This window comes from Nonomuraea sp. NPDC049625 (assembly GCF_040675285.1).
GTDB classification, from domain to species: Bacteria; Actinomycetota; Actinomycetes; order Streptosporangiales; family Streptosporangiaceae; genus Nonomuraea; species Nonomuraea angiospora_A.
Genome location: NZ_JBFAOQ010000011.1, coordinates 284,365 through 340,920 on the forward strand (window position 1 = coordinate 284,365; position 56,556 = coordinate 340,920).

Genomic DNA, 56,556 nt, shown 5'->3' on the forward strand with positions numbered 1-56,556 from the left:
GGTCGGCGACCTCGCGCAGCACCGGCACCAGCTCGGGCGGGTCGAGCACCTCGAAGTCGAAGCCCTTGGCCGCGACGTGGATCGCCAGCTCCTCCAGCGAGTTGGAGCCGGCCTCGAACAGGCACGTGCGCTCGTCCACCGCCGCCAGCCGCCCGGCCCCCGGCGAGGTGCGCGGCGCGACCGCCTCCATGGGCGCGTGGAAGAGGATGCGCGCCCGGTAGCGGTAGGGCGCGGAGGTGATGGCGCGCGAGACGTACGCGGCCACGTCCTCCTGGGGCACCGCACGCGGCGTGAACCGGGCTCCCGGCTCCCCCAGGGGATCCTCGATCCGGTCCACCCGGAACGTCCGCCAGTCCTCCTTGGCCACGTCCCACGCCAGCAGGTACCAGCGGCGCGGCGTGTGCACGAGCCGGTGCGGCTCCACCTCGCGCGCCGTGACGCCGTCCCGCCCCCGGTAGCGCAGCCGCAGGCGCCGGTGGTCGCGGCAGGCGGCGGCGAGCCCGGCCAGCACGTCGGCGTTCACCTCCGGGGCCGCCGCGCCCGCCAGCGGCACCGTCGCCGCCTGGAACGCGCTCACCCGGTGCCGCAGCCGAGACGGCAGCACCTGGTGGAGCTTGGCCAGCGCCCGCAGCGCGACCTCCTCCAGCCCGGCGACGCTGCCGGTCGCGGCCGTACGCAGGCTGATCGCCACGGCCACCGCCTCCTCGTCGTCCAGCAGCAGCGGCGGCAGCGCGGCGCCCACGCCGAGCCGGTAGCCGCCGGCCACGCCGGGGGTGGCGTCCACGGGATAGCCGAGCTCGCGCAGCCGCTCGATGTCGCGCCGCACGGTGCGCAGGCCGACCTCCAGCCGTCCGGCCAGCTCGGCGCCGCTCCAATCCATGCGCGACTGGAGCAGGGACAGCAGGCGGAGCAGCCGCGCCGAGGTCTCCAACATGAGGATGATTCTGCCGGACATCGGTGCCAGAACCTGTCACCAATCCCTTCTACTGTCTCAGGCATGACGAACAGCGGCATCACCCCCTATCGCATCGACATCCCGCAGGCCGACCTCGACGACCTGCGCGAGCGCCTCCGGCGTACGCGCTGGGCCCCCGAGCTGCCCGGCACCGGCTGGGAGCGCGGCGTGCCCACCGGCTACCTGCGCGACCTGGCCGCGTACTGGGCCGACGGCTTCGACTGGCGCGCCCAGGAGGCGGCGCTGAACGCGTACCCGCAGTTCACGACCACGGTCGGCGGCGCGGACGTGCACTTCCTGCACGTCCGCTCCGCCGAGCCGGACGCCACCCCGCTGCTGCTCCTGCACGGCTGGCCCGGCTCGGTCGTCGAGTTCCTCGACGTCATCGGCCCGCTCACCGACCCGGTCGCGCACGGCGGCGCCGCCGCCGACGCCTTCCACCTGGTCATCCCGTCGCTGCCCGGCTACGGCTTCTCCGGCCCGCTGCCCGGCACCGGCTGGACGGACGGCCGCACGGCGGCCGCGCTCGTGGAGCTGATGTCCCGGATCGGGTACGAGCGGTACGGCGTCCAGGGCGGCGACGTGAGCGCCTTCATCGCTCCCCTGATGGGCCGGGCCGCGCCGGACCACGTCGTCGGCGTGCACGTCAACGGGCTGCTCACCTTCCCCGACCCGGCCGTGACGGGCTCGCTGAACGAGGCCGAGCAGGCGCGGATGGCCGGGATGCGGGAGTGGCAGGACAAGCTCGGGGCGTACATGCAGCTGCACGGCACCCGGCCGCAGACCATCGCCGCCGCGCTGCACGACTCGCCGGCCGGGCAACTCGCCTGGATCGTGGAGAAGTTCAAGGACTGGACGGATCCCGAGGCGAAGCTGCCCGAGGACGCCGTGGACCGCGACCGGATCCTCACCGACGTCAGCATCTACTGGTTCACGCAGACGGCGGGGTCGACGGCGCACACGTACTACGAGCGGTTCAACGACTTCAGCGCGTGGGCGCCCAGGGAGCGGGGCACGGTGCCCACCGCGGCGGCCGTCTTCCCGACGGACTTCTCGGTGCGCCCGCTGGCCGATCGGGTGCACAACGTGGTGCGCTGGACGGAGTTCGGCCGCGGGGGCCACTTCGCGGCGCTGGAGACGCCGGACCTGCTGGTGACGGACCTGCGCGAGTTCTTCGGCCGGCTCCGCTAGGGCAGCTCGGCGAAGCGCTCGATCTGCTCGGTCCGGCCGGAGACGAGGACGACGTCGCCATAGGACAGCTCGGTCTCGGCGGTGGCGTAGGTGAACTCCTCGCCCGGCGCCTTGACCGCCACGATCGTGACGCCGTACTTGCGGCGCAGGTTGGAGCGGCCGAGCGGGACGCCGACGTATTCCTTGGGCGGGGTGGTCTTGGCCAGCGCGAAGTCCTCGTCCACCTGCATGTAGTCGAGCATGCGCCCGCTCACCAGGTGGGCCACCCGCTCGCCCATGTCGTGCTCGGGGAAGACGACGTGGTGGGCGCCGATGCGGCTCAGGATCCGGCCGTGCTGGGTGCTGATCGCCTTGGCCCAGATGTCGTTGATCTCCAGCTCGACCAGCAGCGACGTGGTGAGGATGCTGGCCTCGATGTCGCCGCCGACGGCCACCACCGCCTGGTAGAAGTCGGGCACGCCGAGCTGGCGCAACGCCTCCATGTCGGTGGCGTCCGCGGTCGCGATCTGCGTGATCCGCCCGGCCAGGCTCTGCGTGACCTTGGGCCGGTGGTCGATGGCCAGGACCTCGGTGCCGCGCCGGGTCAGCTCCAGCGCCAGCGACGTGCCGAACCGGCCGAGGCCGATGACCACGACGGGGTTGTTGTCAGCCAACGATGACTCGCTCCTCGGGTAGCTCGTAATGTCGGGAGCGCTGGTTGAGCGCCAGCGCGGAGCCCATGGTGAGCGGGCCGATCCTGCCGATGAACATCAGCACCGTCAGCAGCAGGTGACCGGCCACGCCCAGGCTCGGGGTGATGCCGGTGCTCAGCCCCGCCGTGCCGAACGCCGCGACCACCTCGAACAGCACCTGGTCCAGGCCGTGCGGGGTGAGCGCGAGCAGCACGTACGTGGACGCGGCGACCAGCGTGACGCCCAGCACCGTGATCGTGACGGCCTGGCGCTGCGTGGCCTCGGGGAGCCTGCGATGGCCGATGTTGACCCGGCTCTCGCCGCGCACCTCGGCCCAGACGACGAACGCCAGCAGCCCGAACGTGGTCACCTTGAGCCCGCCCGCCGTGCCCGCGCTGCCGCCGCCGATGAACATCAGCACGTCGGTGGCCAGCCAGCTCGACGGGTACATCTGGGAGATGTCCAGGGTGTTGAACCCGGCCGAGCGAGGCATGACCGCGGCGAAGAACGCGGCCAGCAGCTTGCCGGGATCGTCGAGCGCGCCCAGCGTGCGGGGGTTGCGCCACTCGGTCATCAGGAAGACCAGGGTGCCCAGCACCAGCAGGGTGACGCTCACGCCCACGGTGACCCGGGTCAGCACGCTCCACTTGCGCGGGTGGCGCCAGGAGCGGGCCAGCTCGAACACCACGGGGAAGCCGAGCCCGCCGACGATGACCGCGAGCGCGATGGTCAGGCAGATCCACGGGTCGGCGACGAACCGCATGAGGTTGTCCGGCCAGAGCGCGAACCCGGCGTTGTTGAAGGCCGTGACCGCGTGGAAGGCGCCCAGGTAGGCGGCCCGGCCCAGCGGCTCGCCGTACCCGATGGCGAACCGGGCGGTGAGCACGACGGCGGCGACGACCTCGCACACGAGGCTGAACAGGACCACCTTGCGCACGACGCGGCGCACGTCGCTCATGCTCAGCGTCTTGGTCTCCGCCTGCGCCGCGATCCTGGCCCGCAGCCCGAGCCGGCCGGAGACGAGCAGGGTGAACAGGGTGGCCATCGTCATGATCCCCAGCCCGCCCACCTGCACGAGCCCCGCGATCACCACCTCCCCGAACACCGACCAGTGCGACTCGGTGTCCACGATCACCAGCCCGGTGACGCAGACGGCCGAGGTGGCGGTGAACAGGGCCACGACCCAGTCGGCGGGCGCGCGCTCGGTGGTGGCGATCGGGAGGGCCAGCAGCACGGTGCCGATCCCGATGGCCAGCACGAACCCGGCGGCCACGACCTGAGCCGGGTGCCGGAAACGGGTCAAGAACGACGGCATCATGCTCATCACCTGGCCCCGCCACACAGGTCACGCATCGAGAGCGCCTCCCCCGTCGAACCCCAGCCGAAATCCGAGCCGACCAGACTTCCCGGCGCACCGCGCACTACCGTAACAGGCCCGGGTGACGCCGGCGCACTTACGCGTCCTTGACGCGAACCCTGCGCGCTTTTGACGCCCCCGCCTCCCGCCGGAGGGAGGCGGCGGCGACGTAGGCTGGGCGCCGGAGGCCACTGATGCGCGCACGCGATCTCGCCGTCGACTTCCCGACGGTCACTCTGGACACCCCGGCGCTGGAAGCCGCGAAGCTCCTGGCGGAGCAGGACCTGCCGGGGCTCATCCTCGTCGATCCCGACGGGCGCCCCCTCAGCATCCTGCCCGGCACCCAGGTGCTGCGGCTGGCGGTGCCCGCCTACTGCCAGGACGACCCGGCGCTGGCCCGGGTGGTGGACGAGGCCCACGCCGACCTGTTCCTGCGGCGGCTCGGGGGCAGGACCGTGCGGGAGTGCCTGCCCGAGCAGCCGAAGGAGCTGCCGGTCGCCGACCTGAAGGCGACCGTGCTGGAGCTGGCGGCGTTGATGGCGCGCACGCGCAGCCCGCTGGTCGCCGTGGTCGACGGGGGCCGGCTGGTGGGTGCGGTCACGCTGCAGTCGCTGCTGGACCATGTCCTGGAGCTGTGACCCGCGCGGCGTCGTAGGCTGGTCGCATGGCCAAGACCGCGGCACGACAGCCCGTACCCGCCCGGCGCGCGGACGCCGAGCGCAACATCGCCGCGATCCTCGAAGCCGGCACCAGGTTGCTCAGCGCCGACCCCACGGCCAGCGTGGCGGACGTCGCCAAGGCCGCCGGGGTGGGCCGGGTGACGCTGTACGGCCACTTCCCGTCGCGGGAGGCGCTCGTGGACGCGGTGCTCGACCACGCGGTCGAGGTGGCGGACGCGGTGCTGGCGGACGACTCGCTCGACACGGCCCCCGCGCCCGAGGCCATGGCGCGGCTGCTGCGCTCGTCGTGGGAGGTGCTCGACCGGCACCGCCGGCTGTTCGTGGCCGCCGACCGGGTGCTGGCCACGGAGCGGATCAGGGAGCACCACGAAAGGCCGCTGCGGCGGGTGGAGCGGCTCATCGTGCGCGGGCAGCGCACGGGCGAGTTCCGTACGGACCTGCCGTCGGAGTGGCTGGTGACGACGTTCTTCTCGATCATCCACGCCGCCGCGCAGGAGCGTGAGGCGGGGCGGCTGGTGCCCGAGGAGGTCGAGCTGGTGCTGACCAGGACGATGCTCTCGCTGCTCGCCCCCACCCGGCCGTAACCCTACCGGCCCTGACCGCGGGCTCCCGCGGCCCTTCAGCATGCCCTACCCACGTATGGTTCATGCGTGCTAACTTGAACATCAGTGTTCAAGTTAAGGAGGGTATCCGATGAGCCTTGATACGGCTCCCGCCGGGCGGCGCACCGGCGGATGGGGTGTGCTGGTGCTGCTGTGCCTGGCCCAGTTCATGCTGATCGTGGACATCACCGTCGTACAGGTGGCCTTGCCGACCATCGGCGTGGACCTCGCGCTCGACCGCGAGTCCCTCACCTGGGTCGTGACCACATACACGCTCTGCTTCGGCGGGCTGATGGTGCTCGGCGGGCGGCTCGCGGACGCGCTGGGCGCGCGCCGCACGCTCCTGGCGGGCCTGGGGCTGTTCACGGCGGCCTCGCTGCTGTGCGGGCTGGCCGGCAGCGGCGCCGCGCTCATCGCCGGACGGGCGCTGCAGGGGGTCGGCGCGTCGCTGCTCTCCCCCGCCGCGCTGGCCGTGATCACCACCACCTTCACGGGTGAGCGGCGCGGCCGGGCGCTCGGCGTCTGGGCGGCCATCGGCGGCACCGGGGCGGCCCTGGGCGTGCTGGTCGGCGGCGTGCTGACCGCCGGACCGGGGTGGTCGTGGGTGTTCTTCGTCAACGTCCCGATCGGGCTGGTGGTGCTGGCGGCCGTGCCCGCCCTGGTGCCGCCCGCGCGCGGGCGGGGCGAGCGGGTCGACGTGCCCGGCGCGCTGGTGGTCACGCTGGCGACGGCGCTGCTGATCTACGGGCTGGTGACGGCCGGCGACGCCGGCTGGGGCGCTGCGGGCACGGTGCTGCCGCTGGCCGGTTCGGTGCTGCTGTATGTCCTGTTCGTGGTGGTCGAGCGGTCGGTACGGTCACCGCTGATGCGCGCCGAGACCCTGGCCAGGCGGCCGGTGATCTCGGGGACGTTCGTCATGCTGATGGCGACGGGGCTGATGCTGGGGCTGTTCTTCCTCAGCTCGCTCTACCTCCAGCACGTGCTGAGGTTCAGCGCGCTGGAGACGGGCCTGCTCTTCCTGCCCGTGGCGATCGCGATCACCATCGGGGCGCAGCTCGGCGGGCATCTCATCGGCAGGATCGGCGGGCGGCCGGTGGCGGTGGCGTCCTTCGTGCTGACCGCGGCGGGGGCGGCGCTGATGACGCGCATCTCACCGGACGCGAGCGCGTACACCACGCTGCTGCCGGGCTTCGTCCTGGCGGCGCTGGGCATCGGGCCGGCGTTCGTGACGGCCACCACGACGACCATGGCGAACATCCCGCCCGGCGAGAACGGCGTGGCGTCCGGCGTCATCAACACCTTCCACGAGCTCGGCGGCTCGATCGGCGTGGCCGCCGTCTCGACGGTCGCCGCGTCGAGCCTCGCGCCCGGCTCGGCGGGAGGCGTCGGAGGTTTCGTCGCGGGGCTCACGCTGTGCGCCGTCGTCGCGGTGGTCGCGGCGGCCGTCTCGCTGGGGCTGGTGCCGCCGGGCCGACCGGCCGCGGCGTTCGTCGGCCACGGCCACGGTCACGGTCACGGTCACTGACGAAAAACCGGGATATCGCCAACGTCTCCGGCGCATTATCCTTCATTGATGGTCAACTTAAGCCGGGCGAGAGCGGTGAAGGCATAGATGCCGCGACTGAGGCTGGCGCACCAGCAACTGCCCGGCGTGACCGTGATCGCCGTGATCGGTGAGATGGACGCCGCCAACCGCGCCCAGCTCGAGGCGTACATCGCGCAGGTCCAGCCGGCGCCCGCGGGGAGGCTGGTGTTCGACCTGTCGGAGGTGCCGTTCATGGACAGCTCGGGTCTGCACGTGCTGCTGACCTGCGCCACCAACTGCCTCAAGGACGGCGGCGCGGTCCACCTGGCCGCCGTCCAGCGCATGCCCGCCCGGCTCTTCGAGCTGACCGGCGTCATCGCCCACGTGCCCGTGCACGACACGGTCGAGGGCGCCATCACCGCCGCCCTGGCCTCCTAGAAACGCTCCACGGGCGGGCTCCGGCCGCCCGGCCGAACCTCTTGTGATCAGCCGGCTCCGAAGCACATGAACGTGGCGGCGGGCTCCCCCGCCGACGCCGCCGCCAGCGCGTCGGCCGGGGCCGCGCCCTCGGCCACGCCCCGGTGGTAGGCCGTCATGACCGCCTCGGCGACGTGGTCCGGCACCCGGGTGGGGCTGGAGATGACGGTGGACGTGCCCAGATGGAGCAGCGCCGCGGTGAAGCCGAGCAGCTCGTCCCCCGCCCGTACCACCGCCTGGCCCACGTCGCACGCCGACAGGACGACGTGCCCGGGGGCCCGGCCGAGCCGCTGCAGGTCGTACGCCATGAGAGGCCCGTCGGCCAGGTCCAGGCGGGAGAAGAACACGTTCTCGCGCTCGTGGTGCCCGTGCGCGGCGAAATGGGCGAGGGACGCGCCGTCCAGCGCCTCGAGCGTGGCCGACACGGTGGCCAGCCCGCCGCTGAGCCGGCGCGCCTTGGGGTGCACGGCCGCGAGCCGCTCGACCTCCGTCTCGGCGTGGTCCAGGCCGGGCCCGGCGACCAGGACGGGCGGGCCGTCAGGCCCGTACGGCGCCCGCCCGCGCCCGGCCGACAGCCACACCAGCGCGGACGGCGCCACCACCAGGGGCCGGCCGCGCAGGTCGGGCAGCAGGCCCCAGGGCACGGCGGACAGGCCCATCGTCGGGATGACGACGATCCCCCGCGCGCCGGACAACACCTGCCGCAGGGGCGCCATGACCGCGCCGGTGATGGTCGCCAGCTGCCGCCGGACGGACGCCTCGATCACCTCTCTCAGCGCGGGCCGCAGGGTGCGCCCGGCCTGCGCGTTGAGGTCTCCGGCCAGTCGGCGGGCGGCTTCGGCGACCGGTTCGTACGCGCTGAGCTCGTACAGGTGGCACCGGCCGCGCACGAGCACCAGCGCCAGCAGCCTGCCCCCGACGTTGAGCAGGCTGACCATGGCATCGTCGCCGGCCGCCAGCACCTCCTGGACCGCGCCGACGGGGGCGGGGGCCAGGCCGGGGCCGACGCCGGGGAGCTGCCAGCCGCGTTCCCTGATCACCTGCTCCAGCTCCAGGCAGCGCCTGCGCAGCCCGGGCCGCCGGCGTCCCGCGGCCTCGTCGGCGCGCATCCGCTCGGCGAGCTGGCGCAGCTCGGCCAGCGCCTCGGCGGTCGCGGGGTCCTCGGGGGCGCGCGTCGGCCGGTGGCGGAACGCCTGCGCCCGGCACCGCTCCGACCAGGCGAACACCTGCCTGGCCGACCCGCCGGCCAGCGCCGTGGTGAGCCCGTACGCGGCCAGGTCCGCGCCGAGCGCGGCCACGCCGGTCAGCAGGTCGAGGCTGCCCAGCCGGCCGCGGTGCGAGTGCACGAGCGCCAGCCCGGCCCGCACCCGGCGCAGCGCCGGGCCCCGCTCCCCGCGCGCGCCCGCCAGCTCGGCGGCGGCGAGATGCCGCATCAGCCGCACCTCCAACGACGCCCTCCGCGACCCCGCACCACCTCCCGACGCGGCGGCTGTTGCCTCGGGGAGGCGGCCGGCGGCGATCAGGGCCCTGACCGAGACCAGCCGGGCCAGCTCGGCGTCGTCCGCCATGTCGAACGCCGCGAACCCCGCCGACAGCTCCGCCGCCCGCCTGGCCACGCGCCCCGCCGCGCCCGCCTCCTCGCCGCGCAGGCGCATGAGTGCCGCGCGCAGCGCCCACGCCGTGCTCCCCCGGCGCCTGAAGTGCGTCTCCGCGCGCCGCGCCCGGGCGCGCGCCTCGGCGAGCCGGCCCGCGTCGAGCGCGCACTGCGCCCGGGCGAGCTCCGCCTCGGCGTAGTCCTGCATCAGGCGCTGCCTGCGGAACCCGTCGATGGCCCGGTCGAGCACGCGCCCCGCCTCGTCCGTCAGGCCGACCGCCAGCAGCGCCCTGGCGCGGTCGAGCGCGAGCACCGGGCGGAAGCCGGGGTTGACATCCTCGTAGAGCCGGTCCACGCGGGCGAACACGGCCAGCGCCGCCGACACGTCGCCGAGCAGCAGGTCGCAGTAGCCGTCGTTGTGCAGGGCCTTGGCGGCGATCACCTCGTGCCCGTGGGCGTGCGCGAGCTGCGCGCTGCGGCGCGCGTCGTCCCTGGCCAGGCGGATCCGGCCGGCCATGAGGTGGATGACCGACCGGTTGAGCAGCACCCTGGCCAGCTCGACCCGGTCGCCGTCGGCGAGCAGGGGCGCGGCGATGTCCAGCTCCCGGAGCGCCTCGGTGCCGGCGCCCATGCGCAGGTGCATCAGGCCGCGCTGGGCGTGCACGATGGCCAGCGCGGCCGGTGGCGCGCGGCGCTGGGCCCGGTCGAGCAGCTCCATCCCGAGCTCGGTCCGCCCCTGCTCGGCCTCGGCGTGCGCGAGGCTGGTGAGCACCCGGGCGACCAGGCCGTCAGAGCCGTCGCGGTCCTCGTCCGCGGAACCGACGGCGGTCGCCGATTCGAGCAGGGCGAGGGCCCGGCGGAGTCTGCGGGCGGCCAGGGCCGGGCGGCCGTTGTCGGTCGCCTCGACGCTGAGCCGGTGCAGGCGTTCCACTCGCTCCCGGAGCGACGCTGCACGCCCGCTGTCCCGCAATCGCGCCTCGCGGTGGTCAGAGAATGAGTGAGGGCGTCACCGCCAGTATCGTCGCCCGCGCCGGATCGTCCAGTCCCTGGCGCACCACGAGTTGCGACAGGCCACGCGGCACCGCGTCCAGGACGAAGCGGCCCTGGTCGTCGGCCCTGACCGTGCGCGGGCCCTCGCCGGTGCGCAGCTCGACCAGGTGGTCGCCCGGCGGCGCGAGCCAGCCGTCCACGCGTACGGCGTCCTCGTCCCGCGCGGTCACGCTGATCATGATCGTGAGAACCTCGCTGTCGAAGGTGATCGTACGGCTGTCCTCGCCGCCCCGGACGCCCGCCGGCAGCGGGGCCTCCTCCTGCGGGCGGAGGATCTCGAAGTCCGGCTCGGGGGATTCGAGGGCCAGGGCGAACTGCAGGCGTTCGACCAGCGTGGCGGGGACCGGGTCGACGGTGCGGTAGACGTCGGCGAGGTCCTCGATGAGGAGCTGGTCCTCGGCGGTGAAGGGGGGAGGGTCGGTCCCGTCGGCCGGGTTCATCGGGGGCTCCAATCGGGGTCCTTCGCGAGCAGGCGGCGTAACTTCGCGAAGCACCGGCCGCGCGTGGGTCCGATGCTGCCCATCGGCATGCCCAGAGCGGCGGCCACGGCGTCGTAGTGCGGACGAGGCACGAAGGCGATGATCCTGAGCAGCTCGGCGCACCGTTGGGGCAGGCTCTCGACGGCCTGCCAGAGCGCGCGCCGCCGTTCGTCGTGCACGAGGAGCTCGTCCGGCGTCAGCACGGGGTCGGGCAGCTCCTCGAACGCGTCGTCGCCCGGCAGGTCGTCCTTGCGCGAGGAGGCGCTGACCCGCCACGCCTCGCGCCGGGCGGTGGTGACGAGCCATTCGATCAGCGCGCCCGGCGCCGCGATGGTGTGCAGGTGGCGCAGCAGGATCAGCCAGGTCGTCTGGACGACGTCCTCGGCCGCCTGCGGGCTGAGGCCCTGGTTCCTGGCGGTGTGCCAGAGCACGGGCGTCAGCTCGGCGACGATGGCGTCCAGCGCGCCGCTCTTGCCCTCCCTGGCCTCGACCAGCAGGGCGGCCATCCGGTCGCGGCGCCGGCCGGGAGCGGGCGCGCGTTCGAGTGCGGGGTCGCCGGTCATCAGATGGGGACGATTTCCGGCCGTACGGCCTTGTCGTCGACCATCGCGTCGACGACCTGCCTGGCCCGCTGGACGGGATCGACGCCGACCTGGCCGAGGGTCTTGGTGAGCTCGGCGGCGATGGTGCCGGCGACGATCGGGGCGGCGAACGACGTACCGCTCCAGCCGCAGAACGGCCCCACGGCGTCGCAGTCGAGCGAGGCGCGCTCGCCCGTGGTGAGCATCGCGTTCTGGGCGCCCCTGAACTTCGGCGGGAACGTGCTGACCACCATCGCGCCCGGAGCGCGCCACCGGACGGCGGGGTGCTCGTTGCTGAAGATGGCGATCGTGCCGTCGGGGTTCTTGGCGGCGACGCCCAGCATGGGTGCCAGCGGCGGGCCGGGCACGGCCGTCTCGGACAGCGCGGCGAGGTAGAACGGCCTGGTCGTGGCGTAGTTGCCGGCGGCGTTGACCACGATGACGCCGCGCGCCCGCAGCTGGTTGACCTTGTCGAACAGCGCCTGCATGGCCGGGTCGCCCGCCTCGGAGAAGCCGCCGAAGGAGCAGCACAGCACGTCCACGGCGGTGCCGGAGGCCATGAGCGCCGGCAGCCGGTCGAGCGCCGCGTGCACGGCCTCGAGGGGGACCACGCCGTCGCTGTGCATGACCTTGTACATGAGCACGCGGGCGTCCGGCGCGATCTGCGCGATGAGGCCGGCGAGCATGAGGCCGTGCCCGGTGTGGGAGTTCAGCACGCCGACGAGCGGGTTGGGCAGCTCGCCGAGGTCCTCGTAGCCGACGAGCTTGGCGACGTCGCGGCCCTGGTAGGCGGGGTGGGAGTCCTCGATGAGCTGCTGCCCGGCCGGATCGACGGTGAGGAAGGCGTCGGGGTCGGTCACCGGCCTGAACCAGGGGTGCTCCGTCACGCCGGTGTCCAGCGTGACCACCGTGATCCTGCGCCCGCCGAGCTGGGCGAGCGGCCTGCGGCGCGGCGGCCCCGCCACCACGGTCACGGGCACGCGTCCGTACCCCGGCCGGGCGCTCGTCAGCGGCTCCTCGATCACGGCGTGGCCGCTGGTGGCGGGCTCGCCGCCCAGGCTGAGCGAGCCGATGCCGCTCGTGGCCGAGCCCACGAACAGGTGGTCCAGCGAGATCGTGGCGAGCACCGCCTTGAACGGCCACCCGTCGGACTCGGCGCGCAGCGCCCTGCGCACGACGCGGAGAGCGCGCCAGGCGTCGACATCGATGTCGTGCGCCTCCTTCTGGATCTCCAGCACGCCGGGCAGCCAGACGGTCTCGCGCCCGTAATCCCGCTCGCGGGCGCGCCTGACGCTGACCGGCGACAGCTCCAGCTGGATCCCGGACAGCGCCCGGTCGATCCAGGAGACCACCTCGTCGGAGCGGAGCGCCTGCCCGGGGAAGAGCAGCACGTCCGAACGGTAGACTGTGGAGTCGGGGCGGCGCTCGCCCGGGTCGAGGGGGACGCCCCAGGGGTCGAGGATCCTGGCGCCGTGCCGGTCCAGGATCTCGCGGGGAAGCGTGATGCCCTGCCAGGGCGGCCCGAATCGTTCGGAGCCGCCCGATGCAGCTGGTTCGCGGATGTAGTCGATGCTCATCTCACCGTCTCCGTTCTTCCCTCTGTGGCGTACGAGAGCGGCGCCCCCGCCTCGATACGAGAGGTCGATAACGGAATGGTCACGATCCCGTCGGGTCGATCCCGCGGAGCATCATGCCCTGGCCCCGGGAGCGGTGGACGTCGTCGGCGGGCTGGTCCTCGGGGTCGCGGTACTGGATGAGCAGGGTCGTACGCGCCTCGTCCGCCCGGTTGACCCCGGACCCGTGCACGGTGAGATAGCTGAGGAACAGCACGTCCCCGGCCTCCGCCTCGACCGGGACCGCGGCCTCCAGCGGCCACTCCGCGAGCGGCAGGTGCCACCCGCCCGCCTCGAGGTGCGGCAGCGGCCCGTACCGGTGGCTGCCCGGTACGACGCGCACGCACCCCTTCTCCTCGGGCGCGGCGTCGAAGTGGAAGATCGCCGCGCCCATGGTGTGGCGGGTGTGCGGGAAGTGCGCGGCGTCCTGGTGCATGGGGAACGGCGAGCCCTTCTCGGCGGGCTTGACGAAGATCTTGGTGTGGTGGAGCTGCACGTTCTGCGAGCCCATCAGGGCCGCGGCGACATCGGTGAAGCGCGGATCCACCATGAGCCGGGCGAAGGCGGCCGAGTGGAACTGCGCGTCGTGGCAGTGCCGCAGCTCGGTCCCCGCCCCGCCGATCCCCCGCGCGCTCCCCCACGTGGGGTCCGTCGGGCGCAGCCGCGCGAGCACCGCGTGACACTCCTCCCGGTACGCCCGCGCCTCCGCCGCGCCGAGCAGCCCTTTGACCAGCAGGTAGCCGTTGTCCTGGTAGAACCGCACCATCGCCGAATCGGTCATCGCACTCTCCCGCGCGTCCGCCCCGTGCCGTCCCTCCGAGTGATTCCCACTCCTGCGGGTGCGCTCGCAGCCGTGGCCGCGCGGGTGCGGGAGACTGGTGGGGTGACCACCGAGAACGCCGATCGCCCCGGTCCGCCCGTGACCAGCCCCTCGATCGTCCTGCTCACGCTGGCGCGCCGGATCGAGACCGAGCTGGCCGCCGCCCTGGCCCCGCTCGACCTCACGGTCAGCCGGCTGGGCCTGCTCGGTCACATATCCGGCGTGCCCGGGGTGTCGTTCAGCGAGCTGGCGCGGATGTCGGGGACGACGGTCCAGAGCGTGCACACCGCGGTGAAGGCGCTGGTCGCGGCGGGGCTGGCGCGCGACAGCACGGCCCGCGCCGGGTCGGCGTCGACGATCGAGCTGACGCCCGAGGGCGCGCGCCTGCTCGAGGCGGCCACGGGCGCGGTGTCCCGGGTGGACGACCTGCTGTTCGGGCCGGAGGCCGACCCGATCCAGCGCCAGATCGCCGACGCCGTCCACGCCGCCTTCGCGGGGGTCAGGCCGGTACGCGGGAGCGATGCCAGGCGTACGAGCTGACCGCGATGCCCGCCACCGTGACCACGGCGGCCACGACGTAGAGGGAGCGCAGCCCGAGCCCGCCGTCGATGACGCGCCCGCCGAGCCAGGCGGCGAACGCGGCGGCCAGCTGGTAGGCGGAGGCGTTCACCGCCATCGCCAGGGTGGGCGCCGCCGAGGCGGTGGCCAGCACGCGCGCCTGCATGCCGGGGATGACCGCGAACCCCGCCGCGCCCAGCACGAACACCATGACCGCCGTCACCGCCGTGCTGCCGCTCCCGGCCCACATGAGGACGAGCACCGCCGCGAGCACGCCGAGCAGCCCGAGTTGCGCGGCCATCGGCGCCCGGTCCGACAGCCGGCCGCCGAGGAGGTTGCCCACGGCCGCGCCCACCCCGTACACCAGCAGCAGGGCCGCCACCGCGCCGCCGGCGAAGCCGGTGACGTCCGTGACCAGGGGCGCGAAGAAGGTGAACACCATGAGCAGCCCCGCGTTGCCCACGGCCGTGACCGCGATGGCGAGCCGCACGTCCCGGTCGCGGAAGACGCGCAGCTCGCTCACGGCCGAGCCCCCGCCGGACGGCTCGCGCACGTCCGGCACCAGCCGCGCGACCAGCGCGAACCCGGCCGCGCAGCACGCCGCGACCACCAGGAACGTGGCCCGCCAGCCGTGGGCGTTCCCGATGAACGTGCCGATCGGCGCGCCCAGGATCATCGACAGGTTCATGCCGAAGACGAGCTTGGAGACGGTGGACGCCTGCTTGCCCGGCGCGGCGGTGGAGACCGCGATGACGATCGCGTTGGCGAAGAACGTGGACGTCACCAGCGACGTGACGACCCTGGCCGCGAAGAGCACGCCGTACGCGGGGGCGAGCGCGGAGGCCAGGTTCCCGGCGATCGTGATCCCGAGCAGCACCAGGATGAGCGGCTTGCGCGGGAAGCGGGCGGTGAGGGCCGTCAGCACGGGCCCGCCGACGATCATCCCGATGGCGTACGCCGTCACCAGCAGCCCGGCGGCCGGGATCGAGACGGCCAGGTCGGTGGCGATGCCCGGGAGGATGCCGGCGATGACGAACTCGCCGGTCGTTATCCCGAACACGCACAACATCAGCGACGGCACACTGAGCCTCATCGATCTTCGCTCTCTTTCTTTACAGATCAGTACAGAACTAGGGCGGCAAAAAGCCGCGGCTCCGTGAACCGCGGCCGGGGCTGCTACAGGGCGGCGACGGCCCCGTCGACGACGTCGAGGAGGGCGGCCCGATCGTCGGTGACCTTGGCGAGCACGCGCAGGCCGTAGTAGGCGCTCTGGAACGCCCGCGCCACCTGCCGCGGCGACCGGTCCGACGACAGCTCGCCCGTGCTCTGGCCGATCTCGACCAGCCGTTGAAGCGCCTGCTCCAGGTCGGCGAACTGCCGCCGCACCAGCCCCGCGACCGCCTCGGTGCGCCCGCTGAACTCGGTGGCGGCGTTGAGCGCCAGGCAGCCGCGCCGGCCCGGGTCCGCCATGTCGGCGTCGATCACGCCGAGCATGAGGTCCCTGAGCCGCGCGCGCACCGACCCGGACTCGGCCAGCATCGCCAGCTGCGCCTCGGCCTTGGTCTCGGCGTAGCGGCGGATCGCCTCCTCGTAGAGGCGGTGCTTGCTGCCGAAGGCGTTGTAGAGGCTGCCGCGGCCGAGCCCGGTGCGCTCGCACAGGTCCTGGGTGGAGGTCGCCTCGTACCCCTTCTCCCAGAAGACCTCCATCGCGGCGTCGACGACCGCCCGATCACTGAACTCCCGTGGCCTGCCCATGGGAGGAGGTTAGCGGATTTTGTACAGACCAGTAAAGAACCGTCCGGGCTAGGGCGTGGTGGCGCAGAACTCGCCGCTCAGGGTGCTGACGCGCATGCATACCTCGTCTCCGCTGACCAGCACCACAGCGGGCCGGAAGTCCCCTTCGAGCGCCGTGCCGGAGGTGGACGTCGTGAGAGAGCCGGGGGTCAGGACATCGTTCACCATGAAGGTGAAGACGGCCGTGGCCGGCGCGGGCTGGATCTCGAACCAGTAGAAGCGGTCGCCGGGCACCCCGCGGACTTCCTGGCAGACAGGCGTTTCCGGCAGGCAGGTGATCGCCGCCTGAGCCGGAGGCGATCCCCCGAGCGAGAGGATCCCGGCGGCCACCGATACGGCGAGGGCGCGGAGCATGTTCGTCACCTTTTCTTCAGAGATCATCGAAGCCTTCCAGCCGATGATCTCTGAAGAGGAGGCGGCGGGCTACCGGGCGTCGATCCGCTGGCAGAGGCCGTAGACGAACCGGGCGCGATGGGTGGCGCCACCGTGGGCGAAGTCGACCGCCCAGTGGTGCGGGGCCTGGCCCTCCTGGTGGACGGCGCCGGGGAAGCTCGCGGCGACGTCGGCGACCACGCAGCTCCAGGGCGCCAGCTCGGCGAAGGACAGCGTCCTGGGGTCCCCGGGGCGGACGAACCACTGGTTCCACGTCTCGCCGCCGGGCCCGTACAGGACCTCGAACTCCAGGCCGGGCCAGGACGGCAGGGCCCAGCGGGACACGCCGCAGGTCAGGCTGCCCACGGCGGTCGTGCCCTCGTACACGGGGCGGCCGAGCAGCGGCCGGAGCGTCTTCGGCGCCCTCGGCGAGTGGAGCATCCTCGTCCACTGGGCGTGCGCGGCCCGCAGCTCCGCCCTGGTCGCGCCCATGACCCGGAGCGCGTCCTCGACCCGCGCGGGGTTGAGATCGCGCATCCGGTGCATCAGGGACAGTTCAAACTGCCGCACGCCGAATCGCACACCCCCGTTTTACCTGCTCCCGGCGTTGCACGAGGCATCGGGCGGGTGCCCTTTCCTACCATCGGCGGGTGACCATGGCGCGTCCCGTCCCAGGCCCCGGCCGGCTGGCTCTGCTGGGGTTGCCCGCGTACCTCGTGCGGGGGGAGCACCTCCTCGACCGGGCCTTCGAACGCTACGGCGACGTGTTCGCGTTCTGGGCTCCGGGTATCGGGCGGGTCGCGCTCATGCGCGATCCCGCGCTGATCGGCGAGGTCATGACGGCGCCGCTGGACCCGTTCGAGGGCCGGCCCACGGCGGCGGCGTGGGGGCCGCGGTCGATCTTCGCGCAGCACGGGGCCGACCACCACCGGATGCGCAAGCTGGTGCTGCCCCTGCTGGGCGGCAGGGCGGTGCGGCGCCACCGCGAGATCGTGGCCGACGTGGCCGGGCGGACGGTGGACGGGTTCCCGGCCGGGATGCCGTTCGAGCTGCTGCCGCTGCTGTGGGAGGCGCTGCTGGAGATCGCGCTGCGCTCGCTGCTCGGGCTGGACCGGCGGCGCCTGGAGGTGTGGCGGCCGCTGGTGCGCGAGCTCCTGAACGTGGCGCTGACGGAGGAGCTCATGGTCCGTTTCGCGCTGCGCGGGCTGGGCGCCATCCGGCTCTGGCCGTCCGCGCAACGGCTCCGCGCCCGCTGCGTCCGGCTGGTCAGGGGCGAGATCGCCCGCCGCCACGACGGCGACACCGGTGACGACGTCCTGAGCCTGCTGATGGCCTCGCGCACCGCCGAAGGGTGGCGGCTCAACGACGAGGCGCTGGTCGACCAGGTCCTGACCATGTTGCTGGCGGGGCACACCACGACCGCGCTGGGCGTGGCCTGGGCGGTCGAGCGGCTCGTACGGCACCCGTCCGCGCTCCACCGGCTGACCGCGGAGGCCCTGCACGGCGAGGACGACCGGTTCGCCACTGCGGTCGCCTGCGAGACGCTGCGCCTGCGGCCCTCGACCTCGACCGTGCCGCTGGGCGTGGCGCGCGAGCGGCTCACGTTCGGCGGCTACCGGGTCGAACCCGGCACCAACCTGCTGGTGGCGCTGCGGGCGCTGCACCGCCATCCCCGGCACTTCGCCGACCCGTCGGCCTTCCGGCCCGAACGGTTCCTGGAGGGGCGTCCCGCCCCGTACAGCTGGCTGCCGTTCGGGACCGGGCCGCACGTGTGCGTGGGCAAGCACTTCGCGCTGCTGCAGATCTCGACGTTCCTGCACGTCGTGACCCGCCGCGTGATCCTCTCCGCCGCCGATCCGCGCGACGAGGGGATGAACCGCGTCGCCATCACCCACCAGCCCGACCGGGGCTGCACGGTGATCGCGGTGCCCCGCGGCCCGATCACCCCACGGCCTTGCGGGGGCCGGCCCGATGCCTGACACCCGCCGATCACCCCACGGCCTTGCGGGGGCCGACCCGATGCCTGACACCCGCCGATCACCCCACGACCCTTCGACGGCCGGCCCGATGCCTGAGGCCCGCCCGCCGATCACCCTGCACCACGCCCGGCTCCGCGCCGCCTCGCACGGGCCGGACCAGCCGCCGCCCGATCCTTGGGTTGTCGTGGCCCAGCCCGATCCCGAGGTGATCGTGGCCCGCGCGGGCGAGCGGATCGAGCGGCTGCGCGAGGCGTGGCGCGAGCTCCGCTACGAACGGTTCCTCCCGGAGGCGTGGCAGGCCCAGCTCCACCGGTTCGCGACCGCCCTCGACGAGCTGGCCCGCCCCGGCCGCCTGGGCGCCGTCGTCCTCGATCTGCTGCGGGAGCACGGGCTCGCGGAGCCCGGGCCGGACGGCCGGTGGCGGCTGACCGGTCCGGCCAGGCCGTACGAGCTGACCCGGAGCCTGCTGCTGCGACACCCGGCCTTCGTCACGGAGGTCGCGCTGAACAGCCGCATGTACCACCACCTGCCGGCGGTCCTGCGCGGCGAACGGGACCCGCTGGAGCTGCTGAGCCGCGACGGCGGCGGCGAGCTGACCCGCCAGCTCTACGACATCGCCCCGCTCTGCCGCTTCGCCAACCAGGTGGCCGGCGCGCTGCTCGACGAGATCGTGGCCGCCTGGCTGCCGGACCGGCCGCTCCGGGTGCTGGAGGTCGGCGCCGGCACGGGCGGCATGACGGCGGCGCTCCTGCCGCGCCTGCCGTCCGATCGCACCCGCTACACCTTCACCGACGTCTGGCCGTTCTTCTGCACCGCGGCCCGCCGCCGCTTCGCCGCCCACGACTTCCTCGACTACCGGCAGCTCGACCTGAACGCCGACCCCGCTGCCCAGGGCTTCGCGGCGGGCGGCTATGACGTGGTGGTCGCCGCCAACGCCCTGCACACCGCGCGGGACCTGGCCCGGGCCCTGCGCCGGATCGGGCGCCTGCTCGCTCCCGGCGGTCACCTGCTGGCCGTCGAGACCCACGATCCGCGTCTGCTGATCGGCACCTTCGGCCTGCTGGAGAGCTTCTGGCAGGTCGACGACCGCGACCTGCGCCCGCACGGCCTGCTGCTGTCCCGCGACCGGTGGCCGTCGCTGTTGCGCGAGTGCGGGTTCGCCCAGGTGGTGCAGACCGGCGACGACCGGCCGCCTGCCCGGGACGGCTTCTCCGTCATGCTGGCCTCCCACCCCCCGAGTACCGAGGCTCGGCGACAACCGTTGCCCGCGCCTGCCACCGAAGCTGGGCACCCGCCGCTTCCCCCGCCTACCACCGAAACGGGGCACCCGCCGCTTCTCACGTCTGCTACCGAAGCCCGGCTGCGGCTGCTGCCCGCGGCTGCCGGCGACACCCGATGGGTCGTCGCCGCGGAGACGGACTCCGAGCTGCCGCTCGCCGACGCGGTCGCCCGGTTGCTGACCTCCGGCATCGAGGGCGAGGCGACGAGCGACCAGGCCGTGGCGGCGTCGGCCCCGGCTGGGGCGGCGGACGGTGAGGCCGTGGCGGTGCTCGCGGATGGGGATCCGGCTCGCTGGCGCGAGTGGGTGTGCGGCAGCGGGCCATCGAGCGGGCCGGAGAGCGGGTGGGTGTGCGGCGGCAGCGGCGGGCCGGAGAGCGGGCGGGTGTGCGGCGGCAGCGGCGGGCCGGAGAGCGGGCGGGTGTGCGGTGGTGGGTCGGGGAGCGGGCGGGTGTGCGTCGTGTTCGTGCTGGCCGAGCATGGTGAATGCGCCGGCACCGACGACGAGCCGCGTCTGAGGGTGGAGCAGGCCGTCGCGCGGATGGGGGTGCTGCGGGCCGTCGTGACCGCGTGCGACGGGCTGCCACCGGCCGTCGAGCGCACCCTGTACGTGGTGACGCGGCCCAGCGGCGCGTTGCCCGCTCCGGAGCTGCCTCTCGTGCCCGCCGACGCGGCGATCTGGGGAGCCGCCCGCGCCATCGCCAACGACCGGCCCGGCCTGCGCCTGCCCAGGATCAGCCTGCACCGCGAGGGGACGGTCGCCGTGGACGCCCGCCGGCTGGCCCGCGAGCTGCTGGCCGCCTCCGGGGAGAGCGAGGTCGCGTTGACCCCGGGTGGCCGCTTCGTCGCCCGGGAGGTGCCGTACGAGGGGGTCGGCGACCGGGTGCGGCACTACGTCCTGGACCTCGGCCGGTCGGGCCGGCGCGGAGAGCCCGCCTGGACGGAGGCCGACCCTCCACCACCACCCGGCCCCGGCACGGTCACCGTCGAGGTCCGGGCCGTGGGCCTGCCCGATCGCCCGCTCCCGCCCTCCGTTGATGCCCGGGCTGCTTGGGATGCCGGTGATGCCCGGGAGGCCGGGGGCGCCGGTAACCCTTGGGACGGGAGCGCCGGAAGCCCTGGAGACGCGGGTCCCGGAGACACGGGTCCCGGAGACACGGGTCCCGGAGACACGCGCCCTGGAAACGGGGATCCCGGAGACGGGAGTCCTCGGGACGCCAGGGACGTCAGCGAGCCCGGGTGGTCGTTCGCCGGGGTGGTCAGGGCGGTCGGGACGGGTGTGCGTGATGTCGGGGCCGGTCGGCGGGTGGTCGGGGTGGCGGCGGGCGTGCCGGCCTCCCACCTGCTCGCCGACGCCCGGCTCGTCGGCGCGATCCCCGACGGCATGAGCTTCGCCGAGGCCGCCACCCTGCCGATCCCGTTCATCGCCCTCGCCCGCCACGAGGCACGCGGCGGCGCCACGGCGCTCGGGCTGGCGGCGCTGCAGGACGCGTGGCACCGGGGGACACCGATCGCCGCCACCGCGAGGACGGCGGCCCAACGCGAGCTCCTGCACGGCCTTGGCGTGCCGGAGGCGCTCGACGGCCCGCACCCCGGGAACGGCGCGCCCAAGACGCCCGACAGCCCGCACCCCGGGGACGGCGCGCCGGAGGTGCTCGACGCAACGCACCCCGGGGACGGCGAGCCGGGGCAGGCGGTCGAGCCCGAGGTGTTCCGTGAGGTCATGGAGCGCGTCCACGCGGGTGTTCACCGCCCGCTCCCGCACACCCTCTATCCCGCCGCCCGGGTCCGGGAGGCGGTCGCGTCCATGCGGCACGACCGGCACCTCGGCGCGGTCGTGCTCTCCTTCGACCCCCTGGACGGCCCGGTCCCGGTCAGGACGCGGCCCGGACGGCTCAGGCCTGATCCCGGAGGCACGTACCTCGTGGTGGGTGGCGTGGGCGGGTTCGGGGCCGCGGCCGCGTACCGGCTGGCGGAGCGGGGCGCCCGGCACTTCGCGCTGGTCTCGCGCCGAGGCGGCGACGCGCCGGAGGCGGCCGCCACGGTGGCCGGGCTCCGGTCGCGGGGCGCGCGGGCGTCCGTCCACGCCGCCGACGTCACCGACCTGGCCGCGATGGCGTCGGTGCTCAAGGAGATCGACGCCGGGGAGCAGCCCCTGCGCGGCGTGGTGCACGCCGCGATGGAGCCGGACTCGGGCGACCTGCTGCGCCTGGAGCCCGCGCGGCTGGCCCGCGTGCTGGGCTGCAAGATGGCCGGCGCCCTGGTGCTGGAACGGCTCACCGAGGGGCGGGAGCTGGACCTGTTCTGGCTGTTCTCCTCGGTCAGCGGCACGTACGGAGGCACGCGCCAGTCCGCGTACGCGGCCGCCAACGTCTTCCTCGACGCCCTGGCCCGGCGGCGGCGCGCCCGTGGCCTGCCCGGGCACGCCACCGCGTGGGGCACGATCGGCGACGCCGGGTTCGTCGCCCGCCACGGCATCGCGGAGGTGTTCGGCCGCAACGGCTTCCTGCCCATGACGTCCGGGGAGGCGCTGACGGCGGCCGAGGGCCTCATCGCGGCAGGCGTCGAGGCCGGCGCCGTGTCCCGCTACGACTGGGCCCGCTGCCGGGCCGCCCTCAAGGCCGGAGCGGACGTCGCGACCCGGCTCCGCCCGCTGATCGACTAGTCCAGGGCCGTTCTTGACCGGACACGAGGACTCCGGCGCCGCCCCGGCCTCCCGCGCGGCGACATGCTGGGACCCCCGACAGACCCCCGACGGAGAGGCGAGGACTCTTGTCCGAGGAAGACATCCTGCGGCTCGTACGCCAGTACTGCGCCGAGATCTACGTCGTCGACCCGGCGGCCGTCACCCCGCAGACGACGTTCGTGGACGATCTCGAGTCCGACAGCATGAGCGTGCTCGAACTGCGGGCGGCGCTGGGCGGCCACGGGCTGGACATCGACCCCTCCGACTTCACGATGGAGATGACGGTCGGCGACGTCGCCCGGCTGGCGCACCGTTCGTACCTCGCGCGGCGAACGGCCGGTTAGCCCGGTCATGCGAGCTGCTGGGACCGTACCGCTGACCGGGTCGGACCGGCTCTTTCTCGGCGAGGTCGGCTCGGCCCGAGACCACCGGCTGCACATCGCCCTCGCGGCGCGGATGCCCGGCCCGGCCCCCGACTCCTGGGAGTTGCGGCGGCGGGTCGCCGAGGCGGCCGCGCGGGCGCCGGTCCTGACCTACCGGCTGGCCCGCGAGGGGTGGGAGCCGGATCCCGCCTTCGACCCGGCCTGCCACGTCGTGGAGTACCGGGTGGCGCCGGGCCGTGACGTGGGCGCGGCCGTGGTGGACGCCGTCAGGGAGAACCGGCTGCTGCCCGAGCACCCGCTGTGGAGCCTGATGGTCGTGCACGGGTACGCCGCGGACGAGCACATCCTGTGCTACCGCGTGCACCACGCCTTCCAGGACGGCGTGGGGGCGGCCCGGATCGCGACGCGGGCCGTGCTGCTGGGCAGGACCGTCCCGGCGCCCGATCCGAACGTGGCGGTGCGGGCGCCGGCCAGGGCCCGGATGCGGCTGCTCGCCACGGCGGCCCGGCTGGCGGCCCCGTCGGCGCGGCTCAGACCGCCCCCGGGCAGGACCGGCAGGTCGGGCGCGCGGACGTTCTTCCTGCGACTCGACCTCGCCGCCTTCCGCGAGATCGCCGCCGCGACCGGCGCGAGCGTCCCGCAGGTCGGCCTGGCCGTGCTGGCCGGCGCCCTGCGAGCCTGGAACCCGGCCCACTGGCGGAAGGCGGGCCGCCGGGGCACGACCGTCTCCTTCCCGCTCAACCTGAACGGCCGCCTGCGCGACGGTGGCCTGGGCAACGGCGCGACCACCATGCCGGTCGACCTGCCCTGCGCCGAGCCCGCGGCGCGCGAGCGGCTGCGCGGGGTCATGGAGCAGACGAGCTTCGAGCGGATGGCCGTCTACCGGCGCGACCGCTATCCCGTCAGGGCCCCGGCGGTGGTGTTCCGGCTGCTCAGGTGGCTCGTGCCGAAGGCGTTCCCGGGCCGGATGACGGTGAGCGTCATCGGGGTGAACCTGCCCCTGGACGGCTGCTTCACCGTCCCGCCCACGTACGACACCGGCGGAGGGGCCGTGTCGATGGTCTACAGCGACACGACCGTGGTCGTCTCCTGCGTCCTGTCCGCCGCGCTCGCGCACGGCGACCGGCTCCCGCACCTGATGGAGGAGGCCCTCGAGGAGCTGCGGCGGGAAGTCGCCCAGTGATCCGGCCCAGTGATCCGACGGGTCAGCAGGCGCGCAGGCGCAGGAGGGCGCTGGTGTAACCGCCCCCAGGCGTCAGCGGCGGCAGGCCGCGGGACATCAGTACCGCGCCGTGGTGCACCGCGCCGGTGTCCTCGTCCCGGTAGCGGCCGTCCGGGTCGAGCCCGGCCAGGCGGAGCGGGGCGATCGGCGTGCCGAACGCGACGGGCCCGTGCCAGGCGAGCACCACCACCCGGTCCCCGTGCACGTACTGCACCCCGTACGGAAGCCGCCACAACCGCCCGAACTGCACGACGGGCCGGATGTCCTTGTAGACGGCCACCAGCTCGGCCGCCTCGGACAGCTCGGCCTCGCTCCAGCGGGCGAGGTCGCCGCCGAGCCCGAGCGCCCCGGCCATGGCCACGTGGAAGCGGAAGCGGAGCGGGACGACCCGCCCGGTGAGCGGGTTCGGGCTGTCGGTGACCCAGGCGGCCATGGCCCGGGCCGGGTACACCTGGCTGAATCCGCGCTGGATCGCGATGCGGTCGTGGGCGTCGGTGTTGTCGGAGGTCCACACCTGGTCGGTGCGGGCCAGGATGCCCAGGTCGGTACGGCCGCCGCCGCCCGCGCACGCCTCGATGCGCAGGTGCGGGTGGTCGGCGCGGAGCCGGTCCATGATCGAGTAGACGGCCCTGACGTGGTCGATCCAGAGCCGGTCCTGGTCTGGGTCGCCGGGCCGGCCCGCCTCGGTGAAGGCGCGGTTGAAGTCCCACTTCAGGAAGTCGACGGCGTGCTCGGAGACCAGCTTGTGCAGCCATTTGTGCGCCCAGTCGGCGACGTCGGGCCGGGCGAAGTTCAGCACGAGCTGGTTGCGCAGCAGGGTGCGGGAGCGGCCCGGCATGTGCAGGACCCAGTCGGGGTTGGCGCGGTAGAGGTCGCTGTCGGGGTTGACCATCTCGGGCTCGACCCACAGGCCGAAGCGCATGCCGAGCCGGTGCACCTCGTCGATGAGCGGGCTCAGCCCGTCGGGGAAGCGCTCCTCGTTGACCCACCAGTCGCCGAGCCCCGCGCTGTCGCCGGTGCGCCCGCCGAACCACGCGTCGTCCATCACGAACAGCTCCGCGCCCGCCCGGGCGGCCAGCCGCGCGAGGTCGCGCTGGTTGGCCTCGTTCACGTCGAACCCGACGGCCTCCCAGGCGTTGTAGACGACCGGGCGCGGCTCGTCCGGCCGGGGCAGCACGTGCCTGGCGATGTGGTCGTGCCAGCGCCGGCTGGCCTCGCCGTACCCGTCGGGCGCGTACACGCCGGCGAACACCGGCGTCACCCACTCCTCGCCCGGCTCCAGCCGCCAGGTGAGGCCCTCGTGGCCGAACCCGCCGGTCCAGCTCGCCCGCCCGGAGGGCGTGCGGGTGAGCGTGACGCGCCAGCTCCCGCTCCAGGCCAGCGCGCAGCTCCACACCTCGCCGTGCCGCTCGCCCGCGTCGCCGCCGTCGATCATGAGCCAGGGGTTCGCGTGGTGGCTGGTCACCCCGCGCCTGCTGGTCAGCGTCGTCTCCCCCACGGCCAGCTCGGTACGGCCCAGCGCATGCTCCGAGCTCCAGCCGCCCGTGACGTGGCTGAGCCGGTAGCCCTCCAGCGCCGGAACGCTCCAGGCCGCCGAGTCGCACCGCAGCACGGTCACCGGCACCCGCGGCCGCAGCACGGTCCAGCGCTCGATCACGTCGCTGTCCTCGTGCACCCGATAGTGCAGCTCGACCAGGAGCGGATGGCGGCGGTCGGAGAAGCGCAGCGTCAGGTGGCCCCCGTCAATGTCATGGCCGTCGTGCCGCCACTCGATCCCCCGGTCGCCGCCCGGGAGGACCACCTGCAGCGACGGCGTCTCGAACCGCGCCCCCACCTCGGAGACCAGCTCCTCCTCGCCCGCCGTGCTGTCGAAGCTGCTGGCCCCGGACGCGGCCGGGCCGGGGAGGCTGGCGGCCTGCTCGGCGGTCAGCGCGGGGCCCCAGTGCAGGCAGCGGGGGGCGTCGTCGTCCGCGAGGGCCACGACGTAGCTCGTGCCCGGGGTACGCAGCAGCCACCTGCGGCTGGAGGCGTCGAAAGTCACCGATCGCATGCCCCGGAGCCTAGGCACGACCCCGCTCGAATTCAATTCTTGACGAAGTTAATTACTGCTACTATCGCACTCATGCACCCTCGGCTCACCTCGACCCCCGCGGCGGCGACCGTGTTCACCATGGTGCTGACGCAGGGGCCGGTCTCCCGGGTGGAGATCGCCAAGCGGAGCGGGCTGTCGTCCGCCGCCGTCACCAAGGCCGCCCGGCCGTTCATCGAGGCGGGCTACCTGGAGGAGCTGGAGGCCACCGAGCGTACGGCGCCGGGTGCGGGCCGCCCGGCCAGCCCGCTCTCCATCAGGCCGGAGCGGGAGTTCTTCTGCGGGGTGAAGATCACTCACGAGGAGCTCATCGGCGTGGTCACCGACCTGCGCGCGCAGCCGCTGGTCTCGGCGCACCGCCCGCTGGCCACGACGTCGGCCGAAGGGGTGGTCTCGGCGCTGGCCGAGCTGGTCGCCGAGTTGCTGGCCACCGACCCGGCCTACGGCGAGCGCTGCCACGCGCTGGGCCTGGCCGTGTCGGGCGACGTCGACAAGGCCCACGGGGTGGTGCGCTACTCCCCTTTCCTGCAGTGGCACCAGGTGCCGCTGGCGCGGCTGGCCGCCGAGGCCACGGGCCTGGTCGTCACGATCGACAACGACGTCAAGTCGCTCACCGTGGCCGAGCAGTGGTTCGGCGACGGGGTGGGCACGTCGTCGTTCGCCCTGGTCACGGTGGGGGTGGGGATAGGGTGCGGGCTGGTGGTCAACGACCGGGTGGTGGCCGGCGCGCACGGGGTGGCCGGGGAGATCGGCCACATCCCCGTCGGGGGTGACGAGCCCGAGTGCCACTGCGGCGGGCGCGGCTGCGTCGAGGCCATCGCCGGCACGGCGCCCCTGCTGGCGGCCGCGCGCGCGGCGTCCGGCGACGCGTCGCTGACCGTGGACGCGGCCATCGACGCCGCCCACGCGGGCGATCCGGCGGTGCGCGAGGTGTTCGCCCGCGCGGGGCACGCCATCGGGCTGGCCATGGCCGCGATGGCCAACCTGTTCGGGCCGGAGCGGATCATCGTGACCGGAGACGTGCCGGGGCTGGCCTCGTACGGGCTGTTCGAGGAGCAGCTCAACCGGTCGTTCGCGGCCCAGGCGTTCGGCGCGGCCGCCGACTGCCGCCTGCTGCTGCGCCCGCGATCGTTCGAGCAGTGGGCCCGCGGCGCCGCCGCGGTCGCCATCCAGCAGCACTTCGCGCTCGAGGGAGCGCCGCTGCCTGGACTGAGGAGCGCAGGGAGCGAAGCGACCGGAGCGACGAGGGAAGGCAGCGGACCTCAGCGACCGAGACGCCTCACGAAGTGAGGCCATGAGCAGGGAGAGATTGAGTGACCGCAGCGCCCGGCATTTGGCAGCCGCACGATCGAGCGTTCGAGCAGCCGGAGGAGGTGCGGATCGAGGCCGCGGGGCTCGCGTTCGAGTGCTCGGCGGCGGCCGTGCTCACCTGCACGGCCGCCGAGCCGTCCCCGGGCGTCCTGGAGCTGCGCGTCGTCCCCGACCGGACCGCGGACGTGCGGGTGGCCTGGCGGGTGCCGTGCGTGGACGCGACCGCGTTCTGGGCCGCCGACGGCGGCGAGCATCGGGGGCTGCCGCCGTTCTGGCGCCGTCCCCGCGTGGCGGCGCTGGAGAAGAACGCGCCCGTCGGCTGCCTGGTGGGCGCCGGTGACGTGGCGCTGTGCGCCTACGCCGCGGGCGAGGTGGTCAGGCCCGTGCGGACGCGTACCGGGGTGGTGGAGGAGACCGGCGAGTTCGGGTTCTGGGTGGAGCACGAGGCCGAGCCGGACACGGGGCTCGTGCTGCGGCTCGACCTCACCCGGCGGCACTTCGCGACCACGCTGGCGGAGGTGGCGGACTGGTGGCGCGCGCTGCACGGACCGGTCGCCGACGTGCCGCGGGCGGCGCGGATGCCCGCGTACTCGACCTGGTACGCCATGCAGCAGCACGTCAGCGCCGAGAGCGTGGAGCGGCAGGCGGGGCCGGCGGCCGAGCTGGGCTGCGAGGCGATCATCGTGGACGACGGCTGGCACAGCGACGACCGGGGGCGCGGGTACGGCTATGTCGGCGAGTGGGAGCCGTCCCCCACCACATTCCCCGATATTTCGGGACACGTGGCCAAGGTGCGGGGTGAGGGACTGGCCTACCTGCTCTGGTACGCCCTGCCGTTCGTCGGCCGCCACACGGCGCTCTGGGAGCAGGTGCGGGGGTACACGCTGGCGTACAAGGAGCACATGAACGCCGCCGTCGTCGACCCCCGCTACCCGCGCGTCCGCGACCTGATCGCCGGCCACCTCACCCGGGCGGTCACGGAGTGGGGCATGGACGGCCTCAAGATCGACTTCATCGACCAGTTCGCCGTGGAGGACCCGCCCGAGCCCGGCCCCGAGGCCGACTGCCGGACGGTGAACGAGGGCGTGCGCCGGCTCCTGGCGCAGCTGCCGCGTGACTGCCTGGTCGAGCTGCGGCAGCCGTACGTGAGCCCGGGCCTGTGGCCGTACGCCACGATGGTGCGCGCCTCCGACTGCCCGCTCAGCCCGGCGCACAACCGGCAGCGCACGGTGGACCTGCGGCTGATCGCGGGACCCCTGGCCGTGCACGCCGACATGCTGATGTGGCACCCGGACGAGCGGCCCGAGCACGTCGCCACTCAGCTCGCCAACGTGCTCTTCTCGGTGCCGCAGGTCTCGGTGGACCTGACCGCGCAGACGCCTGAGCAGCGCGAGGTGCTGCGGTTCTGGCTGGGCTTCTTCCGGGAGCACGCCGAGGTGCTGCAGCGCGGCTCCTTCGAGCCCGCGCGGCCCGACCTGGGCTACCCGCAGGTCACGGCCCGCTCGGGCGACACGGTGATCACGGCCCGGTACGCGCCGATGCCGGTGGCCGCGCCCACCACCGGCACGCTCTGGCTGGCCAACGGCGACGCCTCCACCGACGTGCTGCTGCGGGTGCCCGACTCGGGTACGGCCCACGCCACGATCCTCGACTGCCGCGGCCGCACCGTCACCGAGGGCAACCTGCCCCTGCGCCCGGGCATCGCCCAGGTCAACGTCCCCGAGGGGGGCCTGCTCCGCCTGACCCGCTAGCGGTCAGGTTGCAGGCGCAGCCGCCCCAGCGCCCGGACAGTCGGCGGCTGCGCCTGGTCCGCGTTACCGGCGCAGCCGGTCCAGCAGCTGGGCCTGGTAGAGCGAGGGCGGCAGGAGGCCGGGCTGGTTGGCGCCCTCGATGTACCCGGCCGGCTGCGCGAACGGCCCGTCGCCGGTGATCGTGCCCTGGCAGCCGATCGCGTAGTTCTGGGCGGTCGGCGGTTTCTGCACGATGAGCCTGCTGGTCGAAACGTCGCAGTTCCACGCCACCGAGTGGGCCGCCGACCACCCGTGCGAGGTGCCGTACCGGCCGCGGTTGTACAGCCCGAGCGTGTAGTCGTAGTGCGGGTCGACGTCCTTGTGGCCGTCGAACAGCAGAGCCTGCGACCACCGGCGGTGGCCCTCGCTGGAGTTGAGCGCGTACTCCGAGGTGCCGCGCAGGAACACCACGCCCGACACCGTGCTGTGGCCGTTGGAGACGAACGCGTGCCTGGCCTTGTACGCGTAGCAGTCGCGGAAGAGCACCTGCTGCGAGTAGACGTAGGTGTTGAAGTTGTAGCGCCTGCTCCCCGTCACGATGCTGACCGGGTCGACGGCCCGGCAGTTCTCGACCGTGGCGCGGGTGGTCTCCTGGGTGGCGACCCCGGCCTGGGTGAAGTGGAGCATCGTGCAGTCGCGCACCCACGAGTCCTCGGTGCGCAGCAGGACGATCGCGTTGTAGGCGTGGTCCTCGTCCTGCTCCGGGTCCCCCTGGTACTCGATGTCGACGCGCAGCCGCTCCACGCCCACCTGGGTGACCAGCCCGGCCCGGTCCCACTTGTAGAGGAAGGACGGGGACAGTGCGCGGTTGAGGTGGTTGAAGACCGGGACATCGATTTTCACGACATTTCCGGAAACTTCGCGTACGTACCGGTTGTAGATGAGGGGGTGCTCGCCCACCTTCCACGCCGGTCCCACATCGTGGCCGCCGTAGTCGATGGCCTTCAGCCACTCCTCGGTGCAGGGATGGGTGATCACGATGTTGTCGCCGGGCCGCAGCGAGCCCGCGTCGGCCACCGCGAACTCGCGCGCGCCCACCTGCACGAAGTCGGTGGTGATGTCGGTGCGGGAGCCGGGCACCTCCCCCGTCCAGCCGCCGCCCGCCGCGCCGCCGGCCACGATCACGTCGCGGTCCTTCGGGTTGTTCCCGGTGGCCTTGATGATCGTGTTGCCGGCCGGGTCCTCGCCGTCGCCGGAGCCGCGCAGGACCGTGCCGCTCGCGCGTACGTACAGGGTGCCCGCCACCGGATAGAGGCCGGGCAGCAGGAGCAGGGCGCCGCGCCGCGCGCGGGGCAGCGCGGCCACCTCGTCGAGCGCCGCCTGGATATGGGCGGTGTTGTCGCCCTCGATCGGGCGGATCGTCCTGACGACGGGCACGTGCGGGATCGGCCGCTCGCCGTTGCGGTAGCCGGCGTGGCTGAAGTCGGGGATGCGGTTGCCCTCCGCGTCCTGCTCGTACGCCAGCCGCCCCTGCCGGTCGTAACGCACCAGGCGGGACTGCCAGATCGTCGAAGCGCTCGCGGAGACCCCTCCCGCGGCGGACAGCGCCAGCGCGCCGCCCGCCGCGAGCACGGCCCGCCTGCTGAGGTCATGTGCCATGGTTCACCTATCTGATGACGATCTTGTCGAGCTCGGGCCCGCGGGCGGTGAGTCCGAAGAACCGGATCGTGTTGACCCCGGCCACCAGGTCCACCGGCACCGTCGTGGTGGTCACCGTGTCCTTGGTGCCGGTCATCGGCACCTGGATCGCGTCGCCGCCGTTGACGCTGACCGAGAACGACTGGGAGCCGTCCACCAGCGCGTGCACGGTCAGCTGCCGGGTCCCGGTGGTCTCCGACAGCACGCCCCTGACCACGGTGTAGTCGTAGACGTTGCCGCCGACGAGGATGACCTTCCGCCCGCCGGAGCAGACGGCGCAGTAGGCGGGCTCGGCGGCGCCCTCGAAGACGTTGCCGGCCCGCTCGGCCTCGTACGTCCCCGGGCCGCGGTCCGGCGGCGGCAGCTTCACCGGCGGCGTCGCGGGCCCGAGCTGCTCCGCCTTCAGATCCTTGACCAGCAGGTACGTCTCCTGCAGCCCGGCGCTCTTGATGCTGCGGTAGATGCCCCACTTGGGCCGGTTGTACTGCTCCTGCGTCCACCACAGGTCGATGTTCTCGACCTTCTGGTCCACGATCGTCCGCGAGCCGTTCTTCGGGCCGTCACGCAGCACCCACCGCATGTATCCGGCGTCGCCGGACTTGAACTCGATGGTCGTCGTGACCCACTTGTTCTGGATCGGCTCCAGGTCGGCCGTGGCGAAGTCGTGCGACTTGTTGTCCTCCAGCGTCCAGTAGCGGGCCGCGATCTTCTGCACGCCGTTCACGACCGGCAGCGAGATCTGCGCGATCGGCGTGCCGACGTCGGAGTTCTTCAGCTGCCAGATGTGGGTGAAGTTCGTGGTCGCGTCCAGCGTGTCCGGAATGTACATCTGGTACGTGATCCGCCAGGTCTCGTCCTTGCGGATCTCCAACGGGCTGCCGTCGGCCGCCCGCATGCCGCGTACCTCGTTGCGCATGCGGTCGGAGCCGTCACGGTCCTCCAGGTGCGCGTCGAACCGCCACACACCCTTCTCGGCGCGCACGTGCGGCAGGCCCTCGGGATGGGAGCCGCGCCGGTCGTCCTCCAGCGCCTCGAACGCGTTGACGCCGTCGCGCCACGGGCTGGGGTTCCACCGGGTCTCCCATCGGGGAGCCCCGATGGGAGACCCGATGGCGACGGCGTGGGCCGGGGCCGTCTGCAGGAGCAGCGCCATCGCCGCCAGGGCTCCCACCAGGTGCCTTCTCACTGAATCGTCACCCTGTCGAGATCGGGCGCGCTGGCGCCGTCGTTGAAGAAGCGGACGCTGTTGGCGCCCGCGGCGAGCTGCACCGGGACCGTCGTGGAGACGGGCGTGCTCCAGTCCGTGCCGGTCAGCGAGACGGTCTGGGCGGCGCCGCCGTTCACGCTGACCTGGAAACTGCGCGTGCCGCTGACCAGGCCGTGCACGGTCAACTGCCGGGCGCCGGCGGAGGAGGACTGCACGTTCAGCGTGACCGCGTTGCCGGAGCCGCCGCCGATCCAGCCGACCTTGGTGCCGCCCGAGCAGCCGGAGCAGGACGCGGTGCGGGCGGTGCCGCTGAAGGAGCCCTGCTCGGCCTCGTACGCGGACGGGTCGGTGCTGCCGCCGCCGGTGAGCTGGTAGGCCTGCAGGTTGCGGACCAGGAGGTAGGTGTTCTGCAGGCCGGAGCTGTTGATGCTGCGGTAGATGCCCCACTTGGGCCGCAGGTACTCGTCGTCGCCCCGCCACAGGTCGGTGTTGTCCAGGCGCTTGTCGACGAGCGTGGTGGAGCCGTCCTTGAGCGTCCAGCGCAGGTAGCCGCTGTCGGAGGCCTTGAACTCGAACGTCGTGTCCACCCACTTGCCCTGGATCGGCTCCAGGTTGGTGTTGCCGACCTCGTGGGTCTGCTCGGCCTCGTCCCAGTAGCGGACGTTGATCTTGGGGGTGCCGCCCGAGATCGGCAGCGACATCGTGTAGAGCGGCGCGCCGGAGCCGGGCACCTTCATCTGCGCGATGTGGGTGAAGCTGCTGGTCGCGTCCAGCGAGGTCGGGATGTACAGCTGGTAGCTGATGCGCCAGGTCTCGTTCTCGAGGATCTTGAGGTACGAGCTGCCGCCGGTCCGCATGCCCTTGACCTCGTTGCGCTGGCGGTCGTCGCCGTCGCGGTCCTGGGTGTGCATGTCGAAGCGGTACGCGCCGCCGGAGACGTAGATGTGCGTGACACCGGAGTGCGAGTCGGCGCGGTCGTCCTCGATGCCCTCGAACGCCTCTGCGACGGTGTCGTCCGCCGGATCCGGGCTCCAGCGCAGCGTCCAGGCGGCCGCTGCGGCGGGAGCGGCGGCGGGCAGTGCGGCGGCGGCGGTGACCACCAGGGCGGCTAAGACGCCGCCGATGCGCTTGTTCATTGGTCCTCATTTCTCCTGAGGTGAAGCGTGAACCCGCCGTTGGGGGGAACGGCGAGGTCGAGCTTGCCCCCGGCGGAGACGGTGACCGTCTCGGCGAGGATCCGGTCGCCTGGGGCGTCCCGGTAGATCTCGGCCGCCCATTCCCCCTGGTCGAGGAAGTCGAGCGGCACGGTGAGCGTGCGGGCCTCGCCCGACACGCCCGCGCCGACGTACCACTCGCCGCCGTTCCTCCTGGCCAGCAGGATGTGGTCGGCGGGGTCGCCGGACAGCAGCCGCGTCTCGTCCCACGCGGTGGGGACGGCCGACAGCAGCCGCAGGGCCTCCGGCCGGGCTTCGTAGGCCTCGATGCCGTCGGCGAAGTGCTGGACGCCGGACTCGAAGATCACCGACAGCGCGAGCTCGAACCCGGCCGAGATCGTGCGCACGCCGGTGAACGTGCACGGCGTGAAGTCCATCGGGCCCTGCACGTTGCGGGTGAAGGCCAGCGACAGGTAGTGGGCGGGCTGGTAGAGAGGCTGCTTGCCGGGCTTCGGCTTGATCCACTCGGCGCCCTTGACGGCTTCGGCGGTCATGAACTGCGGCCACGTCCGCTCGGTGCCGCGCGGGATCGTGCCGCCGTGGAAGACCACCATGAGCTCGAGCCGGGCGGTGGCGGCCAGGATGGCGTCGAACCAGCGCATCCGGTCCTGGCCGTCGGACTCGGTGAAGTCGATCTTCACGCCGACCGCGCCCCACTCCTTCCAGAGCGCGAGCTTCTCGCGGTGCTCCAGCTCGGTGTCCACGTGCTGCCAGTGCGACCAGAGCCAGACGCCGACGCCCTTCTCCTTGGCGTAGGCGATCAGCTCGGGCATCCATTCCTTGTTCCAGCCCGCGTCGGCCAGCAGGTACGGCCAGCCGTTCGCGGCGGCGAAGTCGGTCCAGCGCTTCTGGGCGTCGAGGTCGCGCGTCGAGGGCCCGTCGGACCACCACGACCAGGCGGCCGCCCCGGGCTTGATCCAGGAGGTGTCCTCGACCCTGGACGGCTCCGCGAGGCTGGTGACCAGGTCGCTCTCCACGATCGTGGCCAGGTCGCCGACGATCATCGTGCGCCAGGGGGTGGTGAGCGGGCTGGCGGCGGTCACGTACGGGTCGGGCAGGTCGAGCCGGAACGTGTTGCCGTCGAGGAGCAGGCGGGAGCCGGCGTAGCCGCTGTCCAGGTTCGACTCGGTCACGAACATCCAGGAGCCGCCGGTCTCGAAGAGCGAGGGGTAGCCGTACAGGATGGGCTCGGCGTCGGCGACGGTGCCGTGCCGGTGGATCTCCTCGTAGTCGCAGCGGCCGTTCTCGTACGGGAGCAGCACCGCGCGGGCCTCGGGCGGCAGGACGTACTCGGAGGCCTCCTCCACGACGGTGACCGGGCCCGTCCACGGCACCACGTACCGATAGGCCACGCCGTGCCCGCCGACGCGGACCTGCACGTCGAGCCGGTGCCCGTCCTTGGTGAACGACAGCGTCCACTCGCCGGCCTCGTAGCCGTGCTCGCGCCGCTTGCCGGTGACCGTCCGGTAGGTCTCCTCGACCCGCCGCTCGGACATCCCGGACAGGGTGAGCCCCTTGCTCAGGTCGGCGTGGGCGGTCCTGATGCCCAGCCTGGACGGCTCCAGCACCGTCCGCTCGCGGTGGCGCACCTCCAGCGTGAGCACGCCCTCGGTGGAGAGGGTCAGCCCCGCTTCCAGGTCCTCGTCACTGAACGTCCAGCTTGGCACGTGCCCTCCAGGGAAAGGAAGAGATAGGAGGAGTCGATCGCGGCTCACCAGCCGTCCCCACACCTGGCACGGCCGCCGGTCAAGGCGTAAGGATCTCCTCACAGTGCGCTAGAGCCTAGGTTGCAAGCGCTTTCAATTCAATTCTTGACGAAGTTAATTACCGGGTCTACGGTACGGCCATGCCTCACGGACTGCCACAGGTCCAGCTCATCAACGCGCTGATACATCCGACCTCTATCGAGCTCTTCCTTTGAGAGGCCCACCATGGAGATGAACCGTCGCCAGATGCTGGCCCTGGCGGTGGCGGCCGCGACGGCGCCCGTGCTGTCCGCCTGCGCGGACACCAGGCAGCAGAAGCAGGCCGCGGCTCCGGTCAAGTCCGGGGCGCAGCTGATCGACCCCAACCGGCCGGGCAGCGACGCCTGGCCGTTCGAGGCGGCCGAGCAGCTCAACAACTCGCTGACGTGGCCGAAGACGGACGTGGCCGACCCGGCGTCCAAGGTGACGATCACGGTGGCGATGACCACGGACGCGGTCACCGAGGTGCGCAACGCCCAGTTCGACTTCTTCTTCAAGAAGCGCCACCCGAACATCGAGATCAAGCGCGAGTCGTCGCCCTTCGACCAGTTCCTGACGAAGTACATGACGCAGGCCGCCGGCGGCACGCTGCCCGACGTGCTCTACAACCACTACTCCTGGACGCAGAACCTCATCTCCAACCAGGTGCTGCATCCGGTGGACGAGTACATCGCCAAGACGCCCGAGTTCGACATGGACGACATCCCGCAGAGCGGGCTCGGCTACTTCAAACGCGACGGCAAGCTGTACGGCCTGCCCACCGACATGGCGCCCAAGCTGCTCTTCTACAACAAGGACCTGTTCGACAAGGCCGGGATCGACCACCCGGACGAGAGCTGGACGTTCGACAAGCTCTTCGAGACGGCGAAGAAGATGACCAGCGGGTCGGGCGCGGAGAAGATCTACGGCTTCTCCCCCATGCCGACCCCGGGTCCCGACCTCGGCGCCGTCTTCCTGATGCCGTTCGGCGGCCGCTTCCTCGACGCCGCCGAGTCGAAGGTGATGATCAACGAGCCCAAGGCCAGGGAGGCCATGGGCCGTTGGATGGACCTGCTGGTCAAGGACAAGGCGGTGCCCAGCCTGGCCGAGCTGCAGCTGCTGGAGAAGGTGGACCCGTTCAAGACCGGTCATGCGGCCATGCTCATCAACGGCGCCTGGCTGATGCTGGAGCTGTCCAAGCAGACGGCGTTCAAGTGGGGCGCCACGCACATCCCCAAGGGCCCGGCCGGCCGCTTCACCCCGGCCGTGGGCAGCGCGCTGGTGATGACGGCCTCCTCGCAGAACAAGGACGCCGCCTGGATCTACATGCACGAGTTCCTGTCGTCCTCCGGCTACAAGTTCCGCCAGATCACCGCGCCCGCCCGGCAGTCCGCCTGGGACGCCAACGCCAAGGCGGTCGGCATCCCCGACGAGACGGCGAAGCTGGTCAAGGAGGTCCTGGCCGACTACGCCTCCGACGACGGCGTGCTGCGGCTGCCGGCCAACAAGAAGGTCGTCGACACGGCCAAGCCCATCTGGGAGCGCGCGATGCTCGGCAAGGTCAGCGTGGAGGACGCGCTGAAGGAGATCGCCGACAAGGTCACGCCCGTACTGGCCGAGAACAAGATCGCATGACTGCCGTCAGCGCCCGCAGCACGCTGGCGCGCCGCGAGGCGCGGCGCTTCCACCTGTTCGTCTCGCCGTGGGTGATCGGGTTCGTGCTCTTCAGCGCGGGCCCGATCCTCGGCGCCGTCGTGCTGAGCTTCATGGACTGGAACCTGCTGAAGCCGCCGACGTGGGTGGGGCTCGCCAACTACGAGCGCATGCTCAACGACCCCGAGTTCTGGGAGTCGATCGAGAACACCGTGCAGTACGGCCTCGGCTCGGTGGCGCTCGGCGTGTCGTTCACGTTCCTGCTGGCGCTGCTGCTCAACCAGCCGCTGCGCTTCCAGGGGCTGTTCCGCACCGTGATGTACCTGCCGTCGGTGGTGTCGGGCCTGGCCACGGCGCTGTTGTGGCTGAACATCCTGCACCCCGACTACGGCCTGATCAACAAGGTGCTGGCGTCGGTCGGCATCGAGGGGCCGGGCTGGCTGGCCTCGCAGGAGTGGGCCATCCCCGGGCTCGTGCTGATGAGCGTGTGGGGCGCGGGCAACACGATCGTCATCTACCTGGCCGGGCTGCAGGGCATCCCGAAGACGCTCTACGAGGCCGCCGAGATCGACGGGGCGGGGTGGTGGCGCCGCTTCTGGAGCGTGACCGTGCCGATGATGTCGCCGGTCATCTTCTTCAACGTGGTGACCGGGTTCATCGCGGCGCTGCAGAGCTACGTGCTCATCCTGGTCATGACCGAGGGCGGACCCGGCAACGCCACGATGGTGCTGGGGCTCTACATCTACCGGCACGCGTTCGTCTACTTCGACATGGGGTACGCGGCCACGCTGTCGTGGGCGATGTTCGTGCTGGTCATCGCCGTGACCGCGATCCAGTTCGGCCTGGCCAGGCGCTGGGTGCACTACGAGTTCAAGTGAGGTCGCCGATGCTCGTCGAGACCGCGGTGAAACCCGCGCGCTCCCCCCGCACGGGCGGCAAGCCCTTGAGCTCGGAGCAGGCCGAGCGCGTCAGACGGATCCGGCGCTCCGGGGCGTACATCCTGCTGGCCATCAGCTCGGCGGTGTTCCTGCTGCCGTTCCTGTGGATGCTGACGACCTCGCTCAAGTCGGACGCCGAGAACCTGGCCTTCCCGCCGCAGTGGCTGCCCGACTCCTTCAACTTCGACAACTACGCCAAGGGCTGGTCCGGGTCGCTGCCGTTCACCAGGTTCCTGCTGAACACGATCGTGATCACCGCGCTGTCCATGGTGGGCAACCTCGTCTCGTGCATCCTGCCGGCGTACGCGTTCGCCCGGCTGCGGGCGCGGGCGGCGGGCTTCATGTTCGCGGCGCTGCTGGCGACCATGATGATCCCGCGCGAGATCACGCTGGTGCCGAAGTTCGTGATGTTCTCCAAGCTCGGCTGGGTCGACACGTATCTGCCGCTCGTCGTGCCGGAGTTCTTCGGCGTCGCGCTGTACATCTTCCTGCTGCGCCAGTTCTTCACCACGATCCCGCAGGAGCTCATCGACGCGGCCCGCATCGACGGGGCCTCGGAGCTGCGCATCCTGTGGAGCGTCATGCTGCCGCTCGCCAAGCCGGCCATCGCGGCGATCTGCCTGTTCTCCTTCGTGGGCAACTGGAACCAGTACCTGGAGAACTCCATCTACCTGCGCTCGATGGAGAAGATCACCCTCGCCCAGGGGCTCGGCATGTTCAACGGTCAGTATGTGACCCAGTACAACCAGATGATGGCCGTCGCGCTAGTGTCGATGCTGCCCATCCTCGTCATCTTTTTCCTGGCGCAGAAGACGTTCATCCGGGGCGTCACGCTCACCGGAATCGCAGGAAGGTAATCCTTGGACTACGAACGCCAGCCGTACAGAAGGTGCGGCCGCAGCGGTCTCCTCCTCCCCGCCGTGTCGCTCGGCCTGTGGCACAACTTCGGCGGGGGTAAATCCCTCGACAGTCAGCGCGCCATCTTCAACAAGGCGCTCGACCTCGGCATCACCCACTTCGACATCGCCGACCGTTACGGCCCGCCGTTCGGCGCCGCCGAGGCGACGTTCAACCGGCTCCTGCCGCGGTCGCTGCGTGACGAGGTGGTCGTCACCACCAAGGGCAGCAACCCCATGTGGGACGGCCCGTACGGCAAGGGCAACTCGCGCAAGCACCTGCTCGCCACGCTCGACCGCTCGCTGGCCCGGCTCGGCCTCGACTTCGTGGACATCTTCTACCTGCACCGCGACGACGAGGAGACGCCGCTGGAGGAGCAGGTCGCCACGCTGGACTACATGGTCCGCACGGGACGCGCTCTCTACGTGGGCGTGTCGAACTTCTCGCCCGAGCGCACGGCGCAGGCCGCCCGGCTGCTGCGCGAGCTGGGCACGCCGCTGCTGATCCACCAGCCGTCGTACTCGCTGCTCAACCGGAAGATCGAGCACGGCCTGCTGGGCGTGCTGGAGCAGGAGGGCGTCGGCTGCGTGGTCTACTCGCCGCTGGCCCAGGGCCTGCTCACCGACCGCTACCTCGACGGCATCCCCGCCGACTCGCGGGCCGCCGAGGCACGCTTCCTCACCCCCGACCGGGTGACGCCCGAGGTGCTGGCGTTCGTGCGGTCGCTGTCGGAGCTGGCCGCCTCGCGCGGGCAGACGGTGGCGCAGCTCTCCCTGGCCTGGGCGCTCAGGGACCCGCGCGTCACGTCGGTGCTGGTCGGCGCCTCCAGCCCCGAGCAGCTCGAGGCGAACGTGGCCGCCGTCGACCGGCTCGACTTCTCCGACGACGAGCTGGCCGCCATCGACCGCGCCGCCAAGGAGGCCGGTATCGAGGCGTAAGGAGCCGTCTCCCCCGTGAGAGTGAGGGCGCTCGCTCGTCACGGGGATCCGCCGCTGCCCGGGCGACCGGCACGATCGTGACATGATCACCTGGACCGGCCGATGGGCCGTCTGGGCAGCGGCCTCCTGGACGCTGCTCTACGTCGCGTCCAAGATTCATTTCGCCCTCGCCGAGCGCATCGGCGTGACCGGCGGCCCGCGCGTGGCCCCGGAGACCTATCTGGAGTACGGGCCCGGCGAGGTCGCGCGGGCCCAGTGGGCCAACGCCGCCGCGGGCCTGCTCATGGCCGCCGTCGTGCTGGCCTCCCTCATTCCTTTCCGTCGGCCGCTGCCGCGCCGGACGCTGGCGGCGCTGCTGTGGTCGTGCGCGGCGATGGCCGCGGCGGGCGCGATCGGCATGACCGCCGGCGCCCTGTTCGCCGAGCGCGGCGGCGCTCTCTTCGGTGGCTACTGCGCGGTGTGGGCCGTGCTGCTCTGCCTCGCCTCCCTCTCCTTCCATCGACGCCGCCGTTCCATAATGAAACAGCTTTCCCGTTAGCGTGCTACCTTAAGGGGACGACAGACCCATTAAGGAGTGATTTTTCATGGAATATCGGCAGTTGGGGGCGTCCGGGCTCAAGGTTCCGGCGTTGAGCTTCGGCGCCGGCACGTTCGCCGGGAAGGGCGAGCTGTTCGGCGCGTGGGGCGACACCGACGTGGCGCAGGCCCGGCGGCTGGTGGACATCTGCCTCGACGCGGGGGTGACGATGTTCGACACGGCCGACGTCTACTCCGACGGCGCGTCCGAGGAGGTGCTGGGCCAGGCGCTCAAGGGGCGGCGCGACCGGGCGCTCATCTCCACCAAGGCCGGGCTGCCCATGGGCGACGGCCCCGGTGACGCGGGGACCTCCCGGCACCGCCTGATCAAGGCGGTCGACGACGCGCTGCGCCGCCTCGGCACCGGTCACATCGACCTGTTCCAGCTGCACGCCTTCGACGCGGCGACCCCGGTGGAGGAGGTGCTGTCCACGCTCGACGACCTGGTCAGGGCGGGCAAGCTGCGCTACGTGGGCGTCTCGAACTTCTCCGGCTGGCAGCTCATGAAGTCGCTGGCGACCGCCGAGCGGTACGGCTACCCGCGCTACGTGGCGCACCAGGTCTACTACTCCCTGGTCGGGCGCGACTACGAGTGGGAGCTGATGCCGCTCGGCCACGACCAGGGTGTCGGCGCGGTGGTGTGGAGCCCGCTCGGCTGGGGCCGCCTCACCGGCCGTGTCCGCCGGGGCCGGCCTCTTCCCGAGGGCAGCCGGCTGCACAGGACCGCCGCCTTCGGGCCGCCGGTGGCCGACGAGCTGCTGTACGCGGTGGTGGACGCCCTGGACGAGATCGCCGCGGAGACCGGCAGGTCGGTCCCCCAGGTCGCGCTGAACTGGCTGCTCCGGCGCCCGACCGTCTCCTCGGTCATCGTCGGCGCCCGCGACGAGTCGCAGCTCCAGGAGAACCTGGGGGCGATCGGCTGGGAGCTGACGCCGGACCAGGTGGCCCGGCTGGACGCGGCGAGCGCGACCACGGCGGCGTACCCCTACTTCCCGTACCGGCGTCAGGAGGGTTTCGCCCGGCTCAACCCGCCGATCGCCGGCGGCGTGGAGTTCTGAGCGCCGCCGGCGATCGGCGGAAGGCGGGCGCCCCATAAGGTGGGATTCATGGGGGTGCTGCGGGAGGCGTGGTACGTCCGAGTGCCTCCGGCGCCGGGCACAGGCCGGCCGATGCTCCCCCGCTTGCCGTTCGCCGCGCTGGCCGCGGCGGTCCTGATCTTCAACCTGCTGTTCTACGCCGTGAGCGCCGGGTTCGGGGTGCTCTCCGTCCCGGCCGCCGTCCTGCTCGCCGGACCCGTGCTCATGGGGTGGTACCGGCCGCTGCCCGCCTGGTCGGCCATGGTGGTGGCCATGCCCCTGCTCACCGGCCTCGGGCTGGCGCTGGGCAGTTCGGTCGTGCCGCAGCCGTGGCTGCTCAACCAGACGCTGGCCCAGCTCCCCGTCATGTACGTGCTGGCGCTGTCATCGGCCCGGCGCGTGACGATCGTCGCCGTCGCCGTCACGCTCGCGGCCGGGGTCGCCATGAGCGTGCCGCAGGACATGGCGCCGGACCGCCTGTCCAGAGGGCTGCTGGCCTGGACACTGGCCCTGCTGCTGGCCGCGGTCCTCGGCCACGCGAGGCGCATGAGGCGGCTGGCCACCTTACGCGTCGCCGACGAGCTCGGGCGGCGCCGGATCCTCGAGGAACGGGCGCGGATCGCCAGGGAACTGCACGACGTGGTGGCCCACCACATGTCGGTGATCGCCGTACAGGCCGCCAGCGCGCCCTACCGGATCGGCGGCGGGGTGAGCGAGGAGGTCGCGGAGGAGTTCGCGGCCATCAACGCGGCCGCCCGCGAGTCCCTGCGCGACATGAGGCACCTGCTCGGCGCGCTGCGGGGCTCGGACGACGGGCCGGGGACCATGCCGCAGCCCGGGCTGGAGGAGCTCGGCGCACTGGCCGAATCGGTGCGCCGGGCGGGCGTGCCCGTCCAGCTCACCGTCTCCGGCCCTGCCCGGTCGCTCTCTCCCGTGCAGTCCGTCACCGTCTACCGGATCGTCCAGGAGGCGCTGAGCAACGTCGTCCGGCACGCGCCCGGAGCCACGACCACCGTGTCCGTCCGCGCCGAGGCGGACGCGGTGTCGCTCGCCGTGGACAACGAACCTCCTCGGCACGTGTCCGGCACGACGCAGCCGGGCTCGCGACTCGGGTTGATCGGGATGCGCGAGCGCGTGGCGGTGCTCGGCGGCGACCTCACGGCGGCGGCGACGGACGCGGGCGGCTTCGCCGTACGGGCGCGGCTGCCGCGGCGGGCGGCCGGGTGAGCCACGAGGTCGCCGCAGGGCGAGGACGAACGTTCCGCGACGTCGCCGAAGGAGGCGCTGGATGATCACGGTGCTGGTCGCCGACGACCAGGCGATGATCAGGGCCGGGTTCGCGGCCCTGATCTCCGCGCAGCCGGACCTGCAGGTGGTCGGAGAGGCCGCGGACGGTCTGGAGGCGGTGACGGCGGCGCGCGATCTGCGACCGGACGTCGTGCTCATGGACGTGCGCATGCCCCACCTCGACGGTCTGGAGGCCACCCGGCGCATCGCCGGAGCGGGCGGCTCGAAGGTGCTCATCCTCACCACCTTCGACATCGACGACTACGTCTACGCCGCGCTGCGTGGCGGGGCCAGCGGCTTCCTGCTCAAGGACGCGCCGTCGGCCGACCTCATCACCGCCGTACGCGTGATCGCCGCCGGCGAGGCGCTGCTCGCGCCGTCCGTCACCCGCAGGCTCATCGAGGAGTTCGCGACCCGGCAGCCCATCGACGAGCGGGAGGCGCTGCGGCTGAACGCGCTGACCCCGCGCGAGCTGGACGTACTCAGGCTGGTGGCGGCCGGGCTGGCCAACGCCGAGATCGCCGGAGAGCTGACGATCGCGGAGGAGACCGTGAAGTCGCACGTCGGCCGGATCTTCACGAAACTGGGCCTGCGCGATCGGGCGCAGGCGGTGATGCTCGCCTACGAGAGCGGTCTGGTCGTACCCGGCAATCCCTCTCCAGCGGCACGCCGGGGCTCGCGACTGCGCTCCTGAGAGGGATTCGCCGCTCCCCACCCCGTCTCTACCGTCACCGGCATGATGAGAGTGGAAGCCGTGGCCGCGATGCTGCGGGCGGGGGCGGCGGTGTCGCTCAGCGAACCGGAACTGCGGGGCCTGGCCGAGTTCGTCCGGCCGGGCGCGGTCTGCTTCGACATCGGGGCCGCCTACGGGATGTACACCTACCCGCTGGCCAGGCTCGCCGGGCCGGCCGGGCAGGTGCACAGCTTCGAGCCGCTGCCGGTGCCGTACCGGATCCTGGAGGCCGGGCGGCGGGCGAGCGGGGCCCGCAACGTGCAAGTGACCAACGCCGCGCTGAGCTCGTCCACCGGATACCGGCGGCTGCGGCTGCCGTACCGGTTCGGCCTGCCCGTCCACGGCTGGGCGCACCTGGAGGAGGGGTTGAAGCATCCCGGCCCCTTCGCCGCCACCAGGACGCTCGAGGTCCCCGCGTACACCGTGGACCGCGTGTGCGAGCTGCGGGAGATCCCCCGCGTCGACTTCATCAAGATGGACGTCGAGGGGTGCGAGACGGAGGTGCTGAAGGGCGCGGAGCGGACCATCGAGCAGCACCGGCCCGCTCTGCTGCTGGAGATCGAGGACCGCCACCTCGGCAGGTACGGCAGGGACTCCGCCGAGGTGGCGGGCTCACTGATCGCGCGCGGCTACCGCATGCACGTCTGGCACCGGGGCCGCTGGAACCGGGCGGACCGGGTGAGCACGCACCGGCGCAACTACCTGTTCGCCGGGCGGACCGGCGCGCGGTCACCGGACGCCCGTTGAAAATTTCACGCCGCGACCGGCGTTCGCGCTGGTCGCCAAGGGGGCGGGGGCGGCACCGTTGCGGCGGCGGATCGCCGCGTCGTGCAATTTACCGTGATCCACCCCTCTTCGAGATGGGAGACCTGGTGCGTCACCGACTCGCCGCCCTGTCACTGCTCGCGGCCACCGCCCTCGTCCCGGCCGTGGCCGCGGCCGCGCCCGCGCACGCCGACCTGACCCTGCAGAAGGTCTACTCCAGCCTGCCCTACGACATCTGCATCTCGTTCGGCCAGTCCGGCCAGCAGAACGGCCGGTGGAGCACCTGGTGGTGCAGCACCACCCAGCCGCAGAACCCGCAGTATCCCACCTACGACCTGTGGGCGTACGTGAACTGAGGCCGGGCGTCCAGGACCGTGCCGTTCCGGACCAGAGCCGGCGGCTCGGGGGACGAGGGGCGCAGCCAGGCCACCTCCACCCCCGTGCCGACCAGCTCGAAGACGTGGGCGTCCGGGCGCTCCGGCACCTCCACGCGGCGCACGTCCGTCGCGCCCGCCAGCCGCGACGACAGCTCGGCGAACGCGTCAGCACTGGGATGCCGCACGGACATGGTGCCGCCCTCGAAGGCCATGAGCTGGAATTTGGAGAACATCAGCTGGAGGAGGTTGTACGGATCGGACGGCGCCGGCATGTCGGGGCCGAGCTGCCAGCAGACGGTCAGCCGGAGGCCGGACGACAGGGCCAGCATGTTCCTGATGACGATGTCGTCGGCGTTGATCCGGTGCCGCTCGGCCTCGAGCTCCGGCGGGCAGCCGGTCATGAACATCTGGAGCGTGGGCGGCAGCTCCGCCATCCGGTCGTAGAGCCGTTTCATGGCGGCGCGCACCGGTTCGGTGGTGAGCCGCTCCTCGTGGAGGTCCTCGACGGTCAGGCGGTACCACGGCTGCATGCCCCCGGCCTCGATCACCTCCGCCAGGTGCGCGAACACCTCGGGGTACTGCGTCGGCAGCGGCCCGTTGTACTCGCCGGCCACGATCGGCTTGTCCCCCACGGCCGCGCGCACGTCCTCGATCGCGCGGGGGATCAGGTACGGGTCCCCGTATAGGTGGACGTCGAAGACGTCGTAGGCGTCCCGGCCCTCCTCGATGACCTGGAGGAAGAAGTCCCGTTCGTCGTCGGGCTCGTCCGAGGCGGAGAAGACGCCGGGCGGGCAGCCGCCCAGCACCACGGCGGCGTCCGGGTCGGCGCTCTTGACCGCCTGGTGGAAGGTGGCGAGGTGGGCCACGTAGTCGGCGGCCGTGCCGGCCCAGAACAGGGGGATGCAGGGCTCGTTCTCGCACTGCCAGTAGCGCACGCGGCCCCGGCAGTGCGTCACGAGGGCGCGCAGCGTGGCCGCGTAGGCGGCCGGGTCGAGCGGCGGCGAGGCGGGCAGCAGGTCGGTGGAGCGGGTCGAGCCCCACGGCGAGGCCGCGCCGAGCGTGAACCAGAGCTCGGTGTCGTCGTCGAACTGGTCGAGCACGGCGTCCACCGCCGACCAGTCGTGGCGGCCGGGCTCGGGTTCGAGCTGCGACCAGTAGAAGAACACGCGCACCAGCCCGGCGCCCAGCTCCCTGGCCTGCGGGGCGAACGTGTCGGGCTTTTCGACGAGGCCGTACTGGAGGCCTCGTACCACTCCGAGTCGGATGTCCATGACCTCACGGTCCCCGGCCGGCCTGGCAAAAGGCTGACAGAACGCTGTCAGTCCGTGCGCAGGCGGACGGGGCCGAACAGGCCGGTGCTGCGCTGGCCGGGGAAGACGAAGTGGGTGGGGCTGACCTCGTCCATGAACGGCCCCAGGGTGCCGAGGACGAGGATCTCGATCGTGTTCTCGCCCTCGTCCAGCCGGACGTCGAAGGTGTAGGGGGAGCACACCCGGATCCCGCAGGGCCGGCCGTTCACGGTGACCTCGGCCGTGCCGCGCACCCTGCCGAGGTCGAGCGCACCGGGCCCGGCGGCGGCGGTGATCGTGGTGCGGTAGCGGACGCCGCCGCTGTAGCCGGACAGGCCGCGTTCCTCCCAGTCGCCGAGCCGCATCCGGCCGGGTCCGCAGGTGAAGCGGACCGGGCCGGTGAGCGACCCGGTGACCTCCAGCTCCGTTCCGTGGATCCGTACGGGACCCGTCGCGTCCACCTCGATGCCGGTCACGCCGGGCGGCGGGTCCAGCAGGAGACGGCCGGGGCCGGGGTGCCCGCCCGGGACCTGCCCGCCCAGGACCGTGAACCCGGCGGGCAGCGCGCTCGCGCGCCCGTCGAGCCAGCCCGCCTCGGGCAGCGGATGCGGCCGGGGCCGCAGGTGGAGCGCGGCGGGGTCGCCCTGCTGGCGCCGCCGTACGCGGGGCCGCGACGGCCAGCCGGGACCGGAGACCGCGAGCCCGTCCACCAGCACCCAGCCGTCCGACTCCACGCTGATCGTGTTGCCGCCCGGCCGGAGCAGGCCGGACACGTCGTAGCGGCGCACCCGGGGGATGTCCGCCTCCTCGTACGGGTCGAACCCGCCCTGCCTGCCCGCTTCCGCCCCGTTCACCAGCACCCGGCAGTACGCGGTCGAGGCCACCTGCAGCAGCTCGTACGGCGGTGCGCCGACGTGCACGGTGGTCTCCATGGCCCCGCCGATCCACTCCGGCAGGGCCGCGTCGCGGGGGTCGGCGACCAGGCAGGCGTAGGCCCGCAGGTCGAGCTCCTCGTCGGGGACGAACCGCAGCTCCAGGAGATAGGTGCCGGGCGCGAGCGGCGCGCGCGAGACCGCCGCGTATCCGGAGTCGTCCAGCGGCAGCTCCTCGCCGTCCAGCCAGGCGGTCTTGGCCGCGCCCGCCCCGACCGCCAGCCGGCCGCCCTCGGGCATGTCGGCGGGCACGGTGAGCAGGCTGCGGAAGCGAGCCTCCTCCCCCGCCCCGACCGTCCCGAACGCCAGGAACTCCACGGGCACGTGCCCCTTGGGGCCGAGGGTCTCCCGGTGGATCGGGTCCTTGCGCAGCCCGCGCGACGGCGACCACACCGACGGGGTCCACGGCCCGGCCCCGACCCGCTGCTCGCCCCTGGGCTCGAACGTGACGTGCACCGGCTCGCCGTCCGGCGTGCGCAGCGTCCAGCGTTCGACGACGGCGCGGCTGCCGAAGTCCGACCAGGTGTCGTCCAGCGTCGGCACGAGCTCGACGTCCCACTCCTCGCCCAGCTCCATCTCATGCGGGAAGCTCGGGCGCGGTTCCGGGACCCGGGAGGTCCCGTCGAAGATCAGCAGCGCGGCGGGCCCGTCGTCGAAGGGCACGACGACCTCCAGCGCGTCCCCGTCCGTGGTGCACGGCAGCGCCCGGGGCTCCCCGCCGAACGGGCTCGCCAGCAGCGGCGTACCGGAGACTCCGCGCACCTTCACCCGCATCTCGCGGGCGTACCGGGACGGGTCGAAGTCGATGGCGGCGTCCAGCCAGCCCAGTTCGACGCCGCGCTCCTCGGGCCGTCCCACGCCGATCCTGCTGGCCATGGGGAACGCGGCGGTCAGGAACACCAGCGTGGTCTCGCCGATCTCGCGTACCAGCGGCGGCACCGGCGCCTCGACCCGCCGTTCGAGCCCGGCCAGCGCCGCCCCGATCCCTTCGGCGCTCTCCACGGACACGACGGGCAATTCCTCCGGGAGCCCGTCGGGGACGGCCCCCACCGCGACCAGCAGCCCGCCGTCTGCGGCGAACTCCTTCAGCCGCGCGGCCACGTCCTCGTCGAGCACGGTCACGGCGGGCAGCACGACGGCCCGGTACGCCTCGGTGGAGACGGCCAGCCGCCCGTCGCGCACGTCCGCGCGCCGCACCGAGTCCTCGTCGATCACGTCGGCGTCGAGGCCGAGCCGGTCGAGCGCCCCCGGCACGGTCGCGAACCAGGCCATGTCGCCCACGAGCTCCCGGTAGACCTCCTGCGCCCGCGCGGCCTGCGCGCCGACGCCGTCCAGCCGGGTTCCGGCCTGCGACGTCGCGGTGGGCAGGAGCACCGCGACGTCGCAGGCGTGGCGGCCCAGGGACAGGGCCGCGCACAGGCGGGTCACCGCGTCCGCGAAGACCCGGTGGTGCCGCCAGTAGGGTTGGCGCCAGTCGGTGGACGGCGGCGCCCACTCCCACCAGCCGCGCCGGGTCGTGTAGTAGACGGCGTGCGGGTTGTAAAGGTTGGCACCGGCACGCAACCAGGGCAGCAGCCAGTCGAAGGTCTCCTCCAGGGTGCCGCCCCAGCCGCTGGAGTGGAACGCCTCGATCCAGGTGCGCGGCCGGCCGTACAGGTGGGCGAGGGAGGAGTGCAGGCGCGCGTCGCCGTGGTGGTCGGAGCCGGGCGCGCCGAACCAGCGATGGGTACGCGCGTAGTCGGCGTAGAGCCGGACCCCGTCCACGGGATGCCCGGCGCGGGCCGGGTCCTGCTGGTCGCAGCCGTTGAGCAGGCCGTGGCGCTCGTGCCAGGCGGCCAGCGGCCGGAAGAACGCCTCCTCGGCCAGTTCGGCCCGGGTCTGCTGGTAGGCGTGCCAGTCGGGCGCGTCGAGGGTGAAGGGCCGACCGCGCCGGGCCGCGTACTCCTCGGCGAACGTCGCCGACCAGGTGGGCACGGTCGGCAGCTCGTCCTGGAACGACCCGGCGATCACCGTGCCGAACCAGTGGCCGACCCGCCGCTCGAACTCGCCGTGCACCCGGTCGAGCAGCACCGCGCACGCCTCGCGGGACAGGTAGTCGAAGCCGCGCGTCGAGACCGTCCCGTCGAGGGCCAGCCACTGCCCGGCGAACTCCGGGCGTTCCTGGACGAGACGGGCCTGGAGGTCGGCGCCGGAGAAGCCGAGCTGGTCGTAGAACCACAGGTGCGCGCCCAGCTCGCGGGCGTCGGCGCAGACGCCGTCCAGCAGCTCCCACCACGCCTCCGACAGGAACGGCGGGTCGTCGGCGTCGGAGCCGAACAGCGGCCCCGACGGCGCCAGGTTGAGGATGACGAGGTTGCGCACTCCCCCGGCGACGAGCCGCTCCATCTGCCAGCGCAGCCGGTCGCGGCGCAGCGGCTCGCCGCTCCACCACCAGATGGCCGCCGGGGAGAACTCCCGTGGCGGCTCGCGGAGCACGTCGAAGACGGTCATCCCTTGAGCCCGCTGGAGAAGCCCTTGATGACGTAACGCTGCAGCACCAGGAAGACCAGCACGATCGGCAGCGCCCCGAGGACGAGCCCGGCGAAGACCAGGCCGTGGTCGGAGACGTACTGGCCGACGAAGGCGAAGACGCTGACCGGGACCGTCTCGAACCCGGAGCCGCCCAGGTAGAGCAGCGGGGTGAAGAAGTCGTTCCAGATGAAGACGGCGTTGAGGATCAGCACGGTGCCGGTGATGGGCCGCAGCAGCGGGAAGACCACCCGGGTGAACGCCGTGAGGTGGGAGGCGCCGTCGATCTGGGCGGCGCTGGCGTACTCGCGGGGCAGCGCGCGGATGAAGCCGGTGTAGAGGAAGACCGTGAAGGGCAGCTGGATGCCGGTGTAGAAGAGGATCATCCCGGCGTGCGTGCCGATCAGCCCCAGATCGGTCACCAGCTCGTAGAGCGGGATCATGCCGAGCTGGAACGGCAGCACGATGCCCAGCAGGAAGAGGATGTACAGGCCGTAGCCGAGCCTGCTGTGCACGCGGGCCAGGAAGTAGGAGGCGAACGAGCCGAGCGCGATCAGCAGGACCAGGCTGGCCACAGTGATCACCGTGCTGTTGACCAGCGACGGGCCGAGCGCGGCGGCCGACCACGCCTTGCCGAAGTTGTCCAGCGTGGGCGGGTCGGGCAGCGCCAGCGGCGTCTGGGAGATCTGCGCCGGGTCCTTCAGCGACAGCGAGATCAGCGTGTAGACGGGGAACAGGAACGCCACCGCCGCCGCGATCATCACGATCTCCAGCAGGAACGTCCTTCTCATGCGGACACCTCCCGGTTGCGCAGGTAGTAGACCTGGACGAGGGAGACGGCCGCCACGAACAGGGCGAGCACCAGCGCGATCGCGGTGCTGTAGCCGAACTTGCCGAACACGAACGCCTGCTTGTAGAGCACCGTGGACAGGGTCTCCGTGGCGTAGCCGGGGCCGCCGTTGGTGGCGGCGAAGATCTGGTCGAAGAGCTTGAGCCCGCCGATCGTGGAGAGCATGAGGTTGATCGTCACGGCGGGGGCCAGCAGCGGCCAGGTGACGTAGCGGAAGCGCTGGAAGGTGCCCGCCCCGTCGATCATGGCCGCCTCGTGCAGCTCCTTCGGCACGCCTTCGAGCCCGGCCAGGAAGATGACCATGGAGTATCCGGCGTACTGCCACACGACCATGCCGGCGATCGACCACAGCGCCACCGACGGGTCGCCCAGCCAGTCCACGCTCAGGCCGAGCAGCCCGTTCAGGCCCGCCGACGGGTCGGGGTTGTAGACGTACTTCCACAGGAACGCCACCATGACCGGGCTGACGACCACGGGCGCGAAGAAGATCACCCGTAGGAGCGCCCGGCTCTTCAGCTTGGCGTTGACGCCCAGGGCCAGCAGCAGGCCGACCCCGTTCTGGACGGCCACGATGGCCACGGTGAGCAGCAGCGTGTTTCCGATCGAGCCCATGGCCTGCTCGTCGCCCAGGAGCGCGCCGAAGTTGGCCAGGCCGACGAAGGACATGTCCTGGCCGATGCCGCTCCAGTCCGTGAAGGCGTACACCACGCCGGCCGCGGCCGGGTAGAGCACGACCAGCGCGTAGACGACGAGAGCGGGCGCGGCGAACAGCCAGGACGGCGAGTCGGCGCTGAAGCGCCGCCTGCGCCGCGAGACGGCCGAGCGCCGCTGGACAGTCAGGGAAGTCACTTCTTGTACGCCTCGTCCATCTTCTTCAGCGCCTCGTCGATGGTCGACTTGCCGGCCAGCAACTCCTGGATCACCGCGAAGTGCACCGGCTGCACCTCGGCGTTGGGCCAGCGCTGGTCCATGAACGGCACCGCCCGGTCCTTGGTGAACGGCAGGAACGACTGGACGGCCGGGTCGATGGTCGAGGAGGAGTCCTGGGTGAGCGGGATGGCGGCGATGGCCTTGGCCCAGGCGTTGATGCTCTCCTGCTTGCCGAGGAAGTCGATGAACGCCTTGGCCTCCTCGACGTGCTGGCCCTTGGCGCTGGCGCCGAGGCCGACGACCACGCCGGCGGGGATCCACACCTGGTTGGCGTCGTCCGCGCCCGGCACGGGGAACATCGACAGGTCGTCGGGCGAGGAGGCCGCCTTGCGGAAGTCGGGCAGCACGGCCGACACCTGGATCGCCATGCCGGCCTTGCCGGTGGCCACCATGGAGATCTGCTGCTCGAACGTGGTGCCGTTCGGCTTGTCGTTGAAGAAGCCGCGCTTCTGCAGCTCCAGGTACATCTCCATGGCCTGGCGCCAGCCCGACTGGGCGAAGGAGGTCTGCCCGGCGAGCTGCTTGTCGTCGAACGTCGGGTCCTTGGCGTAGACGGTGGAGGGCACCAGCGCGTACGTGATGAGCTGGGTGACCCACGGCGTCTGCGCGCCCAGCGCGATCGGCGTGATGCCGGCCTTCTTCAGCTTGTCGCAGACCGCGAGGAACTCCGTCCACGTGGTGGGCGGCGCTTCCACGCCGGCCTTCTCGAACGCCTTCTTGTTGTAGACGGCGCCGATGACCGACGAGCCGGCGGAGTAGATGTAGGTCTTGCCGTCGAGCTGGAAGGCGGGCTTGAACCCGGCGGGGATCGTCTGCGTCCACGCCTGGGAGGACAGGTCGGCCAGCAGCCCGGCCTTGGCGATCTGGCTCATGGACATCGCGCTGCCGTTGCCCGGGTAGACCACGTGCAGGTCGGGGGCGTTGCCCGCGCCGAGCTGGGTGCGGACCGAGGTCTGCACCTGGTCGGTGGGGGCGAAGGAGGCGGTGAGCCGCACCTCCGGCTTCGCCTTCTGGTAGGCGGCGAGCAGCGCGTCCATCGGCGCCTTCTGGTCGGCCACGCCGAGGAACTTCAGGTCGACCCCGGCGGCGGCGGTCCCTCCGCCCGTGGTGGCGGTGGTCTCGGGCTTGGTCGAGCAGGCGGTGGCGGCCGCGGCCACGGCGAGGCCACCCATCATGCGGAAGAACTGGACCCGGCTCAGTCGGGCGTCACGCAGATCGGTCATGTCATGTCTCCTCGCCCGGCGCTGGGGGAGCCGATACGAACGTTTTAATGACGGGCCTGTTAAGTTAACAGCCGATTTTGTTAAAAATGAGGGATGTCGGGAGAGTACGAGTCGCCCGAGAAGAGTGTCAAGAGTAGGATCCGCAACCGTCCAGGCAAGGGTGAGGGCTCAGGGTGAATTCGCGGCAGCACACCTCCGGTAAGTCCGCTCGGTGGCGGGACATGGCCGAGCACATCGTGCGGCGTGGCTCGGCCACGGTGACGGAGCTCGCGGAGAGCTTCGACGTCAGCGTGATGACCGTGCACCGCGACCTCGACGAGCTGGAGCGCCAGGGCATGGTGCGCAAGGTTCGCGGCGGCGCCACCGCCCAGGCCTCCAACGTCTGGGAGAGCAACATCGCCTACCGGCTCACGGCGCACACCGCGGAGAAGGACGCGATCGCCAGGGTGGTGGCCGGGCTCATCGAGCCGGGCAGCTCCGTGATGCTCGACGACTCCACGACGGCCCTGGCCGTGGCCCGCCACCTGGGCGAGCTCGCGCCGCTGACCGTGCTGACGAACTTCCTCGAGGCGATCAGGCTGCTCGCGGCCACCCCCGACATCCGGCTCATCGCGCTCGGCGGTGAGTACCATGCCACACACGACTCTTTCCTCGGACTGGGCTGCGTGGACGCGGTCGAGGCGGTCAGCACGGACGTGGTCGTGGTCTCCACCTCCGCGGTCTCCGACCAGTACGCCTTCCACCAGGAGCAGGAGATCGTGCTGGTCAAGCGGGCGATGCTGGGCTCGGGCACCCGCCGGATCCTGGCCGTGGACGGCTCGAAGCTGGCCAGGGTGGCGCTGCACCGGGTCGCGCCGCTCGACGACTTCGACGTCATCGTGGTCGACGCCAACGCCCCCGCCGAGATGCTGCAGCGCCTGCGCGACCGGCACCGGCGGGTCGAGGTCGCCCAGTTGTAACACGTTTGTGTGTGATTTTTAACTTCAGTCTTGTTACAAGCTTGCCTGCTTGCTACAAAGTGAGGGCTTTCGCCCCCCATCTGAGGAAGCAGCATGCACACGCGCCGTTCGTTCCTCGGTCTGAGCGCATTAGCCCTGGCGTTCAGCACCGACCTCGCCGACCCGTGGACCGCAGCCGCCACGGTGAGCGGCGACTACCCCTTCCAGCTCGGCGTCGCCTCCGGCGATCCGCTGCCCGACCGGGTGATCCTGTGGACCCGGCTGGCGGTCAGGCCGCTCGAACCGCTGGGCGGGCTGCCGTACAACAAGATCAAGGTCGAGTGGGAGATCGCCGAGGACGAGGCGTTCACCCGGCGCGCGGGGTACGGCTCCACGTGGGCCACCCCCGAGTACGGCCACTCGGTCCACGTGGACGCGAAGGGGCTGCGCCCCGGCCGCGACTACTTCTACCGCTTCCGCACCGGCGGCGAGCTCAGCCCGGTCGGCAGGACCAGGACGGCGCCCGCGCCGCGCAGCAGCCCCGAGTCGCTGCATCTGGCCTTCGCCTCGTGCGCGTCGTGGCAGGACGGCTACTACGCCGCCTACCGCCACCTCGCCGAGGAGCGTCCCGACGTCGTCTTCCACCTCGGGGACTACATCTACGAGTACGGCATCGTGCCTTCCGGCGGGAACCGCAACACGCCGGTGCCCGAGCAGTTCCGGGTGCAGTGCGACACGCTCGACCGCTACCGCGTCCAGTACGGCCTCTACAAGAGCGACCCCGACCTGCAGGCCGCGCACCACGCAGCGCCGTGGATCGTCACCTGGGACGACCACGAGGTGCTCGACAACTGGGCGGGCCGCTTCGGCCCCGGCGGCGAGGTGTCCGAGCAGGACTACCTGGTGATCCGCGCCAACGCCTTCCGCGCGTACTGGGAGAACATGCCCATCAGGGTGCCCGCCGTGCAGGGGCCCGACGCCCGGATCTACCGCAGGTTCTCCTTCGGCGACCTGGCCGAGTTCAACGTGCTGGACACCCGCCAGTACCGCGACGACCAGGTCTGCGGCGACGGGCAGCAGATCGACTGCGCCGAGCGGCTCGACCCGGCCCGCCAGATGCTCGGGGCCGAGCAGGAGAAGTGGCTGCTCGACGGCCTGGGCGAGTCCCGCGCCAAGTGGAACGTGCTGGCCCAGCAGATCGCCATGATCCAGCTCGACTACGACGCCGGGCCCGCGCAGAAGCTCAGCATGGATCTCTGGGACGGCTACAAGGCCGCCAAGGACCGCGTGCTGAACGGCATGGTGGAGCGGCAGGTCAGCAACCCCGTCGTGCTGACCGGCGACATCCACTACAACCTGGCCGGGGAGCTCAAGGCGAACTTCGACGACCCCTCCTCGCAGACCGTCGGCGTGGAGTTCGTCGGGACCTCCGTCAGCAGCGGCGGCAACGGCAACCCGAACACCGGCCTGCCGGCCGGCGGCACCGACCCGGTCAACCCGCATCTCCGCTTCTCCAGCTACCAGCGCGGCTACGTCTCCTGCGAGGTCACCAGGAGCCAGTGGCGGGCGGACTTCAAGGTGGTGCCGTACGTGGACCGGCCCGGCGCGCCGGTCTCCACCAGGGCCAGCCTCGTGACCCTCGACGGCGTGCCCGGCCTGCACGCGCTCTGACAGGAAGGACCGATCATGCGACTCCTCACCGCCGCGCTGGCCGCCACCGCCGTCGTCCTGACCGCCCCGGCCGCCGCCCATGCACAGGATCCCTCCGAGCCCCCGTCGAACCCGTCGCTCACCGTCAGATCGGGCGCCTCCAAGGGCACCGGCAGGCTGACCCCCATCGCGGGCGCCGACCGGGTCGTGGCCCCGCTCGGCGTGGACCCGGCCTGCCCGGCCAAGCTCGAGATCGGCATGCGCAGCGACGCCAGGAAGCCGTCGTACGCGACCATGTCCGTCGAGGTGACAGCGCCGCTGTCCGCCTCCCGCTCGATGCTGACCAGCTACCTGCCGCCCGGCTACGAGCTCGGCGCGAAGCTGCTGATCGCCGTGCCGCCCACCACGCCGCAGGGCGAGTACGCGCTGCGCCTGAAGACGCCGGACCGCACCCTGTCGGTCCCCGTCCAGGTCGTCACCCTGGACCAGCTCGACAACGGCGGCAATCTCGCCCTGCGCCGCCCCGTCACCGCCTCGTCCCAGCACACCAACGCGAACTACCCGCCGTGCAGCGTCGCCGACGGCGACGCCGGCTCGAACGGCTGGGCCGGGGGCAACGGCTGGAACGACGCCACGGCCAGGGCCTGGCCGGACACGGTGTCGATCGCGCTGGGCGGCCCCAAGCAGATCTCCCGCGTCGACCTCTACACCCTGAACACCGAGCGCTACCCGTCCTCGAGCGTCGGGCTGCGCGACTGGGACGTCCAGGCGGGGCTGAACGGCCAGTGGCAGACGGTCGCGCAGGTCCGCGGCAACACCGCGGGCAGCGTGCGCTCGGACTTCGCCGCTGTGACGGCGGACGCGGTCCGCATCGTCGCCCTGGCCTCGAACGGCGCCAACGACTACACCCGCATCACGGAGGTGGAGGTCCGCTAGGCCAGGAGACGGAGCCGCCGGCTCACAGGGACGCGCCGCCGCACATCACCAGGTGCTGGCCGGTGACCGCGCCCCCTTCCGGGCCGAGGAGGAAGGCCGTCAGTCCCGCGACCTCCTCGGGTCTGATGAATCGCCCCAGCGGCGGGACCCGTGGCGGCGTGGCGGCACGTCCGGGATCCCGCAGCATGGGGGTGTCCGTCGGGCCGGGGGCGACCACGTTGACGGTGATGCCACGCGGGGCCAGTTCCATGGCCCAGGAACGGGACAGGCCCACGAGCGCGGCCTTGGTCGCCGCGTACTGGCTCTTGCCCACCGCGCCCGCCATCGTGCGGCTTCCGATCAGCACGACGCGGCCACCTGGGCGGATCGCGTCGGCGAGGGCGTTCACCAGAACGGTCGCGGCCTCGACGTGGACGCGCCACATGAGGGCGCCGTCCTGTGCCGAGAGGCGTCCGAGCGGTGCGGAGCGTTGCAGGCCCGCCGCGTGAACGACGGCGTCGACGGTGCCCACCGCGGCCGATGCGTCGGCCAACTGGTCGAGGTCGGTCAGGTCGGCCTGGATCCACGAGTAGGCCGGGCTGTCCTGGCGGTGCTCCGGAGGGCGGGTACGGCTCATCCCGGTGACTTTCCAGCCCTCGCGGAGCAGGCGTGCGGCGATGGCCTGGCCGATGCCGGAGCTGGCCCCGGTCACCACCGCGTGCTGCGGCTGCTCCGCGGTGTGGCGGTCTGGCGTGGTGTCCGTCGACACGTCAGACGCCCGCGGCGCGGGCGGCCCACTCGGGTCGTACCCGTACGTACTTGATGACGCGGCGGTGGTAGGTGAAGGCGATGTGCAGGTCGCCGTCGGCGGTTTCCTGGATGGACGGGTAGGAGTACTCCCGGTTGAGACCCTCGCGGGAGTTGTTGGTCAGGCAGTAGCCGTCGCCCACCTCCAGATCGCGGCGGATCGGCCACGTGCGCCCACCATCGTCGGACAGCGCGAGGGTCATGGGCGCGCGCGGGGCGCCCCAGAACGCGGTCCGCTCATTACTCCCGGCGAGTGCCGGACTCGCCGGACTCGCCGGGGTCTCGGCCAGGCCGTCGTCGTCGATCTCGTCGTACAGGGAGACTCGCCGCTCGGTGGCGTCGGCCGCGCTGCTGGCGTTGAACACCAGCGCGAGCCGGCCGTCACGAAGTGTGACGTACTGGATGGAGGAGTTGTTGTTGGGCAGTTCGGTGGC

At 72.4% G+C, this 56,556-nt stretch carries 49 protein-coding genes (2 of these 49 cut by a window edge); 25 read left to right on the forward strand and 24 right to left on the reverse strand.

Annotated features, from left to right (window positions below; all coding sequences use genetic code 11):
- Positions 1–934: the 5' portion of a WYL domain-containing protein gene (locus AB0J87_RS40065; RefSeq protein WP_363974658.1), read on the reverse strand. The gene continues 29 nt to the left of window position 1, outside the view; only the first 934 of its 963 coding nucleotides appear in the window; the start codon lies at positions 932–934; the stop codon falls past the left edge of the window.
- Positions 935–997: 63 nt separating this feature from the next.
- Between AB0J87_RS40065 and AB0J87_RS40070 the strand changes: the two genes are divergently transcribed.
- On the forward strand, positions 998–2,146 hold the full coding sequence (locus tag AB0J87_RS40070) for an epoxide hydrolase family protein (protein ID WP_363974661.1): 1,149 nt from the start codon (positions 998–1,000) through the stop codon (positions 2,144–2,146).
- Here the strand turns inward: AB0J87_RS40070 and AB0J87_RS40075 are convergent.
- Positions 2,143–2,799 (reverse strand): TrkA family potassium uptake protein, encoded by a 657-nt coding sequence (locus AB0J87_RS40075; RefSeq protein ID WP_357753897.1) that lies wholly within the window; start codon positions 2,797–2,799, stop codon positions 2,143–2,145. The two genes, AB0J87_RS40070 and AB0J87_RS40075, sit on opposite strands and share 4 nt — an antisense overlap.
- A complete protein-coding gene (locus AB0J87_RS40080; protein WP_363974665.1) occupies positions 2,792–4,135 on the reverse strand; it encodes a potassium transporter TrkG in 1,344 nt (447 codons plus the stop codon). Before AB0J87_RS40080 ends, AB0J87_RS40075 begins: the two co-directional genes overlap by 8 nt.
- Before the next feature lie 233 nt (positions 4,136–4,368).
- Here AB0J87_RS40080 and AB0J87_RS40085 point away from each other — a divergent pair, with 233 nt between their 5' ends.
- The 4 genes from AB0J87_RS40085 (at position 4,369) to AB0J87_RS40100 (ending at position 7,419) form a co-directional block, all read left to right on the forward strand.
- Positions 4,369–4,812, forward strand: a complete 444-nt coding sequence (locus AB0J87_RS40085) for a CBS domain-containing protein (protein WP_350727734.1) — start codon at positions 4,369–4,371, stop codon at positions 4,810–4,812.
- Between the two features lie 26 nt (positions 4,813–4,838).
- The gene (locus AB0J87_RS40090; RefSeq protein WP_363974669.1) at positions 4,839–5,438 is read left to right on the forward strand and encodes a TetR/AcrR family transcriptional regulator; all 600 of its coding nucleotides are present in this window, start codon (positions 4,839–4,841) and stop codon (positions 5,436–5,438) included.
- A 109-nt stretch (positions 5,439–5,547) separates the two neighbouring features.
- Positions 5,548–6,981: an MFS transporter gene (locus AB0J87_RS40095; RefSeq protein ID WP_363974672.1), complete on the forward strand. Its 1,434-nt coding sequence runs from the start codon at positions 5,548–5,550 to the stop codon at positions 6,979–6,981.
- 87 nt (positions 6,982–7,068) lie between these two features.
- Positions 7,069–7,419, forward strand: coding sequence for an STAS domain-containing protein (locus tag AB0J87_RS40100; protein ID WP_363974675.1), 351 nt, complete (start codon positions 7,069–7,071; stop codon positions 7,417–7,419).
- 47 nt (positions 7,420–7,466) lie between these two features.
- On the opposite strand, the gene AB0J87_RS40105 is transcribed toward AB0J87_RS40100, so the two are convergent.
- The 5 genes from AB0J87_RS40105 to AB0J87_RS40125 all read right to left on the reverse strand — a co-directional run bounded on the left by AB0J87_RS40105 (position 7,467) and on the right by AB0J87_RS40125 (position 13,556).
- Entirely contained in the window at positions 7,467–9,983 is a 2,517-nt protein-coding gene (locus tag AB0J87_RS40105) for a CHAT domain-containing protein (protein ID WP_363974678.1), read from the reverse strand.
- A 55-nt stretch (positions 9,984–10,038) separates the two neighbouring features.
- The gene (locus AB0J87_RS40110; RefSeq protein ID WP_363974681.1) at positions 10,039–10,542 is read right to left on the reverse strand and encodes a hypothetical protein; all 504 of its coding nucleotides are present in this window, start codon (positions 10,540–10,542) and stop codon (positions 10,039–10,041) included.
- Positions 10,539–11,144, reverse strand: a complete 606-nt coding sequence (locus AB0J87_RS40115) for a sigma-70 family RNA polymerase sigma factor (protein WP_363974684.1) — start codon at positions 11,142–11,144, stop codon at positions 10,539–10,541. Before AB0J87_RS40115 ends, AB0J87_RS40110 begins: the two co-directional genes overlap by 4 nt.
- Positions 11,144–12,739 (reverse strand): S8/S53 family peptidase, encoded by a 1,596-nt coding sequence (locus tag AB0J87_RS40120; RefSeq protein WP_363974687.1) that lies wholly within the window; start codon positions 12,737–12,739, stop codon positions 11,144–11,146. Before AB0J87_RS40120 ends, AB0J87_RS40115 begins: the two co-directional genes overlap by 1 nt.
- Before the next feature lie 79 nt (positions 12,740–12,818).
- Positions 12,819–13,556 (reverse strand): phytanoyl-CoA dioxygenase family protein, encoded by a 738-nt coding sequence (locus AB0J87_RS40125; RefSeq protein ID WP_363974690.1) that lies wholly within the window; start codon positions 13,554–13,556, stop codon positions 12,819–12,821.
- 102 nt (positions 13,557–13,658) lie between these two features.
- Here AB0J87_RS40125 and AB0J87_RS40130 point away from each other — a divergent pair, with 102 nt between their 5' ends.
- Positions 13,659–14,135: a MarR family winged helix-turn-helix transcriptional regulator gene (locus AB0J87_RS40130; RefSeq protein WP_355195699.1), complete on the forward strand. Its 477-nt coding sequence runs from the start codon at positions 13,659–13,661 to the stop codon at positions 14,133–14,135.
- Here AB0J87_RS40130 and AB0J87_RS40135 read toward each other — a convergent pair.
- From AB0J87_RS40135 to AB0J87_RS40150, 4 genes are all read right to left on the reverse strand, one after another.
- Positions 14,095–15,246, reverse strand: coding sequence for an MFS transporter (locus AB0J87_RS40135; protein ID WP_363974693.1), 1,152 nt, complete (start codon positions 15,244–15,246; stop codon positions 14,095–14,097). The genes AB0J87_RS40130 and AB0J87_RS40135 overlap by 41 nt on opposite strands.
- An 83-nt stretch (positions 15,247–15,329) precedes the next feature.
- Positions 15,330–15,908, reverse strand: coding sequence for a TetR/AcrR family transcriptional regulator (locus AB0J87_RS40140; RefSeq protein ID WP_363974696.1), 579 nt, complete (start codon positions 15,906–15,908; stop codon positions 15,330–15,332).
- Positions 15,909–15,956: 48 nt separating this feature from the next.
- Positions 15,957–16,328 carry a hypothetical protein gene (locus AB0J87_RS40145; protein WP_363974699.1) on the reverse strand — a complete coding sequence of 124 codons (372 nt, stop codon included), beginning with the start codon at positions 16,326–16,328 and terminating at the stop codon, positions 15,957–15,959.
- A 42-nt stretch (positions 16,329–16,370) separates the two neighbouring features.
- Positions 16,371–16,889, reverse strand: a complete 519-nt coding sequence (locus AB0J87_RS40150; protein WP_363974701.1) for a hypothetical protein — start codon at positions 16,887–16,889, stop codon at positions 16,371–16,373.
- Positions 16,890–16,975: 86 nt separating this feature from the next.
- On the opposite strand from AB0J87_RS40150, the gene AB0J87_RS40155 reads away from it, so the two are divergent.
- From AB0J87_RS40155 to AB0J87_RS40170, 4 genes are all read left to right on the forward strand, one after another.
- Positions 16,976–18,298, forward strand: coding sequence for a cytochrome P450 (locus tag AB0J87_RS40155; RefSeq protein ID WP_363974918.1), 1,323 nt, complete (start codon positions 16,976–16,978; stop codon positions 18,296–18,298).
- Positions 18,299–18,386: 88 nt separating this feature from the next.
- Positions 18,387–22,241 (forward strand): SDR family NAD(P)-dependent oxidoreductase, encoded by a 3,855-nt coding sequence (locus AB0J87_RS40160; protein WP_363974704.1) that lies wholly within the window; start codon positions 18,387–18,389, stop codon positions 22,239–22,241.
- A gap of 107 nt (positions 22,242–22,348) precedes the next feature.
- Entirely contained in the window at positions 22,349–22,606 is a 258-nt protein-coding gene (locus AB0J87_RS40165; protein WP_350727714.1) for an acyl carrier protein, read from the forward strand.
- A gap of 7 nt (positions 22,607–22,613) precedes the next feature.
- Positions 22,614–23,828: a wax ester/triacylglycerol synthase domain-containing protein gene (locus tag AB0J87_RS40170; RefSeq protein WP_363974708.1), complete on the forward strand. Its 1,215-nt coding sequence runs from the start codon at positions 22,614–22,616 to the stop codon at positions 23,826–23,828.
- Between the two features lie 22 nt (positions 23,829–23,850).
- Here the strand turns inward: AB0J87_RS40170 and AB0J87_RS40175 are convergent, their stop codons facing one another.
- Positions 23,851–25,917 (reverse strand): alpha-galactosidase, encoded by a 2,067-nt coding sequence (locus AB0J87_RS40175; protein WP_363974711.1) that lies wholly within the window; start codon positions 25,915–25,917, stop codon positions 23,851–23,853.
- Between the two features lie 72 nt (positions 25,918–25,989).
- Between AB0J87_RS40175 and AB0J87_RS40180 the strand changes: the two genes are divergently transcribed.
- Entirely contained in the window at positions 25,990–27,246 is a 1,257-nt protein-coding gene (locus tag AB0J87_RS40180) for an ROK family protein (protein WP_363974714.1), read from the forward strand.
- Between the two features lie 23 nt (positions 27,247–27,269).
- Positions 27,270–29,018, forward strand: coding sequence for a glycoside hydrolase family 36 protein (locus AB0J87_RS40185; RefSeq protein WP_363974717.1), 1,749 nt, complete (start codon positions 27,270–27,272; stop codon positions 29,016–29,018).
- Positions 29,019–29,081: 63 nt separating this feature from the next.
- On the opposite strand, the gene AB0J87_RS40190 is transcribed toward AB0J87_RS40185, so the two are convergent.
- Genes AB0J87_RS40190 through AB0J87_RS40205 form a run of 4 tightly spaced genes read right to left on the reverse strand, consistent with a single transcriptional unit; the run spans position 29,082 to position 34,783 of the window.
- On the reverse strand, positions 29,082–30,656 hold the full coding sequence (locus AB0J87_RS40190) for a hypothetical protein (RefSeq protein WP_363974720.1): 1,575 nt from the start codon (positions 30,654–30,656) through the stop codon (positions 29,082–29,084).
- 7 nt (positions 30,657–30,663) lie between these two features.
- The gene (locus AB0J87_RS40195; protein WP_363974723.1) at positions 30,664–31,881 is read right to left on the reverse strand and encodes a hypothetical protein; all 1,218 of its coding nucleotides are present in this window, start codon (positions 31,879–31,881) and stop codon (positions 30,664–30,666) included.
- Positions 31,878–33,038, reverse strand: a complete 1,161-nt coding sequence (locus tag AB0J87_RS40200; RefSeq protein WP_363974726.1) for a CBM35 domain-containing protein — start codon at positions 33,036–33,038, stop codon at positions 31,878–31,880. Before AB0J87_RS40200 ends, AB0J87_RS40195 begins: the two co-directional genes overlap by 4 nt.
- On the reverse strand, positions 33,035–34,783 hold the full coding sequence (locus tag AB0J87_RS40205) for a glycoside hydrolase family 97 catalytic domain-containing protein (RefSeq protein ID WP_363974729.1): 1,749 nt from the start codon (positions 34,781–34,783) through the stop codon (positions 33,035–33,037). Before AB0J87_RS40205 ends, AB0J87_RS40200 begins: the two co-directional genes overlap by 4 nt.
- Positions 34,784–35,053: 270 nt before the next feature.
- Between AB0J87_RS40205 and AB0J87_RS40210 the strand changes: the two genes are divergently transcribed.
- The 10 genes from AB0J87_RS40210 (at position 35,054) to AB0J87_RS40255 (ending at position 44,059) form a co-directional block, all read left to right on the forward strand.
- Entirely contained in the window at positions 35,054–36,475 is a 1,422-nt protein-coding gene (locus AB0J87_RS40210) for a sugar ABC transporter substrate-binding protein (RefSeq protein ID WP_363974732.1), read from the forward strand.
- Positions 36,472–37,371 carry a sugar ABC transporter permease gene (locus AB0J87_RS40215; RefSeq protein ID WP_350727704.1) on the forward strand — a complete coding sequence of 300 codons (900 nt, stop codon included), beginning with the start codon at positions 36,472–36,474 and terminating at the stop codon, positions 37,369–37,371. Before AB0J87_RS40210 ends, AB0J87_RS40215 begins: the two co-directional genes overlap by 4 nt.
- A gap of 8 nt (positions 37,372–37,379) precedes the next feature.
- Positions 37,380–38,288: a carbohydrate ABC transporter permease gene (locus AB0J87_RS40220; protein ID WP_363974736.1), complete on the forward strand. Its 909-nt coding sequence runs from the start codon at positions 37,380–37,382 to the stop codon at positions 38,286–38,288.
- 3 nt (positions 38,289–38,291) lie between these two features.
- The gene (locus AB0J87_RS40225; protein WP_355195669.1) at positions 38,292–39,266 is read left to right on the forward strand and encodes an aldo/keto reductase; all 975 of its coding nucleotides are present in this window, start codon (positions 38,292–38,294) and stop codon (positions 39,264–39,266) included.
- An 82-nt stretch (positions 39,267–39,348) separates the two neighbouring features.
- Positions 39,349–39,804, forward strand: a complete 456-nt coding sequence (locus AB0J87_RS40230; RefSeq protein ID WP_363974740.1) for a hypothetical protein — start codon at positions 39,349–39,351, stop codon at positions 39,802–39,804.
- Between the two features lie 46 nt (positions 39,805–39,850).
- Positions 39,851–40,900, forward strand: coding sequence for an aldo/keto reductase (locus AB0J87_RS40235; protein ID WP_363974743.1), 1,050 nt, complete (start codon positions 39,851–39,853; stop codon positions 40,898–40,900).
- A 48-nt stretch (positions 40,901–40,948) separates the two neighbouring features.
- On the forward strand, positions 40,949–42,145 hold the full coding sequence (locus tag AB0J87_RS40240; RefSeq protein ID WP_363974746.1) for a histidine kinase: 1,197 nt from the start codon (positions 40,949–40,951) through the stop codon (positions 42,143–42,145).
- Between the two features lie 61 nt (positions 42,146–42,206).
- Positions 42,207–42,899 carry a response regulator transcription factor gene (locus AB0J87_RS40245; RefSeq protein ID WP_363974749.1) on the forward strand — a complete coding sequence of 231 codons (693 nt, stop codon included), beginning with the start codon at positions 42,207–42,209 and terminating at the stop codon, positions 42,897–42,899.
- A gap of 42 nt (positions 42,900–42,941) precedes the next feature.
- Positions 42,942–43,685: an FkbM family methyltransferase gene (locus tag AB0J87_RS40250; protein WP_363974752.1), complete on the forward strand. Its 744-nt coding sequence runs from the start codon at positions 42,942–42,944 to the stop codon at positions 43,683–43,685.
- Positions 43,686–43,810: 125 nt separating this feature from the next.
- A complete protein-coding gene (locus tag AB0J87_RS40255) occupies positions 43,811–44,059 on the forward strand; it encodes a hypothetical protein (protein ID WP_363974755.1) in 249 nt (82 codons plus the stop codon).
- Here the strand turns inward: AB0J87_RS40255 and AB0J87_RS40260 are convergent.
- The 5 genes from AB0J87_RS40260 to AB0J87_RS40280 are packed head-to-tail and all read right to left on the reverse strand — an operon-like array spanning position 44,032 to position 51,812.
- Positions 44,032–45,351: a hypothetical protein gene (locus tag AB0J87_RS40260; RefSeq protein ID WP_363974758.1), complete on the reverse strand. Its 1,320-nt coding sequence runs from the start codon at positions 45,349–45,351 to the stop codon at positions 44,032–44,034. The genes AB0J87_RS40255 and AB0J87_RS40260 overlap by 28 nt on opposite strands.
- Before the next feature lie 47 nt (positions 45,352–45,398).
- Positions 45,399–48,791, reverse strand: coding sequence for a hypothetical protein (locus tag AB0J87_RS40265; protein ID WP_363974761.1), 3,393 nt, complete (start codon positions 48,789–48,791; stop codon positions 45,399–45,401).
- Positions 48,788–49,600, reverse strand: a complete 813-nt coding sequence (locus AB0J87_RS40270) for a carbohydrate ABC transporter permease (RefSeq protein ID WP_350727693.1) — start codon at positions 49,598–49,600, stop codon at positions 48,788–48,790. Before AB0J87_RS40270 ends, AB0J87_RS40265 begins: the two co-directional genes overlap by 4 nt.
- Entirely contained in the window at positions 49,597–50,508 is a 912-nt protein-coding gene (locus tag AB0J87_RS40275; RefSeq protein ID WP_319707232.1) for a sugar ABC transporter permease, read from the reverse strand. Before AB0J87_RS40275 ends, AB0J87_RS40270 begins: the two co-directional genes overlap by 4 nt.
- Complete coding sequence (locus AB0J87_RS40280; protein ID WP_363974766.1) at positions 50,505–51,812, reverse strand: extracellular solute-binding protein; 1,308 nt, start codon at positions 51,810–51,812, stop codon at positions 50,505–50,507. The genes AB0J87_RS40275 and AB0J87_RS40280 overlap by 4 nt, the downstream gene beginning before the upstream one ends.
- Positions 51,813–52,033: 221 nt before the next feature.
- Between AB0J87_RS40280 and AB0J87_RS40285 the strand changes: the two genes are divergently transcribed.
- From AB0J87_RS40285 to AB0J87_RS40295, 3 genes are all read left to right on the forward strand, one after another.
- Positions 52,034–52,771, forward strand: coding sequence for a DeoR/GlpR family DNA-binding transcription regulator (locus AB0J87_RS40285; protein ID WP_363974768.1), 738 nt, complete (start codon positions 52,034–52,036; stop codon positions 52,769–52,771).
- Positions 52,772–52,864: 93 nt separating this feature from the next.
- The gene (locus AB0J87_RS40290) at positions 52,865–54,421 is read left to right on the forward strand and encodes an alkaline phosphatase D family protein (protein WP_363974771.1); all 1,557 of its coding nucleotides are present in this window, start codon (positions 52,865–52,867) and stop codon (positions 54,419–54,421) included.
- Between the two features lie 15 nt (positions 54,422–54,436).
- Positions 54,437–55,336, forward strand: a complete 900-nt coding sequence (locus tag AB0J87_RS40295; RefSeq protein ID WP_363974774.1) for a discoidin domain-containing protein — start codon at positions 54,437–54,439, stop codon at positions 55,334–55,336.
- A gap of 22 nt (positions 55,337–55,358) precedes the next feature.
- Here AB0J87_RS40295 and AB0J87_RS40300 read toward each other — a convergent pair whose 3' ends face one another.
- Entirely contained in the window at positions 55,359–56,084 is a 726-nt protein-coding gene (locus tag AB0J87_RS40300) for an SDR family oxidoreductase (protein ID WP_363974777.1), read from the reverse strand.
- 1 nt (position 56,085) lies between these two features.
- Positions 56,086–56,556: the 3' portion of an exo-alpha-sialidase gene (locus tag AB0J87_RS40305; protein ID WP_363974780.1), read on the reverse strand. 756 nt of this gene lie beyond the right edge of the window; 471 of the gene's 1,227 nt are visible here — the last part of the coding sequence; its start codon lies beyond the right edge, outside the window — the gene reads right to left on this strand; its stop codon occupies positions 56,086–56,088.

What these genes read in the sequence shown, in the direction of transcription:
- AB0J87_RS40070 (WP_363974661.1), top strand. Translation starts at nt 998, where the DNA reads ATGACGAACAGCGGCATCACCCCCTATCGCATCGACATCCCGCAGGCC.
- AB0J87_RS40080 (WP_363974665.1), bottom strand. Translation starts at nt 4,135, where the DNA reads ATGATGCCGTCGTTCTTGACCCGTTTCCGGCACCCGGCTCAGGTCGTG.
- AB0J87_RS40085 (WP_350727734.1), top strand. Translation starts at nt 4,369, where the DNA reads ATGCGCGCACGCGATCTCGCCGTCGACTTCCCGACGGTCACTCTGGAC.
- AB0J87_RS40090 (WP_363974669.1), top strand. Translation starts at nt 4,839, where the DNA reads ATGGCCAAGACCGCGGCACGACAGCCCGTACCCGCCCGGCGCGCGGAC.
- AB0J87_RS40095 (WP_363974672.1), top strand. Translation starts at nt 5,548, where the DNA reads ATGAGCCTTGATACGGCTCCCGCCGGGCGGCGCACCGGCGGATGGGGT.
- AB0J87_RS40100 (WP_363974675.1), top strand. Translation starts at nt 7,069, where the DNA reads ATGCCGCGACTGAGGCTGGCGCACCAGCAACTGCCCGGCGTGACCGTG.
- AB0J87_RS40110 (WP_363974681.1), bottom strand. Translation starts at nt 10,542, where the DNA reads ATGAACCCGGCCGACGGGACCGACCCTCCCCCCTTCACCGCCGAGGAC.
- AB0J87_RS40115 (WP_363974684.1), bottom strand. Translation starts at nt 11,144, where the DNA reads ATGACCGGCGACCCCGCACTCGAACGCGCGCCCGCTCCCGGCCGGCGC.
- AB0J87_RS40120 (WP_363974687.1), bottom strand. Translation starts at nt 12,739, where the DNA reads ATGAGCATCGACTACATCCGCGAACCAGCTGCATCGGGCGGCTCCGAA.
- AB0J87_RS40125 (WP_363974690.1), bottom strand. Translation starts at nt 13,556, where the DNA reads ATGACCGATTCGGCGATGGTGCGGTTCTACCAGGACAACGGCTACCTG.
- AB0J87_RS40135 (WP_363974693.1), bottom strand. Translation starts at nt 15,246, where the DNA reads ATGAGGCTCAGTGTGCCGTCGCTGATGTTGTGCGTGTTCGGGATAACG.
- AB0J87_RS40140 (WP_363974696.1), bottom strand. Translation starts at nt 15,908, where the DNA reads ATGGGCAGGCCACGGGAGTTCAGTGATCGGGCGGTCGTCGACGCCGCG.
- AB0J87_RS40145 (WP_363974699.1), bottom strand. Translation starts at nt 16,328, where the DNA reads ATGATCTCTGAAGAAAAGGTGACGAACATGCTCCGCGCCCTCGCCGTA.
- AB0J87_RS40155 (WP_363974918.1), top strand. Translation starts at nt 16,976, where the DNA reads ATGGCGCGTCCCGTCCCAGGCCCCGGCCGGCTGGCTCTGCTGGGGTTG.
- AB0J87_RS40160 (WP_363974704.1), top strand. Translation starts at nt 18,387, where the DNA reads ATGCCTGAGGCCCGCCCGCCGATCACCCTGCACCACGCCCGGCTCCGC.
- AB0J87_RS40170 (WP_363974708.1), top strand. Translation starts at nt 22,614, where the DNA reads ATGCGAGCTGCTGGGACCGTACCGCTGACCGGGTCGGACCGGCTCTTT.
- AB0J87_RS40175 (WP_363974711.1), bottom strand. Translation starts at nt 25,917, where the DNA reads ATGCGATCGGTGACTTTCGACGCCTCCAGCCGCAGGTGGCTGCTGCGT.
- AB0J87_RS40180 (WP_363974714.1), top strand. Translation starts at nt 25,990, where the DNA reads ATGCACCCTCGGCTCACCTCGACCCCCGCGGCGGCGACCGTGTTCACC.
- AB0J87_RS40190 (WP_363974720.1), bottom strand. Translation starts at nt 30,656, where the DNA reads ATGGCACATGACCTCAGCAGGCGGGCCGTGCTCGCGGCGGGCGGCGCG.
- AB0J87_RS40200 (WP_363974726.1), bottom strand. Translation starts at nt 33,038, where the DNA reads ATGAACAAGCGCATCGGCGGCGTCTTAGCCGCCCTGGTGGTCACCGCC.
- AB0J87_RS40210 (WP_363974732.1), top strand. Translation starts at nt 35,054, where the DNA reads ATGAACCGTCGCCAGATGCTGGCCCTGGCGGTGGCGGCCGCGACGGCG.
- AB0J87_RS40215 (WP_350727704.1), top strand. Translation starts at nt 36,472, where the DNA reads ATGACTGCCGTCAGCGCCCGCAGCACGCTGGCGCGCCGCGAGGCGCGG.
- AB0J87_RS40220 (WP_363974736.1), top strand. Translation starts at nt 37,380, where the DNA reads ATGCTCGTCGAGACCGCGGTGAAACCCGCGCGCTCCCCCCGCACGGGC.
- AB0J87_RS40230 (WP_363974740.1), top strand. Translation starts at nt 39,349, where the DNA reads ATGATCACCTGGACCGGCCGATGGGCCGTCTGGGCAGCGGCCTCCTGG.
- AB0J87_RS40235 (WP_363974743.1), top strand. Translation starts at nt 39,851, where the DNA reads ATGGAATATCGGCAGTTGGGGGCGTCCGGGCTCAAGGTTCCGGCGTTG.
- AB0J87_RS40240 (WP_363974746.1), top strand. Translation starts at nt 40,949, where the DNA reads ATGGGGGTGCTGCGGGAGGCGTGGTACGTCCGAGTGCCTCCGGCGCCG.
- AB0J87_RS40245 (WP_363974749.1), top strand. Translation starts at nt 42,207, where the DNA reads ATGATCACGGTGCTGGTCGCCGACGACCAGGCGATGATCAGGGCCGGG.
- AB0J87_RS40250 (WP_363974752.1), top strand. Translation starts at nt 42,942, where the DNA reads ATGATGAGAGTGGAAGCCGTGGCCGCGATGCTGCGGGCGGGGGCGGCG.
- AB0J87_RS40260 (WP_363974758.1), bottom strand. Translation starts at nt 45,351, where the DNA reads ATGGACATCCGACTCGGAGTGGTACGAGGCCTCCAGTACGGCCTCGTC.
- AB0J87_RS40265 (WP_363974761.1), bottom strand. Translation starts at nt 48,791, where the DNA reads ATGACCGTCTTCGACGTGCTCCGCGAGCCGCCACGGGAGTTCTCCCCG.
- AB0J87_RS40270 (WP_350727693.1), bottom strand. Translation starts at nt 49,600, where the DNA reads ATGAGAAGGACGTTCCTGCTGGAGATCGTGATGATCGCGGCGGCGGTG.
- AB0J87_RS40280 (WP_363974766.1), bottom strand. Translation starts at nt 51,812, where the DNA reads ATGACCGATCTGCGTGACGCCCGACTGAGCCGGGTCCAGTTCTTCCGC.
- AB0J87_RS40285 (WP_363974768.1), top strand. Translation starts at nt 52,034, where the DNA reads ATGGCCGAGCACATCGTGCGGCGTGGCTCGGCCACGGTGACGGAGCTC.
- AB0J87_RS40290 (WP_363974771.1), top strand. Translation starts at nt 52,865, where the DNA reads ATGCACACGCGCCGTTCGTTCCTCGGTCTGAGCGCATTAGCCCTGGCG.
- AB0J87_RS40295 (WP_363974774.1), top strand. Translation starts at nt 54,437, where the DNA reads ATGCGACTCCTCACCGCCGCGCTGGCCGCCACCGCCGTCGTCCTGACC.